Here is a 49,368-nt window from a genome sequence, read left to right as displayed (position 1 = left end):
AGCGCGGGTTGTTCCTTGTTTGATGGCCGGGGAGGAGCCCGGGTTCGCGGGAGAACCCGCCCACACAGGTACTGCACAGGTTTCGAACGCTGTGCTGTACCTGTGGGAGCTGGCTTGCCGGCGATTGGGCTGCAAAGCAGCCCCCGCCTCACTTCGGTATCACAGGAAACAGCAACCCGATCCTCAAGGCCAGCCACCGCCCGATCTCTCTGTCCTCCCTCATGCCGCCCTCCCCACCCGAGCCCAGTCCAGCCGTCGGGTCAGCACCATGAACACCCCCAGCAGGCCAAAGCACAGCAACGAGCCCATCAACAGCGCATAGTCCTCGGCACTCAGCAGCCCGTAGAGCAGCGCATACAACGCCGCCAACCCCACCGCAAAGCCCACCCCACGCCCCAGGCTGCGCAACACATGGCTCAGGTAGAAGCCGATCAGCAGCACACACGCCGAAGCTGACAGCCCATACGCCAAACCAAAGCCGATGTGCTCGGACAACGACAGCAACAGCAGGTAGAAGAACGCCAGCGCCACCCCCACCAGGATGTACTGCACCGGGTGCACGCTGAGGTTCTTCAGTACTTCGAACAGGAAGAAGCCGGCGAAGGTCAGGGCGATGAACAGCAAGGCGTACTTGATCGCCCGCTCGCTCTTCAGGTATTGGTCCACCGGATCGACGAAGCTGACACCGAAGCTGCGCTCGCTGAAGTCCGCACACTGCCCGGCGGTGGCGCACTGGTGCAGGGCGTCTTCGAGGTTGGTGGCAAAGAACGAAGTCTGCCAGTGGGCAGTGAAGCCCTGGGCGTCGATGTTGCGGCGACTGGGCAGGTAGTTGCCGACGAAGCTCGGATGTGGCCAGTTGGCGCGCAGGTCCACGGCGCTGCTGCGGCCCACCGGCACTACGTGCAGCTGGCCGGTGCCTTGCAGTGCGAGATCGAAACCGTAGCTGAATTCACGCGCCTGCAGGCCGTCCAGCCCCGGCAGGCTGGCGTGCACGCCGCCGCGCATCCAGTCGAGCCGGGTACCGGCTTCGAACGGCACTTTCTGCTCGCCCATGCTCAGCTCCAGGCCGTTCTCGATGCCGCGGATATCGCTGATGCCCACCACCAGGAACGGCTTGTCGAAGCGGTAGTCGTCGAAATCCTTGTCGATGCCCCAGCGTTCCGGGAGTTTGAAGCGGCCACTGATACGGCCCTTGGCGTGGAACAGCCGGGCCTGGTAGATGCCACGAGCGCGCAGTTCGGTGTCCACGCCCAGGTCAGCGTCGAAGATTTCCGGCAGGAAGTACAGGTGCCCGGCAATGGTGCTGGTTTCCTGGGTGCGCTCGCCGTCCTTTTCGATCCAGCGGCGCTCGTACTTGCGGTAGGGCACCACCAGCAGCGGGCCGCTGAGTTGCTGGTCGAAGCTGGCGCTCTGGGCGATATCACGCAGCACACTGTCGCGCAGGGCCTGGCGTTCACCGATCAGGCCGCTGATCAGCAGTAGCGGGACGAGCAGTAGCAAGATCAATACAGCGATCATGCCGAGTTTGAAACCGAGGGTCTTGTTCATGGGGCCTCCTGTGGCAGTGGGCGCAGTGTCTGCGCCTTGCGTGGAGGCTTCGGGGAGATGGTGTGGAGATTGTGTGTTTTTGGGGCTGCTGCGCAGCCCCGGCAATGTCAGCTGATACGCCGCACCGGCAGCCACAACCTTACCCGCACCCCACCATCGACGTTATCCACAGCCAACGCCCCGCCATGCAGCTGCATCACCTCGGCCACAAAATTAAGCCCCAACCCGGTGCTCTTGCGCCCACTCCCCGGCCGCGGCAGCGAGTAGAACCGCTCGCTCACCCGCCCAATGGCATAGGCCGGTATCGCCTGCCCCTGGTTGAACACGCTCAGCGCCACCCGTTCGCCATCGCGTTCCAGGTCGAACAACAGCGCGCCTCCCTCCGGGGTGAAGTCCAACGCGTTGTCGAGCAGGTTGGCCAGCGCCTGGCGCATCAGAAATGGGTCACACAACAAGCGCAAACCAGCCGGCACCCGCTGGCGCACCTGCAAATCGGCACCTTCGATACGCGCCGCATGGGCCAACAGCAACTCGTCCACCAACGCCGCCAGCGCCACCTGCTGCTCATCCTCCAGCGCCTGCATCTGCTCGACCCGGGCCAGGTTGAGCAGGCGTTCGATCATCTGCTGCAAACGCTCGCTCTCGCGCTCGATGTTGCCGGCAAAGCGCGCCCGCTGGTCAGCCGGCATGTCATCGCCCTGCAACAGCTCGGAAGCGCCACGAATGGCCGCCAGCGGGCTTTTCAGCTCGTGTGTCAGGGTATGCACATACCGCTCGACATAGGCCTTGCCCTCAAGTTGCGTGCGCATGCGCTCGACCGCCTGGGCCAGGTGCGCCAGTTCGCCACCCTTGTAGTGCGGCAGGGCGGCGCGCTCGCCCTCGCTGACCGCCTGGGCGTAGCGGGCCAGCCGGCGCAGCGAGCGCGCCAGCCACCACGACAACGCGGCACCGATCAGCAGGCCCAGGCCGATCAGCCCCAGGCCCAGGGTAAGCAAGCGCCGTTCGGAGCGGTCGATGTACGGTTGCAGCGAGCTGTTGGGCTTGGCCACGGTGACCACGCCGATGATCTTGCCATCGTCGATGATCGGCGCGCCCACGTGCATCACCGAGGTGCTTTCATCGTCGGGGTCACTGCGGGTGGAGCGGGCGCCGTATTGTCCACGCAAGGTCAGGTACACGTCATTCCACTTCGAGTAGTCCTTGCCAAGGTCCTCGCCGCTGGAGTCCAGCAGCACGGTGCCCTTGGCATCGGTGACATAGATGCGGTGGCTGACCTGGTTCTTGGCCAGGCCCCAGATCTGCGCACCCGGGCTGCGCGAGCCATAGGCCTTGAGCACTTCGGGCAAGCGGCTCTGGTTCAGGGTGCCGGCCTTGACGTCATCGTGCAGGATCTCGGCCAGCAGGTTGGCGGTGTCTACCAGCGTTTCTTCCGAGGACTGGCGCACCACCGGACGGATCTGTTCGCGCACCGTGTTGAGCAGAAAATAGCCCGCCAGCCCGACGAACAGGAAGTACACCAGGAAGATCCGGATGCCCAGGCGCATCAGGCATGGTCCGGGCTGTAGCTGTAGCCGAGGCCACGGTGGGTCTGGATCGGTTCGGCATCACTGGCCACCTGGCGCAGCTTGGCGCGCAGGCACTTGATATGGCTGTCGATGGTGCGCTCGTAGCCCACGTCAGAGACCACGCCCACGGCGTCCAGCAGCTGTTCGCGGCTGAATACCCGGTGCGGTTGCTCGAGCAGGCATTGCAGCAGGCGGAATTCATGGCGGGTAAGGGGGAGTGGCTGGCCGCGGTAGGTAATCTGCATGCGCAAGGTGTCGAGCTGGAACAGCGTGGCCTCGACAGCGGGCTCGACCCTGGGGCCCATGCGCTTGAGGATCGCCCGTACCCGCGCCGCCACTTCACGCGGGCTGAAGGGTTTGACCACATAGTCGTCTGCACCGATTTCCAGGCCCACTACCCGGTCGATTTCGCCGTCGCGGGCGCTGAGGAACATTACCGGTACCTCGCTGAATCGGCGCAGCTGGCGGCAGGTTTCGAAGCCACTGATATCAGGCAGGCCGATATCGAGGATGACCAGGTCGGCCGGGCGCTGGCGCTGCTGGTCGAGGGCGGCGCTGCCCAGGGTTACCCATTCGGTGCTATGGCCGTCGGCCTGCAGGGCGTAGACCAGGGTGTCGGCGATGGCGGCTTCGTCTTCGACGATGAGGATGTGGGGCATGGCGTCCGGCCTAACTGGGGGCAGACTGGACTTTTAACTTACCGGCCTCTTAGCGGGCAAGCCCGCGAAGATGCCGGTACAGGTGGTTTGCGATCAGCAGCCTGGCTTGCCAGCGGTGAACTTCTTGGCCGGGTTGACCGCCGCCTTGAACTCGCGCAAAGCCTTGGAGCCCACCAGCAGCGGGTAGTTGAAGCTGCTGCGGTCCACCAGGTTGACCTCGACGGTGCGCTTCACGTCCCCCAGGCACAGCTCCAGGTCGACCACCGGGCGCTTGGAGATTTCCGGCGCATTGCCTTCCTCCTCTTCATCGGCACGGCCCTTGATCTTGCTGATGCGCGAGACCTTGTGCTCGTAAACCTTGCCGTCCGAGTCCTTGGTAGCCAGGCGGAAGCGTACCCACTCGTCGCCATCACGGGTGAACAGCTCGATATCCTTGGCCGACAGCGACGCGGTGAAGGCACCGGTATCCATCTTGGCTTTCAGGGTTTCGCCCAGTTCGGGCAGGGCTATGTTCTCGTAACGGCCATAGATTGTGGGCTCGGCGGCCATGACCGGCAGCGCCAACAACGACAACAGGGCAAGCAGAGGTTTCACAGGCAAGCTTCCTTGAAGAGGGTCAGTGCTTAGACTGCACTGGCAGGATAGGTTCGCTGTCACAAGCCTAACCAACATAATGTGAAACATTTGTCCTCGCCGCAGGGCACTGGAAATTTGGCGTAGGCCACTGCCCTGCTTATCATTGCCAACCGTTTATCTCCCACAACAAGAGTCTCTTTATGCGTCGCCTGCTGACCGGCATCCTCACTACCACCCTGCTGCTGCTCAACACCTTGGTGTTGATCTGCCCGCTGCTGGTCTTCGCCCTGCTCAAACTGGTGCTGCCGGGGCGTGGGCGTGACTATGCTTCATGGGCGGTGATGTGGGTGGCCGAGACTTGGTCGGAGATCGACAAAGCCATCTTTGCACTGTGCATTCCTACCCAGTGGGATATCCGCGGCGTCGAGAACCTGCGCAAGGACACTTCGTACCTGGCCGTCAGCAACCACCAGTCCTGGGTCGACATTCCGGCGCTGATCGAGAGCCTCAACCGCCGTACACCGTTTTTCAAGTTCTTCCTGAAGAAGGAACTGATCTGGGTACCACTGCTGGGCCTTGCCTGGTGGGGGCTGGATTACCCGTTCATGAAGCGCTACAGCAAGGCCTTCCTGGAGAAGCACCCCGAGCTGAAAGGCAAGGACCTGGAAATCACCAAGGCTGCTTGTGAACTGTTCAAGCGCCAGCCGGTGACCGTGGTGAACTACCTGGAAGGCACGCGCTTCACCGAAGCCAAGCGTCAGCAGCAGCAATCGCCGTATCGCTACCTGCTCAAGCCCAAGGCTGGTGGTGTGGCGTTCGTGTTGGCGGCATTGGGCGAGCAACTGGATGCCTTGCTGGATGTGACCATCGTCTATCCCGGCAACAAGGCGCCGGGTTTCTGGGATTTGCTCAATGGCAGCATCAGCCGGGTGATTATCGACATTCGCGTGCGTGAACTGGACCCGATGCTGTGGGCGGGGGATTACGAGAATGATCCTGGGTTCAGGCAGACCGTGCAGGCCTGGGTGAACCAGTTGTGGGTGGAGAAGGACTTGCGGATCGAGCAGCTGCGGGCCGAAATGGGCTGAGATATTTACTGCCTGTACCGGCCTCTTCGCGGGCTCGCCCGCTCCCACAGGATCTCCACAGTTTTCGAATTCTGTGCAGGTCCTGTGGTAGCGGGCGAGCCCGCGAAGAGGCCAGGCATTACAAGAATCCGATTAAAAACCTGGCTAATAATCAGCATTAGGATTACTTCTTTGTCACACCGCACCTAGGTGGATAAAAATCGGCCAAAGCACAACTACAAAAATGCTCTGGATCGAATGATGGCCAACTCACCCAGCTCCACCCCCGTCCAGCTCCGCCGTGTCCTCGGCCTGCCCGCCCTGGTGTTCTTCGGCCTGGTGTACATGGTCCCGCTGACCATCTTCACCACTTACGGCATCGTCACCGAACTTACTGGTGGCCGCACGGCTGGCGCCTACATGGTCACGCTGGTGGCCATGCTGTTCACCGCCACATCCTACAGTTTCATGGTCAAACGCTTCCCGGTCGCGGGCTCGGCGTACTCCTATACCAACATGGCCTTTGGGCCGAACGTTGGCTTCCTGGCTGGCTGGTCGCTGCTGCTCGACTACCTGTTCCTGCCGATGATCAACTACCTGCTGATCGGCCTGTTCCTCAACATAGCCTTCCCCGCCATACCCGCGTGGTCGATCGCACTGGCCTCCATTGCCCTGGTCACGGCGCTCAACGTGGTCGGCATTCACTCTGTGGCCAAGACCAGCAACCTGATCGTCGGCGCACAGATCGTCTTCATCGTGGTGTTCGTCGCCCTGTCCTGCCAGTCCCTGGCCGGCCAACCGCTCGACCTGCTTTCGCCACTGCTGGGCGACGGTTCGCAGCCGGGCTTCGGCGCGCTGATGGCTGGTGCGGCGGTGCTGTGCCTGTCGTTCCTCGGCTTTGACGCTGTCTCTACCTTGGCCGAAGAATGCCGCGATGCCCGCCGCGATGTGCCCCGGGCCATCATCCTCACCACCTTGTTCGCCGGTTTGCTGTTCACCGGGCTGGCCTACGTCAGCCAGTTGGTGCTGCCGGGCACCACCTTTGCCAATGCCGATGCGGCGGCCAACGAGGTGATGTTCAAGGCGGGCGGTCAGTTCCTGGCCAACTTCTTCACTGCGGCCTATGTGGCTGGCAGCCTGGGCTCGGCACTGGCCTCGCAGGCGGCGGTTTCGCGCATTCTGTTCACCATGGGCCGTGACAAGGTGCTGCCGCAGCGTACTTTCGGCTACCTGTCACCGCGCTTTGGCACGCCAGTGTTCGCAATTCTGCTGGTTTCGGCGTTCTCGTTGCTGGCGTTGGTAATAGACCTGGCGACCCTTGCCTCGCTGATCAGCTTTGGTGCACTGGTGGCGTTTTCGGCGGTGAACCTTGCGGTGGTAAAAACCCATCTGGTGGACGATGCCACGCAGCTCAGCCTCAAAGGGCTGCTGAGCTATGGCCTGGTTCCGCTGGTGGGGTTGGGGCTGACACTGTGGCTGTGGACCAGCCTGTCGGCGCTGACCTTGGTTATTGGCCTGTGCTGGTTTGCGGTGGGTCTTGCGTACCTCGCAGTACTGACCGCCGGCTTCCGCCGCCCGGTGCGGCTGGTGGACTTCTCAGAAGCTGCATGACCTGAAAATTGCGCTGGCTGTACTGGCCTCATCGCCGGCAAGCCAGCTCCCACAAGGTTCTCGTTGCCTTCAGGGCTGGTGCTGTAACCGTGGGGGAGCTGGCTTGCCGGCGATGAGGCCGGTACTGGTGTTACAAAATGATCAGACCGAAGGTCGGGTCAATGGAGCAGGAGTGGTCCACAAACTCCCCAGGTTCTGCAACAGCGACCCGGCAATCCCCTGCTGCCCCAGGTACTGAAGCAGCAACGGCGCAAACTGCCCGATCATCCCGGTATCCATCCCCAGCGCCTTGAACGCATTGTCCAGGTCGCTGCGGTTTTCCACATTGTTGCCCAGCGCATTGCTCAAGGCCGACTGGCTCTCGCTGTTCTTGCCCAGCAACTCACCCAGGCCAGTCAAGCCACCCAGTGCATTGGCCCCGGCAAGCAGGTCCAGCCCCGGTATGGCCTTGGTCAATTGGCCGTAGTCGTCGCTGCTCAGGTTGTTGCGCGCCAGCCCCAGCATGGCCCCTGCACCACCCACGGCTTGTTCTGGGGTGATATTCAATTGGCTGCCCAAGGTATTGAGCAGGTTTGCCTGCGCCTCGGGTGCCTGCACCTGGCCTTGCTGGCTCTGATTCTGGTTCTGCATGGCCGACACGGCGTTGGCGGCGTCGCTGAGGTTGAAGGCGAACACCGGGCTTGCGGCCAGGGTCATCAGAGTTGCCAGGGTGAATGCTTTCATCGGGAGGGACCTCGTGGGCCAGGATGGCCTGGGAAACGCGAGTTTTGACTGGGATCTCGCAGCTTTGTTCCGACCCGGCTGTCGACCACTTTTGCTGACCGCCTCAGTGCTTTTGACCTGGATACCTGCCCATGTAAAAAATGCTAGCGTTGCTTGGGAAAAAATAATCGCTGATTTGGGCCTTGCCGAAGCAGGTTCACAGGTTCTCCACTCAGCCCAAAAAAAGAGCCCCTCATATTGAGGGGCTCTTTGTTACATCACGCTATCAGGCTGCGCCCCACATCTTGTGCGGGTCGATCACGAATTTCTTCGGCACACCTGCATCGAACTCGCCATAACCTTCCGGCGCCTGATCCAGGTTGATCACCTGCACGCCAACCACTTCGGCGATGTTGATACGGTCCCACATGATCGCCTGCATCAACTGGCGGTTGTACTTCATGGTCGGGGTCTGGCCGGTGTGGAAGCTGTGCGACTTGGCCCAGCCCAGGCCGAAGCGAATGCTCAAGGCACCGATCTTGGCGGCAGCATCCACCGCACCCGGATCTTCGGTCACGTACAGGCCCGGAATACCGATGTTGCCGGCAACGCGGGTAACCTGCATCAACGAGTTCAGCACCGTGGCCGGGGCTTCATGCTTGGCACCTTCGTGGCCATGCCCGCGGGCCTCGAAGCCAACGGCGTCGATGGCGCAGTCCACTTCCGGCTCGCCGAGGATATCGACGATCTGCTCGTGCAGCGGGGTGTCCTTGGACAAGTCGACCACTTCGAAGCCCTGGGACTTGGCATGGGCCAGGCGGGCCGGGTTGAGGTCGCCGACGATGACGCAGGCAGCGCCCAGCAGGCGTGCCGAGGCAGCAGCAGCCAGGCCGACGGGGCCGGCACCGGCGACATAGACGGTGCTGCCTGGGCCAACGCCGGCAGTCACGGCACCGTGGTAGCCGGTCGGCAGGATGTCGGACAGGCAGGTCAGGTCACGAATTTTCTCCATGGCCTTGTCGCGCTCAGGCAGTTTCAGCAGGTTGAAGTCAGCATACGGCACCAGCACGTACTCGGCCTGGCCGCCGGTCCAGTCGCCCATGTCGACGTAACCGTAGGCGCCGCCGGCGCGGGCAGGGTTGACGGTGAGGCAGACACCAGTGTGCATCTCTTTGCAGGAGCGGCAACGGCCACAGGCGACGTTGAAGGGTACCGAGACCAGGTCGCCGATCTGCATGCGCTCGACATCGCGGCCTTTCTCGACGATTTCACCGGTGATTTCGTGGCCCAGGACCAGGCCGACCTGGGCAGTGGTGCGACCGCGGACCATGTGCTGGTCGGAGCCGCAGATGTTGGTGGAGACCACCTTCAGGATCACGCCGTGCTCGATCTTCTTGCCGCGTGGGTCCTGCATTTTCGGGTAGTCGATCTTCTGCACCTCGACCTTGCCGGCGCCGAGATATACCACTCCACGATTGCCAGACATGCTCTTACCTCGCTTGATTTGTAGTTATGCAGCGGTGGTTGAACGCGCCGCCATCCGTGGGCGGCATGTGTTTCTGGAATGAGGGGAATTGTGGGCCTGATGGGACGGGATGCACTGACTGGGAGCGACAGGGAGATGCCTTTTAGCGGCAGGTTTGTCGTTGTCGGAAATGGGGAACAGGGTTGGTGGCCTGTGCCGGCCCCTTCGCGGCTGAAGCCGCTCCCACAGGGTTTGGCGCAAGGCTCAACGCCAACGCTGTACCTGTGGGAGCGGGTTTACCCGCGAAGTGGCCAGTGCAGGTTATTACAAAACTACGGTCCGGTTGGCGTTGAGGAACACTCGCCGCTCGATGTGATAACCCACGGCCCGCGCCAAGGTCAGGCATTCGATGTCGCGCCCTTTGGCAATCAGGTCTTCCGGGTAATGGCTGTGGTCCACCACCTCGACACCCTGAGCAATGATCGGCCCTTCGTCGAGGTCGTTGTTGATGTAGTGCGCCGTGGCACCGACCATCTTCACGCCCTTGTTGTACGCCTGGTGGTACGGCTTGGCGCCCTTGAACCCTGGCAGCAACGAGTGGTGAATGTTGATCGCCCAACCATCCAGGCGCCGGCACAGCTCCGGCGACAGCACCTGCATGTAGCGCGCAAGAATCACCAGCTCGGCGCCGGTCTCCTCGATCACCTGAAGTACCTTGCGCTCTTGCCCAGGCTTGTCCTTGGGGTCGAGGGCGAAGTGGTAGTAAGGGATCTTGTGCCAGTGCGCGAGAGGTTCGAGATCGGGGTGGTTGGACACCACCGCGACCACGTCCATGGCCAGTTGACCGATACGCTGGCGATACAGCAGGTCGTTCAGACAGTGGTCGGCCTTGGACACCATGATCACCACCTTGGGTCGGTGATTTGGTGCAGTCAGCTCGAACGCCATGCCGAACGCATCGCTGCGCTCGGCGAGGCCGGCGCGGAAGCCGGCTTCGTCGAAATCGTCCGGCTGGCGGAACTCCACGCGAATGAAGAAACGCCCCGACAGCCGGTCATCGAAGGAGTGGTGCTCCGTCACGTAGCAGCGCTGCTCGAAGAGGTAACGCGTCACCACGTCGACGGTGCCGAGCATGCTCGGGCAGTCGGCGGTGAGAATCCAGGTATCCGGTGCCCGACTCATGTTCTGTTCTCCTTAAGCCTCGATGCTCAGACCGTACTCGGCCGAAGCGTCCTGCAGCCACAGCCACCAGTAGTCGGCGAAGCTGCGGCGAATCACCAGCTCCCAGGTGTCTTCGGCGGTGCGGCGGATCACCAGTTGCGACTTGGCGAACACGGTGCCGACAGCCTTGCCCACCGGGAAGTTGTTCGGGTGAACATCATAGCTGGTGGATTTCATCAGCACTTCGCGCACGTTCGGGCCGCGCAGCTCCAGCAGGCTCTGCCCGCCGCTGACATTGACCACCTGGATGTGCTGGCCTTCGAGGGCAGCACGCAGTTTCTGCTCGACCGCCAGTTCCTGGCCGCCAGGCACGATCAGCAGCCACTCGTCGGGGCCGACCCATTGCAGCGACATTTCGTTGTTGGCGACCACCGTCAGTGCCACTGGCAGCTCCAGGCCCAGGGCCTTGTGCACGCCGGCGGCGAATTCCGGGTCGTGGCCGTTGCCACGGATGGTCAGGTGGCCGAGGAACTTGCGTTCACGCAGGGTCACACCTGCGTTCTTGCGGCCTTTGCCAACCAGGCTGGCCAGGTCGGCGTGGTGCAGTGGCGACTGGGCCTTGGCCTCGGCGCCGGGGTTTTGCTGGAAGACGTTGATAGCACTCATTTCTTACCTGCCTTGAATTCTTGTTCGTCGATGCGACGCAGCTTGTGTTGGGGCTACCGGCCTCATCGCCGGCAAGCCAGCTCCCACAGGGACCTCGCCAACCTTCAAAGCTGCATCGATCCTGTGGGAGCCCGGCTTGCCGGCGATGAGGCCTGGCCTGCCCCCACAGGGCCCGGAGTCAAACGTTCTGCCGCTCACCCTTCGGATCGAAGAACACCGAAGACACGATCTCCGCCTCGATCACGCTGCCATCTGCCTGCGGCGAGTAGACGCGCTCGCCCATGCGCTTGAGGCCGCCTTTGACCACACCCATGGCGAACGAGTAGCCCAGGGAGTTGGACGCATAGCTGGAGGTGACGTGGCCAACCATATCCATCGGGATCGGCTGCTTCGGATCGAACACCAGCTGGGCGCCTTCGGGCAGCCACTTGGTCGGGTCGATCGGCTTCAGGCCTACCAGCTGTTTGCGGTTCTCACGCACGCAGTCTTCGCGGTTCATGCCACGCAGGCCGATCCACGAGTACGGCTTGTTGCGGCCTACGCACCAGCTCATGTTCAGGTCGTCCGGGGTCATCGAGCCGTCGGTATCCTGGCCAACAATGATGAAGCCCTTCTCGGCGCGCAGTACGTGCATGGTCTCGGTGCCGTACGGGGTCAGGTTGTACTTCTTGCCCGCCTCGACGATCTGTTCCAGCACGCCCATGGCGTAGTTGGCCTGCACGTTCACTTCGTACGACAGCTCGCCGGTGAACGAAATACGGAACACCCGGGCCGGTACGCCGCCGACGTTGCCTTCCTTCCAGGTCATGAACGGGAAGGCTTCCTTGTCCATGTCGATGTCGGTCAGCTCGCTGAGCAGCTTGCGGCTGTTGGGGCCGGACAGGGTCATGGTGGCCCAGTGGTCGGTGACCGAGGTGAAGTAAACCTTCAGTTCCGGCCATTCGGTCTGGTGATACAGCTCCATCCACTGCAGCACGCGTGCAGCGCCGCCGGTGGTGGTGGTCATGATGAAGTGGTTGTCGCCGACGCAGGCGGTTACACCGTCGTCGAAGACCATGCCGTCTTCCTTGCACATCAGGCCGTAGCGGGCCTTGCCCACGTCGAGCTTGGTCCAGGCGTTGGTGTAGATGCGGTTCAGGAACTCACGGGCATCCGGACCCTGGATGTCGATCTTGCCCAGGGTCGAGGCGTCCAGCAGGCCAACGCTGTCACGCACGGCCTTGCATTCGCGAGCCACGGCAGCATGGATGTCTTCACCGGCTTTCGGGAAATACCACGGGCGCTTCCACTGGCCGACGTCTTCGAACTCGGCGCCGTTCTTCACGTGCCAGGCATGCAGGGCAGTGAAGCGTACCGGTTCGAACAGGTGGCCACAGTGACGGCCCGCTACCGCGCCGAAGGTCACCGGCGTGTAGTTGGGGCGGAACATGGTGGTGCCCATTTCCGGAATGGTAATACCGATCGAACGGGCGGCGATGGCCAGGCCGTTGATGTTGCCCAGTTTGCCCTGGTCGGTACCGAAGCCCAGCGCGGTGTAGCGTTTTACGTGCTCGACCGACTCGAAGCCTTCACGGGTGGCCAGTTCGATGGCGGCCGCGGTGACGTCGTTCTGCTGGTCGACGAACTGCTTGGGTGCGCGGGCAGTGCCCTTGTCGTGCGGCACCTGGAACAGCGCCACGGTGGGCTCTTCCTTGCGCGCAACGGTTTTCGGCAGGCTGCCGACCGTGGCTTTGAAGCCCGCTTCGGTGGCTGCGCGAACGCCGCCTTCGAAGCCATCGGCGATCACGTCGCCCAGGGCGTAGACGCCATTGATGCCACCCACGCATTCGCGTTTCTGCGGAGCATCGCCCGGCACGAAGCCGAGGATGTCTTCACGCCATATTGGGCGACCGCCCAGGTGCGAAGCCAGGTGCACGATCGGGCTGTAGCCACCGGAGGTAGCGATCAGGTCGCATTCGAGGGTTTCGCCAGGGCTGGTGACCTTGTGTGCCTGCACATCGATGGCGGCCACACGGGCGCCGGTGACGTGCTTGCTGCCCTTGGCCTCGATCACGGCGCTGGAGGTGAGGATGCGGATGCCTTTGGCACGTGCTTCTTCAACCAGCGAGCCACGTGGGTTGTGGCGGGCGTCGGCAATGGCGACCACTTGCAGGCCGGCGTCGTGCCAGTCCAGCGCGGCACGGTAGGCGTGGTCGTTGTTGGTCGACAGCACCAGCTTGCGGCCCGGGGCCACGCCGTAGCGGCGCACGTAGGTGGACACGGCACCGGCCAGCATGTTGCCCGGCAGGTCGTTGTTGCCGTACACCAGCGGGCGCTCGTGGGCGCCCGCAGCCAGGACCACGCGCTTGGCGCGGACACGGTGCACGCGGTGGCGTACCTGGCCGATCGGGGCGCGGTCGCCGAGGTGGTCGGTGAGGCGCTCGTGGATGGTCAGGAAGTTATGGTCGTGGTAGCCGTTGACCGTGGCACGTGGCAGCAGGGTCACTTCCGGCAGGCTTTCCAGCTCTTTGACCACGGCGCTGACCCAATCGGCAGCAGGTTTGCCGTCGAGGGTTTCGCGGGTGTCGAGCAGGCTGCCGCCGAACTCTTCCTGCTCGTCAGCCAGGATCACGCGGGCACCGCTGCGGGCAGCGGCCAGTGCAGCGGCCAGGCCAGCAGGGCCGGCGCCGACGACCAGCACGTCGCAGTGCTGGTTCATGTAGTCGTAGCTGTCCGGGTCGTTCTGCAGCGGCGCGCGGCCAAGGCCTGCGGCTTTGCGGATGTACTTCTCGTAAGTCATCCAGAACGATTTCGGGTACATGAAGGTTTTGTAGTAGAAGCCCGGCGGCATCATGCTGCCGCCTACCTTGCCCAGGATGCCCATGACGTCGTTGTTGACGTTCGGCCAGCCGTTGGTGCTGGTAGCTACAAGACCTGCGTACAGCGCCTGCTGGGTGGCACGCACGTTGGGGATCTGGGTGGCTTCGCTGGAGCCGATCTGCAGGATGGCGTTCGGCTCTTCGGTACCGGCGGCGATGATGCCGCGTGGACGCGAATACTTGAAGCTGCGGCCGACGATGTCGACGCCGTTGGCCAGCAACGCGGCGGCCAGGCTGTCACCGGCATAACCTTGGTAGGTCTTGCCGTTGAAAGTGAAGTTCAGGACCTTGCTGCGGTCGATACGGCCGCCGCTGGCGAGGCGATAGGTCTGGCTCATACTTTTTCCCCTTGGCCTTTGACGGTCGACGCGGCGCTGTTCTGCTTGCCGCTGGCGGTCACTTGCGGCTTCTCGCCAATCTTGTAGGTTTCCAGAATCTCGTAGGTCACGGTGTCGCGAGTGACGTTGAAATACTGGCGGCAGCCGGCAACGTGGTCCCACAGTTCGTGGTGAATACCGCGTGGGTTGTCACGGTAGAACATGTAGGTACCCCATTCCTCGTCAGAGCAGGCGTTAGGGTCCAGCGGGCGGGCGATGTGCGCCTGGCCAGAGGCGTGGAACTCTTCTTCGGAGCGCAGCTCGCCGCAGTGGGGACAGAAAATATGCAACATGACGGTGTCTCCGGTTAGTGGGCGACGGCGGCGGCGCCGTGTTCGTCGATCAGTGCGCCGTTGTAGAAACGGTCCATGGAGAACGGCGCGGCCAGTGGGTGCATTTCGCCCTTGGCCAGGCTCGCGGCGAAGACGTTGCCCGAACCTGGGGTCGCCTTGAAGCCGCCAGTACCCCAACCGCAGTTGAAGAACATGTTCTTGACCGGGGTCTTGGTGATGATCGGGCAAGCGTCCGGCGAGGTATCGACGATGCCGCCCCACTGGCGGTTCATGCGCACGCGCGAGAGGTTGGGGAACATCTCGACGATGGCCTGCAGGGTGTGCTCGATCACCGGGTAAGAGCCGCGCTGGCCGTAGCCGACCCAGCCGTCGATACCGGCACCGATCACCAGGTCGCCCTTGTCGGACTGGCTGATGTAGCCGTGCACGGCGTTGGACATGATCACGCTGTCGATGATCGGCTTGATCGGCTCGGATACCAGCGCCTGCAGCGGGTGCGATTCCAGCGGCAGGCGGAAGCCGGCCAGCTTGGCCATGTGCCCGGAGTTACCGGCGGTGACCACGCCGACGCGCTTGGCGCCGATGAAGCCTTTGTTGGTTTCCACACCGATGACCGCGCCGTTTTCCTTGCGGAAGCCGATCACTTCGGTCTGCTGGATCAAGTCCACGCCCAGGGCGTCGGCAGCACGGGCGAAGCCCCAGGCCACAGCGTCGTGACGCGCCACGCCGCCACGGCGCTGCACGGTGGCACCGAGGATCGGGTAGCGGGTGTTCTTCGAGCAGTCCAGGTACGGGATCTCGGCCGCGACCTGGGCGGTGTTGAGCAGTTCGCCATCCACGCCGTTCAGGCGGTTGGCGCTGACCCGGCGCTCGGAGTCACGCATGTCCTGCAGGGTGTGGCACAGGTTGTACACGCCGCGCTGGGAGAACATCACGTTGTAGTTGAGGTCCTGGGACAGGCCCTCCCACAGCTTCATGGCGTGTTCGTACAGGTGCGCCGACTCGTCCCACAGGTAGTTGGAACGCACGATAGTAGTGTTACGGGCAGTGTTGCCGCCGCCCAGGTAACCTTTCTCGATCACGGCGACATTGGTGATGCCGTGTTCCTTGGCCAGGTAGTAGGCCGTGGCCAAGCCATGGCCGCCACCGCCGACGATAACCACGTCGTAGACCTTTTTAGGGGTTGGCGTGCGCCACATGCGCTGCCAGTTCTCGTGGTGGCTGAGGGAGTGTTTGAAAAGGCCGAAGCCCGAGTAACGTTGCATGGTGTGTGACTCCACTCAGCGGTAAACAGGGAAATCTGCGCACAGGGCCGCGACGTTCTTCGCCACATCGGCTTCGACGTCTGCGTCACCGAGGTTGTCGAGGATGTCGCAGATCCAGCCGGCCAGGGCCACGCACTGAGCGACCTTGAAGCCGCGGGTGGTGACAGCCGGGGTGCCGATGCGCAGGCCCGAGGTGACGAATGGCGACTGCGGGTCATTCGGCACGGCGTTCTTGTTGACGGTGATGTGCGCGCGACCCAGGGCGGCGTCGGCATCTTTGCCGGTGAGACCCTGGCGGATCAGGCTTACCAGGAACAGGTGGTTGTCGGTGCCGCCAGAAACCACATCGTAGCCGCGGTCGATGAACACCTGGGCCATGGCCTGGGCGTTTTCGATCACTTGTTGCTGGTAGGCTTTGAATTCAGGCTCCAGTGCTTCCTTGAAGCACACGGCCTTGGCGGCGATCACGTGCATCAGCGGGCCGCCCTGGGCGCCAGGGAACACTGCGGCGTTCAGTTTCTTCTCGATCTCTTCGTTCGACTTGGCCAGGATCAGACCGCCACGTGGGCCGCGCAGGGTCTTGTGAGTGGTGGTGGTAACCACATCGGCGAACGGGATAGGGTTCGGGTACAGGCCAGCGGCAACCAGGCCGGCTACGTGGGCCATGTCGACGAACAGCAGCGCACCGACCTTGTCGGCGATGGCGCGGAAGCGTGGGAAGTCGAGGGTCTTGGAGTAGGCCGAGAAGCCGGCAACGATCATTTTCGGCTTGTGCTCGACAGCCAGGCGCTCGACTTCGTCGTAGTCGATCAGGCCGGTGTTGGTGTCGATGCCGTATTGCACAGCGTTGTACAGCTTGCCTGAGGACGACACCTTGGCGCCGTGGGTCAGGTGGCCGCCGTGGGCCAGGCTCATGCCGAGGATGGTGTCACCAGCCTGCAGCAGGGCCAGGTAGACAGCACCGTTGGCCGAGGAGCCGGAGTGCGGCTGGACGTTGGCGTAGTCGGCGCCGAACAGCTGCTTGGCGCGCTCGATGGCCAGAGCTTCTACCTTGTCCACGTGCTCGCAGCCACCGTAGTAGCGCTTGCCCGGGTAGCCTTCGGCGTACTTGTTGGTCAGGCCGCTGCCTTGGGCCTGCATCACGCGCTTGGAGGTGTAGTTTTCCGAGGCGATCAGCTCGATGTGGTCTTCCTGGCGCTGTTCTTCGGCATTCATCGCCGCCAGCAGTGCATCGTCGTAACCCTGGATCTGGTCTTGCTTGCTGAACATCGTGTATCTCCCGGCAGCGATCGTTTTTTGTCGTGGGGCACTGTGGCCCTTTGTGGCGATGTTATGACTGGCCGGGGCGGGTCAGATGCCTGCGCACGCCTTGCAATGGCGCGTTTACGACATTGTCGTGTTCGAGGCAGCTGCACGTTGTGGGGTTGAGCGTTGGCCAGGTACAGCCAGACCTGGCATTTCTACCAGTTGCCGATATTGACCTGGGAGCCTGAAGATCTTGTCATCGGCAGCGCCCACTTCTGCCGAAGCATGAGGAGAAATGCTATGGAAGTTAAAGCCAGTTTCGGACTTTTTACATTCCCACTAGAGCCTCAAGCCTATGGTTCACTGATATATTTGCGCGCCGGAGATATACTTGATATCGCATCTTTCGATTCGCGAAGATCAACTGCAAAACTCAGTTTATTTGAATCAGACCTGTCTGATGAACAGCAACTGGTACGTATCACTGGCGCCGAATTGAAGACGGACGACTTTCCAGAAAAAATCGACCCGAAACGCCAGCAAACCAGAAGAGCCGTGAGCCCAGACCGCACACGTCGGGAAAACGTTACTGAAAAAATATATGCTCACGTTCAGCTTTACGCGAACGGCAATCTCATCAAAAATTTTTCTGAAGACCAGAGTGGTCTCGGCTACGCCGCATTAGCCAATAGCGGAAACTTAAAATTTGATTGCAAGAATTATAAAATTGATTTTCGCTATATCTATGCAAATTATAATGAACTCGCTGACATCATTGAAGACATCTACTGGGAAATCCACTTGATTGAGAGTTGAATTTACGTTGTAGGGAGCTTGTGCGGCACTATGCAACTGCCTCGCTGCCTTACTGGCATGCCCCATTCTGCTTGGCGCATGCCAGGCAGCCCATTGGAACCACAGAGCTTGTATAGGCAACCGACCAAATGATGGTTTAGAGTGCTGTTCTGCGTCGTTCACAGGACAGTAGTGTCATGACAGACAAGAGCCAACAATTCGCCAGCGACAACTATTCCGGCATCTGCCCCGAAGCCTGGGCAGCGATGGAGAAGGCCAACCATGGTCACGATCGCGCCTACGGCGACGACCAATGGACCGAGCGCGCCGCCGAATACTTCCGCAACATCTTCGAAACCGATTGCGAAGTGTTTTTCGCCTTCAACGGCACTGCCGCCAACTCGCTGGCCCTGGCCTCGCTATGCCAGAGCTACCACAGCGTGATCTGCTCCGAGACCGCCCACGTCGAAACCGACGAGTGCGGTGCGCCGGAGTTCTTCTCCAACGGCTCCAAGCTGCTTACCGCGCCCAGCGTCAACGGCAAGCTGACGCCACAGTCGATTCGCGAAGTGGCGCTGAAGCGCCAGGACATCCACTACCCCAAGCCCCGCGTAGTGACCATTACCCAAGCCACCGAAGTAGGCACCGTCTATCGCCCCGACGAGCTCAAGGCAATCAGCGCCACCTGCAAGGAGCTGGGGCTGAACCTGCACATGGACGGCGCACGCTTCACCAATGCCTGTTCGTTCCTCGGCTGCAGCCCGGCAGAGCTGACGTGGAAGGCCGGCGTCGATGTACTGTGCTTTGGCGGCACCAAGAACGGCATGGCGGTGGGCGAGGCGATCCTGTTCTTCAACCGCCAACTGGCCGAGGACTTCGACTACCGCTGCAAGCAAGCCGGGCAGCTGGCATCGAAGATGCGCTTCCTGTCGGCGCCTTGGGTGGGCCTGCTTGAAGATGGCGCCTGGTTGCGCCATGGCGCGCATGCCAACCATTGCGCGCAGTTGCTCGCCTCGCTGGTGAGTGACTTGCCGGGGGTGGAGCTGATGTTCCCGGTGGAGGCCAACGGAGTGTTCCTGCAAATGCCGGAACACGCGATCGAGGCGCTGCGCGGCAGAGGGTGGCGGTTCTATACCTTCATTGGCAGTGGCGGGGCGCGGTTCATGTGCTCGTGGGATACCGAGGAAGAGCGGGTGCGCGAGCTGGCGGCGGATATCCGCAGCATCATCGGCGCCTGACAGGCCGCATTCGCGGGTAGACCCGCTCCCACAGGGATCGCGCAGGTTTCAAGGCCTGTGGTGAACCTGTGGGAGCTACAGGTAAGCACTGCCCTCAAGAGCAATGATGAACCTGTGGGAGCGGGTTTACCCGCGAAGAAGCCAACACTGATCTAAAGCCTGAACCCACCCATCTGCCGCGCCAGGTCATCAGCCAAGCCACGCAGCGCCTGGCACTCCTGGCGACAACCCTGCACCTCCGCTGCGGTCTCCCGCGCCAGGTCCGAAATCCCCTGCACCGTACGATTGATCTCCTCGGTCACCGCCGACTGCTCTTCAGTCGCAGTAGCTACCTGATGGTTCATGTCGCTGATGTGTTCCACCTGGTCAGTGATCGCACCCAGTGACGCCCCGGTGCGCTGGCTCGACTCGACCCCACTCCCCGTCGCCTGCTGCCCCGCCTGCATCGAACTCACCGCCGAACCCGCGCCCTGCTTCAAGCGCTGGATCATCTGCTGCACTTCGTCGGTGGAAAGCTGCGTGCGCCGGGCCAAGGTACGCACTTCATCAGCCACAACGGCAAACCCTCGCCCCATCTCCCCTGCCCTGGCCGCCTCGATGGCGGCATTCAGCGCCAGCAGGTTGGTTTGCTCGGAAATATTACGAATCACTGCCAGAACCTCGTCGATCGAGGCTACTTCATCGGCCAGCTGGCTGACAGCATCGGCCGCCTTGCCGATATCACCCGGCATCCCTTCGATACCACGGATCGAGCGTTGCACCACTTCACGCGCCTGCAGGGCTTCGTCCCTCGCCGACTGCGAGGCCTGGGCCGCATCACCGGCATTGCGGGCAATGTCCTGCACTGTCAAACCCATTTCGTGCACGGCGGTAGCGACCATTTCGGTCATTTCCTGCTGGCGCCCGGAACGCTCGGCGGTGTTGTCCACCACCTGTGCCACCTGCTCGACCGCCAGGTGCAGCCGCTCGGAAGTGTGCAATACCTCGCCGATCAACCGGCGCTGGCTGCCGAGGAAGCGGTTGAAGCCACGCGCCAGGTCGCCCAGTTCGTCCAGGCGTGAATCGTCCAGCCGGTGGCTGAGATCACCCGCGCCACTGCCAATCTGCACCAGCGCCGCTGTGACACGGCGGATCGGCCGCACCAGGCCACGCGCCAACAGCACTACCAGCAGCAGCGACACCAGGGCCACGGCACCACCGATCAGGCTGGTCAGCCATACCGCCTGGTGCATTGGTGCGTAGATTTCCTCCTCGGGCACCTCGGCCACCAGGGTCCAGTTGAGGTCGCGCAGGGGCAGGCCGAGCGCCAGGTAGCTTTCGCCGTCACGGCTGAAGCGGCTGCTGCGCAGGCCTTCGCCGCCGGTCATCAGCACCTTGGCGGCGTCCGCACCGAGCTGTTCGGTGAGCTGGCGTTTGCCGCTGAAGGCAGGGTCCGGATGAACCTGGATCAGGCCATCGTTACGCACCAGGAACACCTTGCCGTGCTCGCCAAATTTGAAGTCATGGATCAGCTTCGACAGTTCTGTCATGCGCAGGCCCATGCCGGCGACACCGACCAGTTGACCATCCTTTTCAACGCGATAGTCGATGAACAGCGCGAGCTCGCCGGTGGCACCGTCGATGTCGATGTTGATCAGGCGTTCGGCACCGCTGTCGATGTAGCCGTAGAACCATTTGTCCTTTGGGTTGCTGCGGCTGAGGGTACGGTCCAGGCCATTCTCGTTGTAGTAGTGGCCGGTTTCGGTCGAGACGAACAAGGTGGTAAAAGCCTGGTTGCGCTGCTTGGCGGCGGTCAGGTATTCGATGAATGGAGCGGCCTGGGCGGGGTCTTCACCATCGGCAAGCCAGTCACGCAGCAGAGTGTTGCCAGCAATATCCGCCGCCGCCACCAGCGGCTGGCCGAGCATGCGCTCGATGTCGTTGCGGATGGCCTCGATGCTGGCGGGCAGCGCGGTATCGACCAGGTAGCGTTCGGTGAGGCGGTTTAGCGCCACCGTGAAAATGATGACCACCACCAGAATACTCGCCAGCAGGGCGGCACCCATGCTGGTGATCAACTGCCACTGGATGCTCTTACGCCAGATACGCATGCCCTACTCCCCGCATAATTATTGTTTTGCGGAAAGTGTATACACTTGCGTATCCAGTTAATCCAGTGATCTGAAGCAGTCAGATGTCCTGTGGCGGCGCGCATACCCGCGAATGCGATGCAGAATGCACTGACGCATTCGCGGGTGAACCCGCTCCCACAGAGGGCGACGCAAGACCTTATTGTTCGGCTATGGTCCGCACGATTGCGTCCACCGTGGCGTCGATCTGCGCCTGGGTACGCTCCAGCGTCTTGCGGTGCTCATCCTGCAGCTCGATCTGCCGTGAACACAGATTCAGCGCTGCCAGCACCAGCAGCTTGTCGCCGATCAGGGTCGGGTACTGACGCTTGGTCTGGGCCAAGGCGGTGTTGAGCATCTGCACCGCCTGGGCCAGGGTCGCTTCCTGGCCTTCAGGCGCCTTGATCGAATAGTCGTTGCCGAGGATCGACACGACATTGATTGGCTGCGCTCGCAGTGTCATGCGCCTACGACGCCGGCATTGGCGCGCTCGAGCAGGGCCTGCAGGCGTGCGGCGGTGCTGCCGTTCTTCTCTTCCTGCTCCATCAGCGACAGCTGCAGGGTTTCGTTCTCTTCCTTGGCCTGGGCCAGTTCCTGGCCGAGGGCGGTGTTCTGCTCGGTGAGTTGAGCGTTCTTCTGCATCAGGTCACTGACCAGTTGCTCGATTTGGTTCAGGGAAGCTTCCAGCATGGGTCTATCTCAGGTTGTTGCGAGGGGCGCACACGATAAAGAAAAGTGCGGCCCATCGCCATTAAATATCGGATTCACAAGGTGTCTAACCCGCAGATTGACAGAGGAACCACCCCCTTGTTCCGACCTGGGTCAACCGCCGGTCAGGAAAAGGTTAGCAACCTCACAATTTTCGCCATCAGCACTCAAGACTGAGCAGTCACAACCGATAGCCCGGCAAGTCATGTTTTGTCGCACTTTGCGCCCCCTTTTTTCCCTTGCCTGGATCGTTCTCTCCATGTCTCTACGCAATATGAACATCGCCCCGCGCGCGCTGCTCGGCTTCGCACTCATCGGCCTACTGATGCTTGGCCTCGGCATCTTCTCCCTCATCCAGATGGGCAACATCCGCCAGGCCGGCGTCGTCATCGAACAGGTCAGCGTGCCCAGCATCAAGATCCTCGACGAGCTCACTGCCCTGAACCTGCGCATGCGCACCCTCTCCTACCGCCTGCTGCTCAACCGCGAACCGGCAACTCAGCGCGAAACCCTGAGCCTGCTGGACGAGCGCAACAGCCAGATCGACCGTGCACGCCAGGCCTACCTGCCGATGATCGGAGCCGCCGACGAACAGGCTGCGTTCGATCAGTACGGCCAGTTGCTCAACCAGTACCGCCAGCTTGAGTCACGCATGCGTAGCCTGAGCCAGGCCGACCGCCTCGACGAACTGCGCGACCTGCTCAACCGCGACCTGCTGGCCAACTCCGAACAGATCAACAAGGTCATGGACACCTTGGTGCGCATCAACACCGACCAGACCCGCGCTACCAACGAGAAGGCCGCCAACCAGTACGCCGCTGCCTTCGCCCTGGTGATCGGTCTGCTGGTCGCCGCCACTGTGCTGACTTTCGTCTGCGCATTCCTGCTGACCCGCAGCATCGTCAAGCCGATCGAAGAAGCGCTCAAAAGCGCCGAACAGGTCGCCGACGGTGACCTGACCCACGTCATACACGCTGAAGGCACCGACGAAGCCGCCCGCCTGCTGCGTGCCATGGCACGCATGCAGGACAAGCTGCGAGACACCCTGCAACAGATCGCCGGCTCCGCCACGCAGCTGGCCTCGGCGGCCGAAGAGCTGAATGCCGTCACCGACGAAAGTGCCCGTGGCCTGCAGCAGCAGAACAACGAGATCGAGCAGGCTGCCACTGCGGTAACTGAAATGACCAGTGCTGTGGAAGAAGTCGCGCGCAATGCCGTGAGCACCTCGGAAGCGTCCAGTGAAGCCAGCCGCTCCACCGGTGATGGACGTGACCTGGTAATGGAGACCGTGGGTGCCATCGAGCGCATGAGTGGCGACGTGCAGGCCACTGCCAAGCTGATCACTCACCTGGCCGAACAGTCGCGCGATATAGGCAAGGTGCTGGACGTGATCCGTGGCTTGGCCGACCAGACCAACCTGCTGGCGCTGAACGCCGCGATCGAGGCGGCACGTGCCGGTGAGGCGGGCCGTGGCTTTGCCGTGGTGGCTGATGAGGTGCGGGCGCTGGCTCATCGTACCCAGCAGTCGACCAGTGAGATCGAGCGGATGATCGGCAGTATTCAAGGCGGTACGGAAGAAGCGGTGGAGTCGATGCGCACCAGCACCGAGCGTGCCGAATCCACCTTGAACATTGCCCGTGGCGCAGGCATGGCACTGGACACCATCGCCGGGGCGGTGGCGCAGATCAACGAGCGCAACCTGGTGATTGCCAGCGCGGCGGAAGAGCAGGCGCAGGTGGCGCGTGAAGTGGACCGCAACCTGGTGAACATCAATGACCTGTCGGTGCAGAGTGCTACCGGGGCGCATCAGACCAGTGCGGCGAGTGCGGAGTTGTCGCGGTTGGCCGTGGATCTGAATGGGCTGGTGGCGCGGTTCCGCACTTGAAACACCTGGGGCCGCCTTGCGGCCCATCGCCGGCAAGCCAGCTCCCAAACCGACCGCACAACTCTCCTGGTTATGCAGTACCTGTGGGAGCCGCGCTTGCCGGCGATGGGCTGCAAGGCAGCCCCCTGCATTCCCGGATCAGTAATCGATCCGTACATCCCCTTTAGGCACGCTGCAGCACGACAGGATGTAGCCCTCGGCTTCGTCCTCTTCGGTAATGCCGCCGTTGTGCTCCATCTCCACTTCGCCACCCAGCTTGAGCACCTTGCAGGTACCGCAAATGCCCATGCCGCAGGCTTTCGGGATCATCAGGCCAACCTTGGCAGCCGCCGCGTGCACGGTCTCGCCCGGGGCGATCCGGATGCTCTTCTCGCTGCCGATGAACTCCACCAGGTTGAGGTCGGCTGCATCCAGCTCCGGTGCATCGGCAGCCTGCTCTGCATGCTCTACCGCATCGGCCTTGGCCTCGGGTGGCGTCGCGCCGAACGATTCCTCGTGATAGTTCTTCATGTCGAAGCCGACCGCTTCGAGCATGCGCTTGACCGCAGTCATGTATGGCGTCGGGCCGCAGCAGAACACAACGCGGTCCATGTAGTCCGGCGCGATCAGCTCCATCAGGCGCTGGTTGAGGTAACCGCGATAACCCGCCCACGGCTCACCCAGGCCATGCTTTTCACAAATGATGTGCAGGCTGAAATTGGGAATGCGCGAAGCCATCTGCTCCAGCTCGCGATGGTAGATGATGTCCTTCGGCGAACGGGCGCTGTGCACGAATACCATGTCGACATTGCCGTTGGTGTCGTAGAACCAGCGCGCCATCGACATGACCGGGGTGATCCCGACACCGCCCGAGAGGTACAGCACTTTCTGCGCTGGGAAGTCGATGGCGTTGAACAGCCCCACCGGGCCGTGCACCGGCAGCTCGGCGCCTTCGTGCATGGTGTCGTGGAGGAAGTTGGACACCAGGCCGCCCGGCACGCGCTTGACGGTGATCGAGAAGCTATAGGGTACCGACGGTGAACTGGAGATGGTGTAGGAGCGCATCACCGGCTTGCCTTCGATCTCCAGTTCCAGGGTGACGAACTGCCCTGGCTTGAAGAAGAACATGATCGGCTGGTCGGCCATGAAGCAGAAGGTGCGCACGTCCCAGGTCTCCTGGATGACCTTGACACAGCGCACGATGTGGCGGCCGTTGGCCCAGGTCTGGGTGGTGACCGGATTAAGGAAGGTATCGGACATGTTCATCTCCAGCAGCCGACTATCGGCCTTTTTATGGCTTGGATAATGCGCAAGCTGAAGACGACGTACATTCCTGCCAGCGACATCGGCGTGCTTATCGCGACCAGCCCCGCGCCACAAGGGCTGGCGCGTCGTAATTCAAATCGGCCATGTCGCCCATGGATACGGTTCATGACGCCTTCGGACGCACACTCCACGGCAAAACAACCAGCTGTTTCTTGATGAGCAGCCTTGCGGCACCACAACAACGATTAGCCACCTTTTGCCGGCCGCACACGGCCCCGAGGAATACACGATGGACGTCACCGCAACCCTGAGCCTGGGCGATCCACTGGAACCTGCACGCAAGGCCACCGCCGAGATGCTGCAGACCCGCGAGCGCACCTACTCGCTACCCCAGCCTTTCTACACCGACGAGCGTCTGTTCCAGATCGACATGCAGGAGATCTTCCACAAGGAGTGGCTGATTGCGGGGCTGGTAAGCGAGATTCCGACAAAGGGCAATTTCCTGACCCTGCAGATCGGCAAGAACCCGATCATCGTGATCCGTGGCGCCGAGGGCAAAGTGCATGCCTTCCATAACGTGTGCCGCCACCGCGGCTCGCGTCTGTGCACCAGCGAAAAAGGCAAGGTGGCCAAGCTGGTCTGCCCCTACCACCAGTGGACCTACGAGCTGGATGGCCGCTTGCTGTTCGCCGGCACCGAAATGGGCGCCGACTTCGACATGAACCAGTACGGCCTCAAGCCTGTGAATGTGAAAGTTGCAGGCGGCTACATCTTTATCAGCCTGGCGGAAAACCCGCCCGCCATCGACGAGTTCCTGGCCACCCTGGACCACTACATGGAACCGTACGACATGGAAAACACCAAGGTGGCGGTACAAACCACCTTGATGGAAAAGGCCAACTGGAAGCTGGTGCTGGAAAACAACCGCGAGTGCTACCACTGCAACGGGTCGCACCCTGAGCTGCTGAAAACCCTGCTGGAGTGGGATGACACCAACGACCCACGCGCCGACCAGGCCTTCAAGGACCACGTAGCCGCCTCCGCCGCTGCCTGGGAAGCCGAGAAGATCCCGTACCTGCACAAGAGCCATGGCCTGCGTAACCGTATCGTGCGCATGCCGCTGCTCAAGGGGACCGTGTCGATGACCATGGATGGCAAGCAAGCATGCAAGAAGCTGATGGGCCGCATCAAGAACCCCGACCTGGGCTCTATGCGCATCCTGCACCTGCCACACTCCTGGAACCACTGCATGGGCGACCACATGATCGTGTTCACCGTGTGGCCGATCAGCGCCCAGGAAACCATGGTCACCACCAAGTGGCTGGTCCACAAGGATGCCGTGGAAGGCGTGGACTATGACCCTGAGCAGATGCGCAAGGTCTGGGACGCGACCAACGATCAGGACCGTCGCCTGGCCGAAGAAAACCAGCGCGGGATCAACTCCACTGCGTACCAGCCTGGGCCTTACTCGAAAACCTACGAGTTTGGCGTGGTCAACTTCATTGACTGGTACAGCCAGCGCTTGCTGAACAATCTGGGGGCAGAGCCGGCGGCGTATCTGAAGGAAGTTCAGGCGCAGTGATACACGCGAACCAAGCCTGTGGGTAACTCACAGGCTTGGTCTTCTCACCGTACTTCCGGATCTGCGCGACAATCTCCGTTGGCTTCATCCTCGATCTTACAAACCGGCATTTCCCGTCCCTTTTCTCAGCCGCTCCGCGGCGCCATCTTGTGCTTTCCCTTCCTGATTCGCCCGCTGAAAATCGTTCCAGGTCTCGGGCTGACGTTTTTCTTGATGTCGCGCCAGAGCATCGATCGGCGAACAGGCCCTGTGGAAAATACCGCCCGGCGCTCTTCCGCTAGCTTAAATCGCGAATTGAACGTTTTCTGACCAAACCTTTGAAAGCCTTGCTGATAAAGGCTTGGCGGCCTCCGCGAACACTTTTTCCACAGAGACACCAACAGAGTTTGTGGGCAATTGATTCGTTTTGTTCGATCTGGTTGTGGATAAGCGCCCCAAGGTCCTGATTATCGGAGATAAAGAAGACCTCATCCGGATTTGATCATTTTTGAACAAACCTACCGAAGCCTTTAACTACAAGGCCTACAGAAGCTATCAAACAGATTATCCACAGACCGGCTAACAGCGATTGTGGGCAAAATCAGGAGGGTGCTGGCGTGCGTTGCATGCGAAGGCAGGGATAAGACTGATCGTTTTTTGATCAAAAGCTTGGAGGCCACGTGATACAAGGGCTGTGACCATGCGCCAACACTTTATCCACACCTTGGCGAACAGATTTGGTGGGCAAAAACATTCGCTTGATACTGTGTATGGAATGTAGGAGCAGCCTTGTGTCGCGATGGGCCGCAGCGCGGCCCCAGGATCTCGACTACCAGTCAAGATTGCCGGGGCTGCTGCGCAACCCATCGCGACACAAGGCCGCTCCTACAACGGGACCGCGTGAGGCTCTAGCGCAGCACGCCTTCTTCCACCAACAGCTTGAGGATGGCCTCGGCGCCTTCCTGTGGCGAAACGTCCTTCAACACCTTGCCTCCGCCGCCACTGGCCTTGGCCGTCGCCGCCTTCATCCGGTCAGCACCGCTCTTGGCCTTGATAACCTTCAGCCGCTTGGGCCGTGGGCGGGCCGGTTGCAATTCGGCTTCAGTCAGCAATTCGTCTTCGACAATAGCCACGTTGCGTGCCGCCAACACACCCCGGCGTGCCGGCCCGAAAGCGCTCTGGCGCGGCTTGGGCGCAGCGTTATCCACAGTCGCCAGCAACGGCAGGCGCACCTTCAACCGACGCCGTTGCCCGCGCGGCAGCGCCTGCAATACCTGGGCGGTGCCGTTTTCGATCGACTCCACTTCAGCCAACCCGACAATCAGCGGCCATCCGAGCTTTTCGGCCAGCAGGAAGGGCAACATGCCCGACCCCTCACCGGTCTCGGCCTGGCTGCCAGTCAGCACCAGCTGGGCCCCGGCGTCGCGCAGGTAATCCCCGAGCACGCCCAGCACATCCGCGCCGGCCGGCTGCTCCAGCACATCCAGATGGTCCAGGCCCATCCCCAGGTAGGCGCGCAGCGCCTCTTCCCGTGGGTCGCCGGCATGCACCACCTGCAAGTTATCCCCAGCCAGCTGCAAACCCAGCTCCACGGCGCGCGCATCCTGCTCGGCGCGGCGAGCGCGGCCGGAGCTGGGGTGGGCACCGATGGAAACCAGGCTGATCACTTTCGTACTCATGCTCGTGCCCTTATGCCGCGTCGCGCTGGCCGCCGCTGCGGTAGTTGTCCACAGCCTCGATCAGTGCCTGGAGAATCGCCGAACTGTCGCCAATTACCGACAGGTCGGCCCGTTTGATCATGTCGCAGCCCGGGTCCATGTTGATCGCCACCACTTTGTCGCAGGCGCCGATGCCCTGCAGGTGCTGGATCGCGCCCGAGATACCCACAGCCACGTAGACCCGCGCGGTAACCCAGGTACCGGTGGCACCCACCTGACGGTTACGGGGCATGAAGCCGTCGTCCACCGCCACCCGCGAGGCGCCTTCGGTGGCGCCGAGGGCCGCAGTGGCCTTGTGATAAAGGTCCCAATCCTTGACCCCGTTGCCGCCCGAGACGATGAACTCGGCCTCGGCCATGGCAATGGTGGCCGGGTCCACGGCCACCGAGCCCAGGTCTTCGATCCGCGACAGGCTGCGCGCAACGCTTGTGGACAACTCCACCGGTAGCGCTTCGTGACGGGTTTCGCTGACCGGCTCGGCGCACTCGGCCGCCGCCAGAATCAAGCGTGGTACGGCGCGCTGCAGATCCTGCTGGCCGGCACCGGCACGGCCGATGCACTGGCCGTCCTTGACCTGCCATACCCGCGTCGCCGGGCGCTCGCCCAGTGCCGCGCCCAGGCGCCGGCCCAGTTCGCCACCACCGGTGCGGCTGTCGGGCAGCAGCCAGTGGCGCGGGGTGAACTGGTTATCCACAGCCCGCAGGCCTTGTACCAGTTGCTCCGGTGCATAACCTTCGAAAGCCTCGCCTTCGATGGCCAGCAGGCGGTCGACCCCGGCTGTGGAAAAGTTGCTTTCCTTGTGCTCGCCAAACACCACTGCCAGCACCGCACCGTCGCTGCCGGCCAGGCTGTGGGCCAGGCCGAGCAGGTCGCGGTCGTGGCTGCTCAGGCGGCCACCGACCATGTCCGGCACCACGGCAATGTAGAACGCCGGCGCAGGTACCTGGTGCAGCGGCAGCTTGACCTCAACCGCCGCCGTGCGTCGCCCGCCCACGGCAGTGCCCTGCTGGGCGCCGCTGCGGTCGATGCGCTTGATGCCGGCCGGGCCGATGAAGCCTGCGGCAATCGCATGGGGGTTCTTGCGGATGAGGCCGTTGGGCCCCATCCAGCTGGTCTGCTGCGTCTGCATCGCTGCATGCAGCGGGTGCAGACGGTTACGGGCGATCCACTCGGCGCGTGGGTCGCGGCGGATAATGTCGCTCATCAGTGCACCTCCGCAGGTTCACGTTTGGCCGTTTGCGGCTTTGGGGCAGAGGGCGCGTCCGCTTCGATCAGCACGTCGGCCACCAGCTCGGCCAGGTCCTTGATCTGTGGGCGCGGTTCGACCACGCCTTCGAGCATGGCGGTGCACTGTGGGCACCCCACGGCTACCAGTTCGGCCTCGGTCTCGCGGATGTCGTCCATGCGCATGTCCGGGATACGCTGCTTGCCCGGGATGTCGGTGATCGGCGCACCGCCGCCACCGCCGCAGCAGCGGGAACGGAAGCCGGAGCGCTGCATCTCGCGCACTTCGATACCCAGGGCTTTGAGCACAGCCCGTGGAGCTTCGTACTCACCGTTGTAACGGCCCAGGTAGCACGGGTCGTGGTAGGTGACGCTGCCACCCTTGTGCTGGCCAAGGTTGAGCTTGTTGGCCGCGATCAGTTCGGCGATGTAGGTACTGTGGTGCTGCACCTGATAGTCGCCGCCCAGGGCGCCGTACTCGTTCTTCAGCACATGGAAGCTGTGCGGGTCACAGGTGACGATGCGCTGGAACTTGTATTTGGCCAGGGTCTGGATATTGCGTTTGGCCAATTGCTGGAAGGTCGCCTCATCGCCCAGACGGCGAGCCACGTCGCCGCTATCGCGCTCTTCCAGGCCGAGCACGGCAAAGTCCACGCCCGAAGCCTTGAGCACTTTGACGAACGAGCGCAAGGTGCGCTGGTTGCGCATGTCGAAGGCACCGTCACCGACCCAGAACAGCACCTCGGTGGTTTTCACCTCCGACAGCAGTTGCAGGTTGAGGTCGGCGGCCCAGTTCATGCGGCCACCGGGGGCGAAGCCGCCCGGGTTGTCGGTAGCGATCAGGTTGTCCAGCACTTCGGCACCCTTGTTCGGGGTAGCGCCTTTTTCCAGGGTGAGGTGACGGCGCATGTCGACGATGGCATCGACGTGCTCGATCATCATCGGGCATTCCTCGACGCAGGCACGGCAGGTGGTGCACGACCACAGCGTTTCGGCGTCGACCAGGCCATTGACGATCGGCTGGTGCGGGTGGCCGCCATGCTCACCGATCGGTTTGCCCGGGTATGGGCTGCCGGCGAACTGCGCATCGGTGCCACCGGCCAGGCCGATGACCATGTCCTGGATGAGCTTTTTCGGGTTCAGCGGCTGGCCGGCAGCAAAGGCCGGGCACATGGCTTCGCATTTACCGCACTGCACGCAGGCGTCGAAGCCCAGCAGCTGGTTCCAGGTGAAGTCCACCGGCTTTTCCACGCCCAGCGGCGCGTTCGGGTCTTCCAGGTCCAGCGGCTTGAGGCCGGTGGAGCGGCCGCCGCCGAAGCGTTCGGCGCGGCGGTGCCAGGCCAGGTGCAGGGCACCGGCGAAGGCGTGTTTCATCGGGCCGCCCCAGGTCATGCCGAAGAACAGCTCCGACACGCCCCACAGCACGCCCAGGCCGAGAATGCCCACCATCACCCAGCCACCGGTGTTGGCCGGCAGGATGCCGGCGACCGGCAAGGTGGCGATGAAGAAGCTCACGGCAAACGCCAGCAGGCTCTTCGGCAGGCGCATCCACGGGCCCTTGGACAGGCGCGAAGGCGGGTTGAGGCGGCGCTTGAAGACGAAGATGGCGCCGCTGAACATGATCACGGTAGCCACCAGCAACGCGTAGCCGAGAATCTTGCTCTGCAGGCCGAAGCCGTGCACAAGGATCGCCAGCACGGCCGACAGCACGAAGCCGCCAGCGGTGGCCACGTGGGTCTTGGACATGTACTTGTCGCGCTCGACCACATGGTGCAGGTCCACCAGGTAACGGCGCGGCATGGCCAGCAGGCCGCCGATCAGGTTGACCTTGGACGGCCGGCCACGCCGCCACATGCGCACCCGGCGCAGGGCGCCGAGCACTGCCAGGCCAAGGGCAGCGAACAGCAGGATAGGTAGAAGGGTGTTCAACATGGGAGGCTCCCACAACAGCTGGATTCTTGCGCCACTCTGAAGATGGGATTGGCCCCTTGTGGGAGCGGGTTTACCCGCGAATGCGTCAGATCAGACAACTTTGTTGCTTGTGCTGACGCTTTCGCGGGTGAACCCGCTCCCACAGGGACCGCGCCCGGTGGCGACGATTTTTCTCGATCAGAAGTCCTTGCACAGGCGCAAGGCGTCGTAGATCGCCGCATGCACGTTGCGCTGGGCCACGCAGTCGCCGATGCGGTACAGCAGGTAGCCTTCGCCCGGCTGGCTGAGGATCGGCTGTGGCTTGATGGCGAACAGCGCCTCCACGTCGATCTGGCCTTTGTTGCGCGAACCTTCCTTCAGTGCGTAGTACAGCTGCTCGTCAGGACGCACGCCGTTCTCCACCACCACCTGGTCGACCACACGCTCTTCCTTGGCGCCGGTGTATTCGTTTTCCAGCACCGCCACCAGCTTGTCGCCTTCGCGGTAGACCTTTTCCAGCATCATGTCGCCGGTCATGATCACTTCTTTCGGATACATGCTGCGGTAGTAGGTCGGGAAGGTAGTACCGCCCATGGCCACGCCCGGCTTGATGTCGTCGGTGACGATCTCCACCTGGCTGCCCTTGTCGGCGATGAAGTCAGCCACCGACATGCCGGTGAACTCGCAGATGGTGTCGTACACCAGCACGTTCTTGCCCGGCGCAACCTTGCCGTCGAGCACATCCCAGCTGCTGACCACCAGCCCTTCGGCGGCGCCCCAGTGCTCGTTCTGCTCCAGGAACGAATGCCCACCCACCGCCAGCACGATGATGTCCGGGCGCAGGTCCTGGATGGTCGCCACGTCAGCGGCGGTGCCAAGGCGCAGGTCAATCTTCAGGCGGGCGAACTCCAGCTGGTACCAGCGAGTGATACCGGCGATCTGGTCGCGCTGCGGCGCCTTGGCGGCGATGGTGATCTGCCCGCCGATCTGGTCCTTCTTCTCGAACACGGTCACGTCGTGGCCGCGCTCGGCAGCCACGCGGGCCGCTTCCATACCGGCAGGGCCGGCGCCGACGATGACGACCTTGCGCTTGGGCCCGGTGGTCTTCTCGATGATGTGCGGCACCCCCATGTATTCGCGGGAGGTCGCGGCGTTCTGGATGCACAGCACGTCCAGGCCCTGATACTGGCGGTCGATGCAGTAGTTGGCACCGACGCACTGCTTGATCTGGTCGACCTGGCCCATCTTGATCTTGGCGATCAGGTGCGGGTCGGCGATGTGCGCGCGGGTCATGCCGACCATGTCGACATAGCCGCCTTCCAGGATGCGCGTGGCCTGGTTCGGGTCCTTGATGTTCTGCGCGTGCAGTACCGGGACCTTGACCACTTCCTTGATGCCGGCGGCCAGGTGCAGGAACGGCTCCGGCGGGTAGCTCATGTTGGGGATGACGTTGGCCAGGGTGTTATGGGTGTCGCAACCCGAGCCGACCACGCCGATGAAATCGATCATGCCGGTGGCGTCGTAGTAGGCGGCGATCTGCTTCATGTCCTCGTGACTGAGGCCATCGGGGTGGAACTCGTCGCCACAGATACGCATGCCCACGCAAAAATCGTCACCGACTTCGGCGCGTACGGCCTTCAGTACTTCCAGGCCGAACTTCATGCGGCCTTCGAAGGTGCCGCCCCATTCGTCGGTACGCTTGTTGACGCGCGGGCTCCAGAACTGGTCGATCATGTGCTGGTGCACGGCCGACAGTTCCACGCCGTCCAGGCCACCTTCCTTGGCGCGGCGGGCAGCTTGCGCGTAGTTGCCGATCACGCGCCAGATCTCTTCCACCTCGATGGTCTTGCAGGTGGCGCGGTGCACGGGTTCACGGATACCCGACGGCGACATCAGGGTCGGCCAGTTGAAGCCGTCCCAACGCGAGCGACGGCCCATGTGGGTAATCTGGATCATGATCTTGGCGCCATGCTTGTGCATGGCGTCAGCCAGGTTCTGGAAGTGCGGGATGATGCGGTCGGTCGACAGGTTGACCGACGACCACCACTCCTGCGGGCTGTCGATGGCCACCACCGACGAGCCGCCGCAGATCGCCAGGCCGATACCGCCCTTGGCCTTTTCTTCGTAGTACTTCACGTAGCGGTCGGTCGTCATGCCGCCGTCAGTGGCGTAGACCTCGGCGTGCGCGGTGCTGAGCACACGGTTGCGGATGGTCAGTTTGCCGATCTGGATCGGCTGGAACATTGCTTCGAATGCCATGACGCTATCTCCGGCTTACAACGGCTTGACGACGAACAGGCCATCTTCGTGACCTTCTTCCGACCCGCCATAGACCTGTTCGGCCACAGTGCGGATCGAGCTGCCGCGGGCAGCGAGAATCTGGTCCATGGCGCCGGCGAACCAGCCGGTGAACATGTAGTCGACCTTGCGGCCGCACTTGCCATAGACGTACACGAACGCGGAGTGCTTGAGCTTGACGCTGCAGGTTCCCTTGTCGAGGTCGATGTCCTGGATCTCGAACAGGCCCCAGCCACGCTGGCTCAGGCGCTTCATGTAGTGCTCGAACACCGCCACGCCTTCCAGGCCATGGCACTCAGCTTCTTTTTCACACCAGTGCCAGGCGGACTTGTAGCCGGCCTTGTAGAGGATCTCGGCATACTTGTCGGCGCCCAGGACTTCTTCGATGCCCATGTGGTTGTTGACGAAGAAATGGCGCGGCACATACAGCATCGGCAAGGCGTCGCTGGTCCAGACACCGGTCTCGCTGTCTACTTCGATTGGCAATTGCGGGGCGATCTTGGCCATGGAAACTCAACTCCATAAAATTTTTTATTGGGATGCCCCGGCGTTGCTGGCAGGGGCTTTCAGGCTTGGAGAGCGGCTTACTCGCCCCACACGTCCTTGAGGACGTTGACCCAGTTCTCACCCATGATCTTGCGCACCACGCGCTCGGAGTGGCCGCGCTTGAGCAAGGTTTCGGTGAGGTTGGGGAATTCGCCCACAGTGCGGATGCCCAGCGGGTTGATGATCTTGCCGAAGTTGGTCAGGCGACGGGCGTAACCCTTGTCGTGGGTCAGGTACTCGAAGAAGTCCTGGCCGTGGCCCTGGGTGAAGTCGGTACCGATACCGATGGCGTCTTCACCAACGATGTTCATGGTGTATTCGATGGCTTCGGCGTAGTCGTCGATGGTGGAGTCGATGCCCTTGGCCAGGAACGGCGCGAACATGGTCACACCGACGAAACCGCCATGGTCGGCGATGAACTTCAGCTCTTCGTCCGACTTGTTGCGCGGGTGCTCTTTCAGGCCCGAAGGCAGGCAGTGCGAGTAGCAGACCGGCTTTTTCGACTCGAGGATGACTTCTTCGGAGGTCTTGGAGCCGACGTGGGACAGGTCGCACATGATGCCGACGCGGTTCATTTCGGCAACGATCTCGCGGCCGAAGCCCGACAGGCCGCCGTCACGCTCGTAGCAGCCGGTGCCGACCAGGTTCTGGGTGTTGTAGCACATCTGCACGATGCCCACGCCCAGCTGCTTGAAGACGTCGACATAGGCGATCTGGTCTTCGAAGGCATGGGCGTTCTGGAAGCCGAAAAGAATACCGGTCTTGCCCAGCTCCTTGGCCTTGCGGATGTCGGCAGTGGTGCGCACCGGCATCACCAGGTCGCTGTTTTCGCGGATCAGCTTCTGGCTGGCGGCGATGTTGTCGACGGTAGCCTTGAAACCTTCCCAGACCGACACCGTGCAGTTGGCCGCAGTCAACCCGCCTTTGCGCATGTCCTCGAACAGCTCGCGGTTCCATTTGGCAATGATCAGGCCGTCAATGACGATGCTGTCGGCGTGAAGTTCGGCTGGGCTCATCAGGCTGTCCCCTTTTATTGAATGGGTTTGCGCCAAACCTTATTGCCGGCGCTTTGGGGCCAGCATATGCCTGTGCCCAACAGCGCCCCGATGCAAAAACGACAGGGGGTTTGCCGAAAGCGTCAATGCGCGACATCGCGCCCTCTGGCGCGCCGTCTGGCGATGAGAGACAGTCTCGATAACGACATTTCCGGCCGTTTCATGAACATTTCTTCAGGGAGCTATCGTCTTGCCGACAGCTGAGCGAGAATCCAGCCGATTCGTCAGCCTTGTTGAGGAGAAAACGGATGAAATCAATGGCATGGCTGGTATTGCTGGCTATCGTATCGGGCGCCCAGGCCGGCGAGGAAGAAAGCACCCCGTGCGACAACGTAGAGACCGACCAGCAGACATATGCTTGCGCGGCATTCAACAAGCAGACGGCCGAGCGTGAACTGAAGTCGGCGTATGACGACCTTATCCAGCGCATTCGCGACCAGTACGCCGACGAAAGCGACAAGGCCGATGCCCTGGCCGGGCGCATGGATGCCGCCGAGAAACTGTGGACGCAGCTGCGCGATGCCGACTGCAAGGTAGAAACCTACGCCGAGAAGCCGGGCAGCAAAGCGTTCGAAGCGGCGTGGAACACCTGCGTGGCACAGCGCAGCGATGACCGCTCGGAGTACCTGCAGTCCATCGGCCAGCAGTAAGGAAGTTCCTGGGCAGGAAAGGCTGTCGGCTTATCTGTCTTGACGATCCGAACCAAAGTGCGTCCCCGGCGCCTCACCCGAGGTGCCGATGATGAACCAGATCGGAAACCAAGACATGACCTCTACTATCAGCAAGACCGACATGAACAGCGCCATTGCCGCCCTGAAGAAAGAAGGCGAAGAACGCGCCGTCATGGTAGCCAACACCGTCTGCATCTTTGCCCCGGATGTACCGGCCAGTGTTGCCGAAGATGTGCTCGATGGCATGCGCCTGATGAACCTGTCGGCGAACAAGAAGTTCGACAAGGAAACCCAGCAGCGCGAGTGGTACAACTTCTACAACGACGGTCTGGGCAAGTTCGGCTGGACGCTGACCGGCGCCGCCCATGTCGAGGAAGCAATCGACAAGGACACCCACACGCTGGCCACCCTGGTGCCTCAGATCGTCACCGTCCAGATCGGCGCCAGCCACCGCCTGAGCCGCTGTGTACAACGATCCTTCGAAGCGATCGTACAAACGCCGAAGGCGCAGCAACTGCTTGAAGAAAGCAGCGTGAGCGTTTCGGGGAAATCCAGCACCATTCAGATTTCGGCCTGCGAGATGACACCGCAAGGGCTACCGATCATGCACATGACCAGCGTTCAGCTGAGCTATGACAAGGCCGAGAAAGCCGCTGGGTCGGCTGGCCGCATCATCGACAAGTCGAACACCCGGGTTTACCGGGCCTCGCAGCAGGGCTCGTTCAGTGTTCGTCACTTCGACGCCATGCGCGATGCCGTCAGGATGAAGCTGGCCAGCCAGGCGTTCGACATCCTGGCGCTGGACATCTGACCTGAACCTGGCGCCGCCCAGCGGCGCCAGGCTCCCCTTCCTACTTTGCGACGAGGGCCAGAAGCATGCCCACCAAACCTGCCACCCAACCATGGGAGGACCTTCACGCCTGCCTGCGCCTGGCGCAACTGGGGGCCAACCAGGCTCACGATCGTCAACAGGACGGCCAGCGCTGGTTCAACCATTTTCTACAGGGCCTGGAAGACATCGGTATCGAATTGTTCGAACGGACGACGAAAAGCATCAACTGCGTACCCACGGATGCCGTGTTTCAGGACGTCTTCAACGGCTGGATTCCAGCGCCCCAGAGGCGCAACCTCAAGTTCGAGCGGGTTGCCAAGGACATACTCAATGGCTTGAAACAGCCAGACCTCGCTCTGCTGCGCAGCACCTCGGCCAGCTCGCACCTGCGCATCGACTTTGACCTGGATGACAACGGCAGCCCCCTGGCGATCATCTTTCACTTGTGCTGTGCGACCGACCCGGATGCTCCGCGGACGCGCGTGACCCTGCTGCTGGACCATATGGGCGCCAAACTCGACACCCGGGCTTTCGAGGCGCGGCGAGTACAGATCGAAAACCGCCTCCAGGCGTATTCCGACCTCGATCAGTTCTGATCCGGCAGCTGTGGCTTCAGCGCCTGACGCTCTTCACGAGGACAGCGTCCAAAGCGTCTTTTGTACCGGCGGGTAAAGTACGACGGCAGCTCGAAACCGCATGCCACACTTACCTGCGTGATGCTCATCTGCGTCTGGCAAAGCAGCTGACGCGCCTTGTCCAGACGCAGGTCAAGATAGAACCCACTGGGCGTGTCATTCAGGTGCAGACGAAACAAGCGCTCCAGTTGACGCCTGGTGATCATGGCACGGGCGGCCAGCTCCAATGTGCTCAACGGTGGCTCAGTATGCTTTTCCATCTCGCCGATCACCTGCACCAGCTTGCGGTTGCTGATGCCATAGCGAGAGGCAATCTGCATCCGCTGATGATCCTGCCGCGGCCGAATGCGGCCCAACACGAACTGCTCCGATACCTGCACCGCCAGCTCGCTGCCGTGGGATTGCGCAATCAGGTCGAGCATCAGGTCGATCGAGGCAGTGCCACCCGCGCAGGTGATGCGCCGGCGATCGATTTCGAACAGCTCCTGGGTCGCCTGCAGGCTCGGATAGTTCTCCTTGAACGCCTCCAGCGCCTCCCAGTGCACGGTGGCGCGATGACCGTCGAGCAGACCGGCCTCGGCCAGCACCACCGCGCCGGTATCGATGCCCCCCAGAACAACCCCCTCATGGTCCAGGCGGCGTAGCGCCTGCTGCAGCGCCGGCCCGTAACAGGCCAATGGCTCGAAGCCGGCGACGATCAGCAGGATGCCGCCAGGTTCGCCCGCCGCCAGCGCTGCATCGGCGTTCACCGACATGCCATTGCTGGCCTGCACTGCGCCTCCGTCCAGGCTCAGCACCTGCCAGCGATACAACGAGCCCTTGAAGCGGTTGGCCACCCGCAGTGGTTCCAGGGCACTGATGAAACCCATGGCCGAGAACCCGGGCAACAACAGGAAGTGAATGATTTGCGGCATTGCATGCTCCACGGCAAAGGTGGTCGCCTCCGTGCAAATGTTGGTCGCCAGGGTGCGATTTTCCACCCTGACAGCAGCGTAGCTTCTTCATACGACCCAGAGAGGTCGAACCCCAATAACAATATGCACTGCCGATGGAGAGCCACCATGCACAGCTTGATCCGCCGCAGCCTGTTGACCCTTACCCTGAGCAGCATCGCCACTTCCCCACTATTCGCCGCCGAGCCTGCGGCCTGCAAGAACGTCCGTCTGGGCGTGGTCAACTGGACCGATGTCATCGCCACCAGCGCCATTGCCCAGGTGCTGCTCGATGGCCTTGGCTACCAGACCAAGCAGACCAGCGCCTCGCAGCAGATCATCTTCGCCGGCATCCGCGACAAACGCCTGGACATGTTCCTGGGTTACTGGAACCCGATCATGACCCAGACCATTACCCCGTTCGTCGACGCCAAGCAGGTCAAGGTGCTCGACAAGCCCAGCCTGGAAGACGCCCGCGCCACCCTGGCAGTACCCAAGTACCTGGCCGACAAGGGCCTGAAGACCTTCGCCGACATCCACAAGTTCGAAAAGGAACTGGGCGGGAAAATCTACGGCATCGAACCGGGTTCCGGCGCCAACACCCAGATCAAGGCGATGATCGCCAAGAACCAGTTCGGCCTGGGCAAGTTCCAGCTGGTCGAATCCAGCGAGGCCGGCATGCTCGCCGCCGTCGACCGTGCAGTGCGGCGCAACGAGGCCGTGGTGTTCTTTGGCTGGGCACCGCACCCGATGAACGTGAATATCGACATGGTCTACCTGGGCGACAGCCAGGACGCCCTGGGCCCTGACGAAGGCCGCGCGACAGTGTGGACGGTGACTGCGCCAGACTACGCCGAGCGCTGCCCCAATGCCCACCGCCTGCTGGCGAACCTGAGCTTCAGCGCCGAGGACGAGAGCCGCATGATGCAGCCGCTGCTCGACCACAAGGATGCACTGGAATCGGCCCGCCAGTGGCTCAAGGACCACCCCGAGGACAAGGCCCGCTGGCTGGAGGGTGTGACCACCTTCGATGGCAAGCCGGCTGCCGACAACCTAAACCTCACTGCCAACTGATCCGGCACATTCGCGGGTAAACCCGCTCCCACAAGTCATGCACATGCCAGGGGCAACATCGTTCCCTGTGGGAGCGGGTTTACCCGCGAAAAGGCCACCAGACACCACAAGGAACCCCGTCATGAACCACGACGTCATCATCACCTGCGCCCTCACCGGCGCCGGCGACACCGCCTCGAAAAGCCACCTTGTTCCAGTCACCCCCAAGCAGATCGCCGAGTCTGCCGTAGAGGCTGCCAAAGCCGGCGCCACCGTGGTCCACTGCCACGTGCGCGACCCGCAAACCGGCCGTTTCAGCCGTGATGTGGCGCTGTATCGCGAAGTCATGGAACGCATCCGCGAAGCCGACGTGGACATCATCGTCAACCTTACCGCGGGCATGGGTGGCGACCTGGAAATCGGCCCAGGTGAAACACCACTGGAATTCGGCCCGGGCACCGACCTGATCGGCCCCCTGGAGCGCCTGGCGCATGTCGAAGCGTTGCTGCCGGAGATCTGCACCCTCGACTGCGGCACCCTCAACTTCGGCGACGGCAACTCGATCTACGTCTCCACCCCGGCGCAACTGCGCGCCGGCGCCAAGCGCATAACCGAGCTGGGGGTAAAAGCCGAGCTGGAAATCTTCGACACCGGCCACCTGTGGTTCGCCAAGCAAATGATGAAGGAAGGCCTGCTCGACGACCCGCTGTTCCAGCTGTGCCTGGGCATCCCGTGGGGCGCGCCGGCTGATACCACCACCATGAAGGCGATGGTCGACAACTTGCCGGCCAACGTCACCTGGGCCGGGTTCGGAATCGGCCGCATGCAGATGCCGATGGCCGCACAGGCCGTGCTGCTGGGCGGCAACGTGCGGGTGGGCCTGGAGGACAACCTGTATCTGGACCGTGGCGTGTTGGCCAGCAACGGCCAGTTGGTCGAGCGCGCGGTGGAGATCATTTCGCGCCTTGGCGCCCGCGTGCTGACCCCGGCAGAAGGCCGGGAAAAGATGAACCTCAAACGCCGCTGACACTTTCAGGAGCCCAACATGACCTTCATCACCGAGATCAAGACCTTCGCCGCCCTGGGTAGTGGCGTGATCGGCAGCGGCTGGGTTGCGCGCGCCCTGGCCCACGGCCTGGACGTGGTCGCCTGGGACCCGGCGCCAGGCGCCGAGCAGGCCTTGCGCAAGCGCATCGCCAACGCCTGGCCGGCATTGAAAAAGCAAGGCCTGGCACCAGGCGCTTCACAACAACGCCTGAAGTTCGTCGACACTATCGAGGAATGCGTTCGCGATGCCGATTTCATCCAGGAAAGCGCCCCTGAACGCCTGGACCTGAAGCTCGACCTGCACGCAAAGGTCAGCGCTGCCGCAAAACCCGATGCAATCATCGGTTCCAGCACCTCGGGCCTGCTGCCCAGCGAGTTCTACGAATCTGCCACCCACCCCGAGCGCTGCGTGGTCGGCCACCCGTTCAACCCGGTGTACCTGCTGCCGCTGGTGGAAATCGTCGGTGGCAACCGCACCGCCCCCGAGGCCATCGAAGCTGCCAAAACCATCTACACCGCCCTGGGCATGCGCCCGCTGCACGTACGCAAGGAAGTGCCCGGGTTCATCGCCGACCGCCTGCTCGAAGCCCTGTGGCGCGAAGCCCTGCACCTGGTCAACGACGGCGTGGCCAGCACCGGCGAAATCGACGATGCCATCCGCTTCGGCGCCGGCCTGCGCTGGTCGTTCATGGGCACGTTCCTCACCTACACCCTGGCCGGTGGTGACGCAGGCATGCGTCACTTCATGGCCCAGTTCGGCCCGGCGCTGCAACTGCCGTGGACTTATCTGCCGGCACCAGAGCTGACCGACAAGCTGATCGACGATGTGGTCGAAGGGACCTCCGAACAACTGGGCGACCACAGCATCGCCGCGCTGGAGCGCTATCGTGATGACACCCTGTTGGCAGTGCTGGAAGCGGTGAAGACCAGCAAGGCCAAGCACGGTATGGCTTTCGGCGACTGAGGAGACCGCGATGCCCGCACTGATCACCTACCGTACCCCGGTCCAGGAAGACTGGGTCGACTACAACGGGCACCTGCGTGATGCCTACTACCTGCTGATCTTCAGCTACGCCACCGACGCGCTGATGGAGCGCATCGGCCTGGATGCCGACAGCCGCGGCCAGAGCGGTAACTCGCTGTTCACCCTGGAAGCGCACATAAACTACCTGCACGAAGTGAAGCTGGGTACCGAGGTGTGGGTGCAGACGCAGATCATCGGCTTCGATCGCAAGCGCCTGCATGTCTACCACAGCCTGCACCGGGCGGGGCTCGACGAGGCACTGGCGGCCAGCGAGCAGATGCTGCTGCATGTTGACCTGGCGGGGCCGAAGTCGGCACCGTTCAGTGAGCGTAGTGCCGGATTGCTGCAGGGGTTGGTGGATGAACAACAGGATCTGCCACCGGCCGAGTTCCTCGGACGTATGATGGGTTTGAACACCCGGCCCTGAACAAAACTGCGTACCCTGTGGGAGCGGGTTCACCCGCGAATGCGATGATGAGCTACCGACGCATTCGCGGGTGAACCCGCTCCCACAGAGGGCATGCAAGCCTTCAAGCATTGAATAAGACAGTGTGCCAATAGCGGCGGCGGTGTTGCTTCGGGCAAAAAATAACCCCGGAAAGCCGTGAGCATCCGGGGCCAAGAGCGAGCAACATCCACTGTGCACGAACGAGGGTGACCAAACCCTCCGTTGCGGTAGATGGCTTGAGTTTGCGCACTTCCCGGCAGGTGGAATTAGCCGGGAACGACCTGTTCTTAGCCAAAGCAGCCATGGCGCCATTCTGTTGTTGCGGGCATGTCGCCAGCGTCACAGAATCGGTCGTAAATCACAGCAGCACTCTCTTAGCGATAAAAGGGACAACAGCCATGATGCATGCGGATTTGATTGACCAGGACGATCTGGCAGGCCACCTGCGCGCGCGCGGGTTCGAGATTCCGGCCGGCGCTACTGCCGAGCAGGCGTGCGAAGCGGTAGTGCGTGGGCTGACCGAGCCCAATGCACGGGCGCTGAAGGGGATGGTGGAGCAGATGTATACCGGTAGTGCGACGATCCTGCCGGCGGTGCGCCAGGCCATCGACAAACAGCTGTTGCCGGCGTTGGCGCAGTTCAACAAGCGCGCCTGACTGATTTTTCCTGTACTGGCCTCTTCGCGGGTAAACCCGCTCCCACAGGTATCGCACCAGTACCTGTGGGAGCGGGTTTACCCGCGAAGAGGCCGGTCCCGTTTCAGAGCCTTACACTGGCAAAGGTCGACTCGTTGCGCGCCTGGCTCAGGGCTGCCATCGGCCCGCTGTGCGGCGACAGGGTCATGGCTTGCGGGATCGGCATCATCGCCACCTGCTGCGCAGTGTTGGAGCCCACGCGCTCGTCACGCGGCGGAATACCGAAGTACTCGCGGTAGCACTTGGAGAAGTGGGGGGTAGACACGAAGCCGCACACCGACGCCACTTCGATGATCGACATCGGCGTCTGCTTCAGCAGCTGCCGGGCGCGGATCAGGCGCAGCTTCAGGTAGTAACGCGACGGCGAACAGTGCAGGTACTTCTGGAACAGGCGCTCGAGCTGCCGGCGCGATACCGACACGTACACTGCCAGTTCGTCCAGGTCGATCGGCTCTTCAAGGTTGGCCTCCATCAACGCGACGATTTCCTGCAGCTTAGGCTGGTTGGTGCCAAGCATGTGCTTGAGCGGCACGCGCTGGTGATCCTGCTCGTTGCGGATGCGCTCGTAGACGAACATTTCGGAAATCGCTGCCGACAGTTCACGGCCGTGGTCGCGGCTGATCAGGTGCAGCATCATGTCCAGCGGCGCGGTGCCGCCGGAGCTGGTGAAGCGGTTACGGTCGAGGGTGAACAGGCGGGTACTCATGTTGACCCGCGGGTAGGCCTCCTGCATGGCCGCCAGGCATTCCCAGTGCACGCTGCAATCGAAACCATCCAGCAGACCCGCACAGGCCAAGGCCCAGCTACCGGTACATACCGCGCCCAGACGGCGCGACTGACGGGCCTGGGTTTGCAACCAGGTGACATGCTCGCGGGTAACGCTGCGCTGGATGCCCACGCCGCCACAGACAATCACGGTATCGATGGGCGGCGCACTGTGCATGGCGGCGTCAGGGGTTATCTGCAAGCCATCGCTGGCCCACACCTGCCCACCATCGGCGGTGAGGGTGTGCCAGCGGTACAGTTCGCGGCCGGAAAGCTGGTTGGCCATGCGCAGCGGCTCCACGGCCGATGCCAGGGAAATGAGAGTGAAATTGTCCAGTAGGAGAAACCCGATGGACTGGGGGGCTGTGCGGTTCTGGGTTGGGTTCCCGGAGGTGTACGACGTCATCGCGATTTCTCCTCACACAAATGCAGGGTGTGCCTCAGGCGAGCACTGATTTCTTGTTATGTATGGCCCCGGTTTCATGTGCAGGGGCCTTGGTGCCAATCTCAACGCAAACGCCGTGCCTGAAATTGAACGGCTATCCAAAAAAACCTGAAAACGACGCCTTTGTTAGACAAATCAGGTGCTTTGATCGAGTTGGCCAATCTTCGTAGAACGGGCGTGCTAGGCGCTGTGCGTGTAACGGCTGAGCAATTTGGTGACACGCGCAGTGTAGGATGCCCAGAAACGACACTATTGAGTGTCACCGACAACGCCCACACTGATAACGACACCCGACGATCGGTATGCGCCGCGCTTGCACCATTAGGGGGCATTGGGGGGCGGTGCTGCACCTGCCTCAAACTCAAGGGCGTCTTCGCGGGTAAACCCGCTCCCACAAGTACAGCACCCCGAGTGAGAGCAACGCAGTACCTGTGGGAGCGGGTTCACCCGCGAGGAGGCCCTTGATGTCAGATAAAGCTATCAGCACTCGATAGCGCTGACTGCCAAACCACCGCGCGAGGTCTCTTTGTACTTGTCGTGCATGTCGGCCCCGGTATCGCGCATGGTGCGGATTACCTGGTCGAGGGAAATGAAGTGCTCGCCATCACCACGCAGGGCCATCTGCACCGCGTTGATGGCCTTTACCGCAGCAATCGCGTTGCGCTCGATGCATGGCACCTGTACCAACCCGCCGACCGGGTCGCAGGTCAGGCCCAGGTTGTGCTCCAGGGCAATTTCGGCAGCGTTCTCCACCTGAGGCGGGGTCGCGCCCAGCACTTGGGCAAGGCCCGCTGCTGCCATGGCGCAAGCCGAGCCGACTTCACCCTGGCAGCCCACTTCGGCACCGGAGATCGACGCATTCTTCTTGCACAGGATGCCCACCGCGGCAGCACCGAGGAAGAAGTCGACCACGCTGGATTCATCCACCGCATCGCTGAAGCGCATGTAATAGTGCAGCACCGCCGGGATGATGCCCGCCGCACCGTTGGTCGGCGCGGTCACCATGCGCCCACCGGCGGCGTTTTCTTCGTTGACCGCCAAGGCGAACAGGTTGACCCATTCCATGGCGCTCATGGTCGAGCCGATCACGTTGGGCTTGCCGATTTCCTGCAGGCTGCGGTGCAGCTTTGCGGCGCGGCGGCGCACGTTCAACCCGCCGGGCAGCGTGCCTTCGTACTTGAGGCCGTTGTTGACGCATTCCTGCATGGCTTCCCACAGCTTGTGCAAGCCGGCGCGGATCTCTTCCTCGCTGCGCCAGACCTTCTCGTTGGCCATCATCAATTGCGACACGCTGAGGTCGTTTTGCTTGCACAGGCGCAGCAGTTCGGCGGCGCTGTTGAAGTCGTACGGCAGCACTGTCTGGTCCGCATCCAGTACGCCACTGGCGGCCTGGGCGGCATCGACCACGAAGCCGCCACCCACCGAGTAATAGGTGTCGCGATGCAGCTCGCCCTGCTCGCCTTCGGCGATCAGGGTCATCGCGTTGGGGTGGTACGGCAGGTTCTCGTCCAGCAGCAGCATGTCGCGGGCCCAGACGAATTCGATGGGCAGGCGGCTGTCCAGCTGCAGGGTGTTGGTTTCGCGCAGGTCGGCGATACGCGGCGCGATCTGGGTCGGGTCGATGGCGTCCGGCCATTCACCCATCAGGCCCATGATGGTGGCATTGTCGGTGCCATGCCCCACCCCCGTGGCCGACAGCGAGCCATACAGGCGCACTTCGATCCGCTTCACACGTTCCAGCTCGCCGCGTTCGCGCAGGCCCTGGACGAACAGGGCGCCAGCACGCATGGGGCCGACGGTGTGGGAGCTGGAGGGCCCGACACCGATCTTGAACAGGTCGAACACGCTGATGGCCATTGTCGAATCACCTCTTGCTGGGCTTGTCTCTGCGCGCCATGCGCAGGGTGGGGCAGCTGCTAGGCTGAAGCAGCGGGCCGCCTTGAATGCACGCATCATCGGGCTTTTATCAACCCCCTCGCCGTCTGCAACCGACGTACTTTTGTCCAGCAGCGCCGCGCTGTTTTCTACCGGGGAGCTGCCCTCGCCACGCCGCTTTCCGGCGGCCTGGTGACGTAAAAATGCGGCTGAGGGGGTGGAAAAATCCATAAGCGACATCGCCCATACTGGATACGACCCGTTCCGTACTGGTTACGACCCCACCAGTAGGCGATTGCCCAGCGCTGGAGGATTATCGAAAGCGACTCGTAAAGCACGGCCACGCATCCTGCCCTCTGCAGGCCTGGTCGACCGGACCCTGAGAAAGCCCGGCGACCCACGCGAACCCGAAGACAAAATCACAGGAGTCCATCCATGAAAGGTTCACCCTCGCTGTTGCTGGTTGCGTTGCTGTCCGCGCCTTTGCTGGCCCAGGCCGCCGAACCCGAGCAATGTCAGACGGTACGGTTCTCGGATGTCGGCTGGACCGACATCACTGTAACCACCGCGACCACCAGCGTTGTGCTCGAAGCACTGGGTTACAAGACCCACACCACCATGATCTCGGTACCGGTGACCTACAAGTCGCTGGCCACCGGCAAGGACCTGGACGTGTTTCTCGGCAACTGGATGCCGACCATGGAGAACGACATCAAGCAGTACCGCGACGCCGGCACTGTCGAAACAGTGCGCGCCAACCTGGAAAACGCCAAGTACACCTTGGCCGTACCCCAGGCGCTGTATGACAAGGGCCTGAAGGATTTCAGCGACATTCCCAAGTTCAAGAAGGAGCTGGACGGCAAGATCTACGGCATCGAGCCCGGCAACGATGGCAACCGCACCATCCAGAGCATGATCGACAAGAACGCCTTCGGCCTGAAGGACGCCGGCTTCAAGATCGTCCAGTCCAGCGAGGCCGGCATGCTGTCGCAGGTTGACCGTGCGCAGAAGCGCGGCGAGGCCATCGTGTTCCTCGGCTGGGAACCGCACCCGATGAACACTCGCTTCAAGATGCAGTACCTGACCGGCGGGGACGAGTTCTTCGGCCCCGACTTTGGCAAGGCGACCGTATTGACCAACACCCGCAAGGGCTATGTGCAGGAATGCAGCAACGTTGGCCAGCTGTTGAAGAACCTGTCGTTCGAGCTCAAGGATGAAAGCACCATGATGGGCTATGTCCTGGACGACAAGATGAAACCCGAGGCGGCGGCCAAGAAGTGGCTCAAGGACAACCCTGGCAAACTGGATGCCTGGCTGGCCGGCGTAACCACCGTGGATGGCAAACCCGGCCTTGAGGCGGCCAAGGCCAAGCTGACGCAATAACGAAATACGCAATAGCGCTACCTCGGGGCAGGCCCATGCCTGCCCCGGGTTGATTTCAATCTATGCAGGTGGAAGCTCGCTATCATGCTTATCGATCAGAAAATACCCCTGGGCCAGTACATCGCGTCGTTCGTCGAGTGGCTGACCCAGAACGGCGCGAATTACTTCGACGCCATCGCGCAAGGCCTGGAGTTCATGATCCATGGCGTAACCAGTGCCCTGACTTTCTTCAATCCGTTCGTGCTCATCGCTCTGTTCGCCGCCCTGGCGCATTTCATCCAGCGCAAGTGGGCGCTGACCGCATTCGTCGCCCTGTCGTTCCTGCTGATCCTCAACCTGGGTTACTGGCAGGAAACCATGGAAACCCTGGCGCAGGTCACCTTCGCCACGGTGGTTTGCGTGGCCATCGGCGTGCCACTGGGCATCGTCGCCGCGCACAAACCGATGTTCTATACCGCCATGCGCCCGGTACTCGACCTGATGCAGACGGTACCTACCTTCGTTTACCTGATCCCTACCCTGACCCTGTTCGGGCTGGGTGTGGTACCGGGGCTGATCTCGACAGTGGTGTTTGCCATCGCCGCGCCGATCCGTCTCACCTATCTGGGCATCTGCGACGTCCCGCAGGAGCTGATGGATGCCGGCAAGGCCTTTGGCTGCTCACGGCGCCAGCTGCTCACCCGTATTGAACTGCCGCATGCGATGCCAAGCATCGCCGCCGGCGTTACCCAGTGCATCATGCTGTCGCTATCGATGGTGGTGATCGCCGCCCTGGTCGGCGCTGACGGCCTGGGCAAACCTGTGGTCAACGCACTGAACACCGCCGATATTTCCCTGGGCTTCGAAGCGGGCCTGGCGATCGTGCTGCTGGCGATCATGCTCGACCGTATCTGCAAGCAACCGGACCTGCCGGTAAGGGGTGAAGCATGAGCATCATTCGTTTCGAAGACGTCGACGTCATCTTCTCCAACAAGCCGCGCGAAGCGCTGGCGCTGCTCGACCAAGGCCAGACCCGCGAGCAGATCCTCAAGCAGACCGGTCTGGTGGTGGGTGTCGAGAAGGCCAACCTGGATATCCAGAAGGGTGAGATCTGCGTGCTGATGGGCCTGTCCGGCTCGGGCAAGTCGAGTTTGCTGCGCTGCATCAACGGCCTCAACACCGTCAGCCGCGGCAAGCTGTTCGTCGAGCACGAAGGCAAGCACATCGACATTGCCCACTGCACCCCCGCCGAGCTGAAGATGATGCGCACCAAGCGCATTGCCATGGTGTTCCAGAAATTCGCCCTGATGCCTTGGCTGACCGTGCGCGAGAACATCAGCTTTGGCCTGGAAATGCAGGGCCGCCCCGAGAAGGAACGGCGCAAGCTGGTCGACGAGAAGCTCGAGCTGGTGGGCCTGACCCAGTGGCGCAACAAGAAACCGGACGAATTGTCTGGCGGCATGCAGCAGCGCGTGGGCCTGGCCCGGGCGCTGGCGATGGATGCCGACATCCTGCTGATGGACGAACCGTTTTCGGCACTGGACCCGCTGATCCGCCAGGGCCTGCAGGACGAGTTGCTTGGCCTGCAGGCCAAGCTGAGCAAGACCATCGTGTTCGTCAGCCACGACCTGGACGAGGCGCTGAAGCTGGGTAGCCGCATCGCCATCATGAAGGATGGCCGGATCATCCAGTACAGCAAGCCGGAAGAGATCGTGCTCAACCCGGCCGACGAGTATGTACGTACCTTCGTCGCCCACACCAACCCGCTGAACGTGCTGTGCGGGCGCAGCCTGATGCGCAGCCTGGACAACTGCAAGCGGGTGAATGGTTCGGTATGCCTGGACCCGGGTATCGACTCGTGGCTGGACCTGGGCGAAGGTGGCTCGATCAAGCGCGCACGCCAAGGGCAGAACGGGCTGGACCTGCAGAACTGGGCACCTGGGCAGGATGTGGAACTGCTGGGCCGCCGTCCAACGTTGGTCAATGCCGATATCGGCATGCGCGAGGCGCTACAGATTCGTTACCAGACCGGCAACAAGCTGGTGTTGCAGGATAACGACAAGGTGGTGGGGATTCTTGGGGATACCGAGCTGTATCACGCATTGCTCGGCAAGAATCACGGTTGATGCCATTGGGGCCGCGTTGCGGCCCATCGCCGGCAAGCCAGCTTGTGTCTTGAGAGGGGATTAGAATCTGAAGTGAGAGCGGTGAATGGCAAGCTGAATGCCAGAGGT

General features: G+C 62.2%; 42 protein-coding genes and 1 pseudogene. 17 read left to right on the top strand and 26 right to left on the bottom strand.

The window, feature by feature from the left end; translation table 11 throughout:
• Window positions 1-219: 219 nt before the first annotated feature.
• From creD to rloA2, 4 genes are all read right to left on the bottom strand, one after another.
• The gene (creD, locus tag IRZ77_RS21960) at window positions 220-1,548 is read right to left on the bottom strand and encodes a cell envelope integrity protein CreD (RefSeq protein WP_085600032.1); all 1,329 of its coding nucleotides are present in this window, start codon (window positions 1,546-1,548) and stop codon (window positions 220-222) included.
• A 107-nt stretch (window positions 1,549-1,655) separates the two neighbouring features.
• The gene (gene creC, locus IRZ77_RS21955) at window positions 1,656-3,092 is read right to left on the bottom strand and encodes a two-component system sensor histidine kinase CreC (protein WP_013970529.1); all 1,437 of its coding nucleotides are present in this window, start codon (window positions 3,090-3,092) and stop codon (window positions 1,656-1,658) included.
• Entirely contained in the window at window positions 3,092-3,772 is a 681-nt protein-coding gene (gene creB / locus IRZ77_RS21950) for a two-component system response regulator CreB (RefSeq protein WP_108481140.1), read from the bottom strand. Before creB ends, creC begins: the two co-directional genes overlap by 1 nt.
• Before the next feature lie 93 nt (window positions 3,773-3,865).
• A complete protein-coding gene (rloA2, locus tag IRZ77_RS21945) occupies window positions 3,866-4,366 on the bottom strand; it encodes a retropepsin-like aspartic peptidase RloA2 (RefSeq protein WP_108481141.1) in 501 nt (166 codons plus the stop codon).
• Window positions 4,367-4,548: 182 nt separating this feature from the next.
• On the opposite strand from rloA2, the gene IRZ77_RS21940 reads away from it, so the two are divergent.
• Window positions 4,549-5,436 carry an acyltransferase gene (locus IRZ77_RS21940; RefSeq protein ID WP_046614473.1) on the top strand — a complete coding sequence of 296 codons (888 nt, stop codon included), beginning with the start codon at window positions 4,549-4,551 and terminating at the stop codon, window positions 5,434-5,436.
• Between the two features lie 240 nt (window positions 5,437-5,676).
• A complete protein-coding gene (locus IRZ77_RS21935; RefSeq protein ID WP_108481142.1) occupies window positions 5,677-7,026 on the top strand; it encodes an APC family permease in 1,350 nt (449 codons plus the stop codon).
• A 141-nt stretch (window positions 7,027-7,167) separates the two neighbouring features.
• Here the strand turns inward: IRZ77_RS21935 and IRZ77_RS21930 are convergent, their stop codons facing one another.
• The 8 genes from IRZ77_RS21930 to IRZ77_RS21895 all read right to left on the bottom strand — a co-directional run bounded on the left by IRZ77_RS21930 (window position 7,168) and on the right by IRZ77_RS21895 (window position 17,082).
• Window positions 7,168-7,749, bottom strand: a complete 582-nt coding sequence (locus IRZ77_RS21930; RefSeq protein WP_108481143.1) for a DUF2780 domain-containing protein — start codon at window positions 7,747-7,749, stop codon at window positions 7,168-7,170.
• Window positions 7,750-8,014: 265 nt separating this feature from the next.
• A complete protein-coding gene (gene fdhA, locus IRZ77_RS21925; RefSeq protein ID WP_015268662.1) occupies window positions 8,015-9,214 on the bottom strand; it encodes a formaldehyde dehydrogenase, glutathione-independent in 1,200 nt (399 codons plus the stop codon).
• Window positions 9,215-9,517: 303 nt separating this feature from the next.
• On the bottom strand, window positions 9,518-10,375 hold the full coding sequence (purU, locus tag IRZ77_RS21920) for a formyltetrahydrofolate deformylase (RefSeq protein ID WP_046614475.1): 858 nt from the start codon (window positions 10,373-10,375) through the stop codon (window positions 9,518-9,520).
• A 12-nt stretch (window positions 10,376-10,387) separates the two neighbouring features.
• Window positions 10,388-11,020, bottom strand: a complete 633-nt coding sequence (locus IRZ77_RS21915; protein ID WP_046614476.1) for a sarcosine oxidase subunit gamma — start codon at window positions 11,018-11,020, stop codon at window positions 10,388-10,390.
• Between the two features lie 178 nt (window positions 11,021-11,198).
• On the bottom strand, window positions 11,199-14,216 hold the full coding sequence (locus IRZ77_RS21910) for a sarcosine oxidase subunit alpha (RefSeq protein ID WP_135001883.1): 3,018 nt from the start codon (window positions 14,214-14,216) through the stop codon (window positions 11,199-11,201).
• On the bottom strand, window positions 14,213-14,548 hold the full coding sequence (locus tag IRZ77_RS21905) for a sarcosine oxidase subunit delta (protein ID WP_013970519.1): 336 nt from the start codon (window positions 14,546-14,548) through the stop codon (window positions 14,213-14,215). Before IRZ77_RS21905 ends, IRZ77_RS21910 begins: the two co-directional genes overlap by 4 nt.
• A 14-nt stretch (window positions 14,549-14,562) precedes the next feature.
• A complete protein-coding gene (locus tag IRZ77_RS21900) occupies window positions 14,563-15,813 on the bottom strand; it encodes a sarcosine oxidase subunit beta family protein (RefSeq protein ID WP_003255680.1) in 1,251 nt (416 codons plus the stop codon).
• A gap of 15 nt (window positions 15,814-15,828) precedes the next feature.
• Entirely contained in the window at window positions 15,829-17,082 is a 1,254-nt protein-coding gene (locus IRZ77_RS21895; RefSeq protein ID WP_025337394.1) for a serine hydroxymethyltransferase, read from the bottom strand.
• A 276-nt stretch (window positions 17,083-17,358) separates the two neighbouring features.
• On the opposite strand from IRZ77_RS21895, the gene IRZ77_RS21890 reads away from it, so the two are divergent.
• Together IRZ77_RS21890 and IRZ77_RS21885 are read left to right on the top strand one after the other, a co-directional pair.
• Window positions 17,359-17,874, top strand: a complete 516-nt coding sequence (locus IRZ77_RS21890) for a hypothetical protein (protein ID WP_196174423.1) — start codon at window positions 17,359-17,361, stop codon at window positions 17,872-17,874.
• Between the two features lie 176 nt (window positions 17,875-18,050).
• Window positions 18,051-19,091 carry a threonine aldolase family protein gene (locus tag IRZ77_RS21885; protein WP_196174422.1) on the top strand — a complete coding sequence of 347 codons (1,041 nt, stop codon included), beginning with the start codon at window positions 18,051-18,053 and terminating at the stop codon, window positions 19,089-19,091.
• Between the two features lie 152 nt (window positions 19,092-19,243).
• Here IRZ77_RS21885 and IRZ77_RS27390 read toward each other — a convergent pair whose 3' ends face one another.
• The 4 genes and pseudogenes from IRZ77_RS27390 to IRZ77_RS21870 form a co-directional block, all read right to left on the bottom strand.
• Window positions 19,244-19,972 (bottom strand): methyl-accepting chemotaxis protein, encoded by a 729-nt coding sequence (locus IRZ77_RS27390; RefSeq protein WP_408003950.1) that lies wholly within the window; start codon window positions 19,970-19,972, stop codon window positions 19,244-19,246.
• A gap of 135 nt (window positions 19,973-20,107) precedes the next feature.
• Window positions 20,108-21,136 (bottom strand): annotated as a pseudogene (locus tag IRZ77_RS27385) (HAMP domain-containing protein); the annotation flags it as partial.
• 223 nt (window positions 21,137-21,359) lie between these two features.
• Window positions 21,360-21,662 carry a cell division protein ZapA gene (locus IRZ77_RS21875; protein WP_003257516.1) on the bottom strand — a complete coding sequence of 101 codons (303 nt, stop codon included), beginning with the start codon at window positions 21,660-21,662 and terminating at the stop codon, window positions 21,360-21,362.
• The gene (locus tag IRZ77_RS21870) at window positions 21,659-21,889 is read right to left on the bottom strand and encodes a hypothetical protein (protein WP_025337390.1); all 231 of its coding nucleotides are present in this window, start codon (window positions 21,887-21,889) and stop codon (window positions 21,659-21,661) included. Before IRZ77_RS21870 ends, IRZ77_RS21875 begins: the two co-directional genes overlap by 4 nt.
• Before the next feature lie 277 nt (window positions 21,890-22,166).
• Between IRZ77_RS21870 and IRZ77_RS21865 the strand changes: the two genes are divergently transcribed.
• Window positions 22,167-23,792 carry a methyl-accepting chemotaxis protein gene (locus IRZ77_RS21865; RefSeq protein WP_046614481.1) on the top strand — a complete coding sequence of 542 codons (1,626 nt, stop codon included), beginning with the start codon at window positions 22,167-22,169 and terminating at the stop codon, window positions 23,790-23,792.
• 138 nt (window positions 23,793-23,930) lie between these two features.
• On the opposite strand, the gene gbcB is transcribed toward IRZ77_RS21865, so the two are convergent.
• Window positions 23,931-25,031 carry a glycine-betaine demethylase subunit GbcB gene (gbcB, locus tag IRZ77_RS21860; RefSeq protein WP_015268654.1) on the bottom strand — a complete coding sequence of 367 codons (1,101 nt, stop codon included), beginning with the start codon at window positions 25,029-25,031 and terminating at the stop codon, window positions 23,931-23,933.
• 295 nt (window positions 25,032-25,326) lie between these two features.
• Between gbcB and gbcA the strand changes: the two genes are divergently transcribed.
• Window positions 25,327-26,619, top strand: a complete 1,293-nt coding sequence (gene gbcA, locus IRZ77_RS21855) for a glycine-betaine demethylase subunit GbcA (protein ID WP_046614482.1) — start codon at window positions 25,327-25,329, stop codon at window positions 26,617-26,619.
• Between the two features lie 887 nt (window positions 26,620-27,506).
• Here gbcA and etfB read toward each other — a convergent pair.
• From etfB to IRZ77_RS21825, 6 genes are all read right to left on the bottom strand, one after another.
• Entirely contained in the window at window positions 27,507-28,277 is a 771-nt protein-coding gene (gene etfB / locus IRZ77_RS21850; RefSeq protein WP_046614483.1) for an electron transfer flavoprotein subunit beta, read from the bottom strand.
• 10 nt (window positions 28,278-28,287) lie between these two features.
• Entirely contained in the window at window positions 28,288-29,520 is a 1,233-nt protein-coding gene (gene etfA / locus IRZ77_RS21845) for an electron transfer flavoprotein subunit alpha (RefSeq protein ID WP_196174420.1), read from the bottom strand.
• Window positions 29,520-31,472: a dimethylglycine demethylation protein DgcB gene (gene dgcB / locus IRZ77_RS21840; protein ID WP_046614484.1), complete on the bottom strand. Its 1,953-nt coding sequence runs from the start codon at window positions 31,470-31,472 to the stop codon at window positions 29,520-29,522. The genes etfA and dgcB overlap by 1 nt, the downstream gene beginning before the upstream one ends.
• A gap of 177 nt (window positions 31,473-31,649) precedes the next feature.
• On the bottom strand, window positions 31,650-33,710 hold the full coding sequence (gene dgcA, locus IRZ77_RS21835) for a dimethylglycine demethylation protein DgcA (RefSeq protein WP_046614485.1): 2,061 nt from the start codon (window positions 33,708-33,710) through the stop codon (window positions 31,650-31,652).
• A gap of 15 nt (window positions 33,711-33,725) precedes the next feature.
• The gene (locus tag IRZ77_RS21830) at window positions 33,726-34,256 is read right to left on the bottom strand and encodes a DUF5943 domain-containing protein (RefSeq protein ID WP_046614486.1); all 531 of its coding nucleotides are present in this window, start codon (window positions 34,254-34,256) and stop codon (window positions 33,726-33,728) included.
• Between the two features lie 77 nt (window positions 34,257-34,333).
• The gene (locus IRZ77_RS21825) at window positions 34,334-35,311 is read right to left on the bottom strand and encodes a dipeptidase (RefSeq protein WP_023382781.1); all 978 of its coding nucleotides are present in this window, start codon (window positions 35,309-35,311) and stop codon (window positions 34,334-34,336) included.
• Window positions 35,312-35,598: 287 nt separating this feature from the next.
• Between IRZ77_RS21825 and IRZ77_RS21820 the strand changes: the two genes are divergently transcribed.
• The 3 genes from IRZ77_RS21820 to IRZ77_RS21810 all read left to right on the top strand — a co-directional run bounded on the left by IRZ77_RS21820 (window position 35,599) and on the right by IRZ77_RS21810 (window position 37,449).
• The gene (locus tag IRZ77_RS21820) at window positions 35,599-36,000 is read left to right on the top strand and encodes a lysozyme inhibitor LprI family protein (RefSeq protein WP_135001879.1); all 402 of its coding nucleotides are present in this window, start codon (window positions 35,599-35,601) and stop codon (window positions 35,998-36,000) included.
• A 115-nt stretch (window positions 36,001-36,115) separates the two neighbouring features.
• Complete coding sequence (locus IRZ77_RS21815; RefSeq protein WP_085600014.1) at window positions 36,116-36,832, top strand: hypothetical protein; 717 nt, start codon at window positions 36,116-36,118, stop codon at window positions 36,830-36,832.
• Window positions 36,833-36,897: 65 nt separating this feature from the next.
• The gene (locus IRZ77_RS21810) at window positions 36,898-37,449 is read left to right on the top strand and encodes a hypothetical protein (protein WP_196174419.1); all 552 of its coding nucleotides are present in this window, start codon (window positions 36,898-36,900) and stop codon (window positions 37,447-37,449) included.
• Here the strand turns inward: IRZ77_RS21810 and IRZ77_RS21805 are convergent.
• Window positions 37,440-38,402, bottom strand: coding sequence for a GlxA family transcriptional regulator (locus IRZ77_RS21805; protein WP_135001876.1), 963 nt, complete (start codon window positions 38,400-38,402; stop codon window positions 37,440-37,442). The genes IRZ77_RS21810 and IRZ77_RS21805 overlap by 10 nt on opposite strands.
• Window positions 38,403-38,549: 147 nt before the next feature.
• Here IRZ77_RS21805 and choX point away from each other — a divergent pair, with 147 nt between their 5' ends.
• The 5 genes from choX to IRZ77_RS21780 all read left to right on the top strand — a co-directional run bounded on the left by choX (window position 38,550) and on the right by IRZ77_RS21780 (window position 42,648).
• Window positions 38,550-39,494, top strand: coding sequence for a choline ABC transporter substrate-binding protein (gene choX, locus IRZ77_RS21800; RefSeq protein ID WP_135001875.1), 945 nt, complete (start codon window positions 38,550-38,552; stop codon window positions 39,492-39,494).
• Window positions 39,495-39,615: 121 nt separating this feature from the next.
• The gene (locus tag IRZ77_RS21795) at window positions 39,616-40,500 is read left to right on the top strand and encodes a BKACE family enzyme (RefSeq protein ID WP_046614490.1); all 885 of its coding nucleotides are present in this window, start codon (window positions 39,616-39,618) and stop codon (window positions 40,498-40,500) included.
• Between the two features lie 18 nt (window positions 40,501-40,518).
• Entirely contained in the window at window positions 40,519-41,484 is a 966-nt protein-coding gene (locus IRZ77_RS21790) for an L-carnitine dehydrogenase (RefSeq protein WP_196174418.1), read from the top strand.
• A gap of 10 nt (window positions 41,485-41,494) precedes the next feature.
• Window positions 41,495-41,971 (top strand): thioesterase family protein, encoded by a 477-nt coding sequence (locus IRZ77_RS21785; RefSeq protein ID WP_085600004.1) that lies wholly within the window; start codon window positions 41,495-41,497, stop codon window positions 41,969-41,971.
• Window positions 41,972-42,390: 419 nt separating this feature from the next.
• Entirely contained in the window at window positions 42,391-42,648 is a 258-nt protein-coding gene (locus IRZ77_RS21780) for a hypothetical protein (protein WP_046614493.1), read from the top strand.
• A 103-nt stretch (window positions 42,649-42,751) separates the two neighbouring features.
• On the opposite strand, the gene gbdR is transcribed toward IRZ77_RS21780, so the two are convergent.
• Together gbdR and IRZ77_RS21770 are read right to left on the bottom strand one after the other, a co-directional pair.
• The gene (gene gbdR / locus IRZ77_RS21775) at window positions 42,752-43,858 is read right to left on the bottom strand and encodes a choline metabolism transcriptional regulator GbdR (RefSeq protein ID WP_025337376.1); all 1,107 of its coding nucleotides are present in this window, start codon (window positions 43,856-43,858) and stop codon (window positions 42,752-42,754) included.
• 519 nt (window positions 43,859-44,377) lie between these two features.
• Window positions 44,378-45,754: an L-serine ammonia-lyase gene (locus tag IRZ77_RS21770; protein ID WP_046614495.1), complete on the bottom strand. Its 1,377-nt coding sequence runs from the start codon at window positions 45,752-45,754 to the stop codon at window positions 44,378-44,380.
• Window positions 45,755-46,207: 453 nt separating this feature from the next.
• Here IRZ77_RS21770 and IRZ77_RS21765 point away from each other — a divergent pair, with 453 nt between their 5' ends.
• The 3 genes from IRZ77_RS21765 (at window position 46,208) to choV (ending at window position 49,260) form a co-directional block, all read left to right on the top strand.
• Complete coding sequence (locus tag IRZ77_RS21765; RefSeq protein WP_046614496.1) at window positions 46,208-47,155, top strand: choline ABC transporter substrate-binding protein; 948 nt, start codon at window positions 46,208-46,210, stop codon at window positions 47,153-47,155.
• 81 nt (window positions 47,156-47,236) lie between these two features.
• Window positions 47,237-48,085: a choline ABC transporter permease subunit gene (choW, locus tag IRZ77_RS21760; protein ID WP_169774667.1), complete on the top strand. Its 849-nt coding sequence runs from the start codon at window positions 47,237-47,239 to the stop codon at window positions 48,083-48,085.
• Window positions 48,082-49,260, top strand: a complete 1,179-nt coding sequence (gene choV, locus IRZ77_RS21755; RefSeq protein ID WP_003257485.1) for a choline ABC transporter ATP-binding protein — start codon at window positions 48,082-48,084, stop codon at window positions 49,258-49,260. The genes choW and choV overlap by 4 nt, the downstream gene beginning before the upstream one ends.
• Window positions 49,261-49,368: the final 108 nt, after the last annotated feature.

The sequence above is a fragment of the Pseudomonas pudica genome (assembly GCF_015680405.1).
In the GTDB taxonomy this organism is placed as follows: Bacteria; Pseudomonadota; Gammaproteobacteria; order Pseudomonadales; family Pseudomonadaceae; genus Aquipseudomonas; species Aquipseudomonas pudica.
This window is presented reverse-complemented; position numbering and strand designations above follow the sequence as displayed.

Bases quoted from the DNA above. Each gene is read 5' to 3' on its own strand.
- IRZ77_RS21810 (WP_196174419.1), top strand. From the start codon at position 36,898: ATGCCCACCAAACCTGCCACCCAACCATGGGAGGACCTTCACGCCTGC.
- IRZ77_RS21915 (WP_046614476.1), bottom strand. From the start codon at position 11,020: ATGAGTGCTATCAACGTCTTCCAGCAAAACCCCGGCGCCGAGGCCAAG.
- IRZ77_RS21825 (WP_023382781.1), bottom strand. From the start codon at position 35,311: ATGAGCCCAGCCGAACTTCACGCCGACAGCATCGTCATTGACGGCCTG.
- IRZ77_RS21935 (WP_108481142.1), top strand. From the start codon at position 5,677: ATGGCCAACTCACCCAGCTCCACCCCCGTCCAGCTCCGCCGTGTCCTC.
- IRZ77_RS27390 (WP_408003950.1), bottom strand. From the start codon at position 19,972: ATGGTCGCTACCGCCGTGCACGAAATGGGTTTGACAGTGCAGGACATT.
- IRZ77_RS21900 (WP_003255680.1), bottom strand. From the start codon at position 15,813: ATGCAACGTTACTCGGGCTTCGGCCTTTTCAAACACTCCCTCAGCCAC.
- IRZ77_RS21895 (WP_025337394.1), bottom strand. From the start codon at position 17,082: ATGTTCAGCAAGCAAGACCAGATCCAGGGTTACGACGATGCACTGCTG.
- choX (WP_135001875.1), top strand. From the start codon at position 38,550: ATGCACAGCTTGATCCGCCGCAGCCTGTTGACCCTTACCCTGAGCAGC.
- fdhA (WP_015268662.1), bottom strand. From the start codon at position 9,214: ATGTCTGGCAATCGTGGAGTGGTATATCTCGGCGCCGGCAAGGTCGAG.
- creC (WP_013970529.1), bottom strand. From the start codon at position 3,092: ATGCGCCTGGGCATCCGGATCTTCCTGGTGTACTTCCTGTTCGTCGGG.
- IRZ77_RS21865 (WP_046614481.1), top strand. From the start codon at position 22,167: ATGTCTCTACGCAATATGAACATCGCCCCGCGCGCGCTGCTCGGCTTC.
- IRZ77_RS21905 (WP_013970519.1), bottom strand. From the start codon at position 14,548: ATGTTGCATATTTTCTGTCCCCACTGCGGCGAGCTGCGCTCCGAAGAA.
- IRZ77_RS21820 (WP_135001879.1), top strand. From the start codon at position 35,599: ATGAAATCAATGGCATGGCTGGTATTGCTGGCTATCGTATCGGGCGCC.
- IRZ77_RS21910 (WP_135001883.1), bottom strand. From the start codon at position 14,216: ATGAGCCAGACCTATCGCCTCGCCAGCGGCGGCCGTATCGACCGCAGC.
- IRZ77_RS21940 (WP_046614473.1), top strand. From the start codon at position 4,549: ATGCGTCGCCTGCTGACCGGCATCCTCACTACCACCCTGCTGCTGCTC.
- IRZ77_RS21890 (WP_196174423.1), top strand. From the start codon at position 17,359: ATGGAAGTTAAAGCCAGTTTCGGACTTTTTACATTCCCACTAGAGCCT.
- purU (WP_046614475.1), bottom strand. From the start codon at position 10,375: ATGAGTCGGGCACCGGATACCTGGATTCTCACCGCCGACTGCCCGAGC.
- IRZ77_RS21785 (WP_085600004.1), top strand. From the start codon at position 41,495: ATGCCCGCACTGATCACCTACCGTACCCCGGTCCAGGAAGACTGGGTC.
- creD (WP_085600032.1), bottom strand. From the start codon at position 1,548: ATGAACAAGACCCTCGGTTTCAAACTCGGCATGATCGCTGTATTGATC.
- IRZ77_RS21790 (WP_196174418.1), top strand. From the start codon at position 40,519: ATGACCTTCATCACCGAGATCAAGACCTTCGCCGCCCTGGGTAGTGGC.
- IRZ77_RS21770 (WP_046614495.1), bottom strand. From the start codon at position 45,754: ATGGCCATCAGCGTGTTCGACCTGTTCAAGATCGGTGTCGGGCCCTCC.
- gbdR (WP_025337376.1), bottom strand. From the start codon at position 43,858: ATGACGTCGTACACCTCCGGGAACCCAACCCAGAACCGCACAGCCCCC.
- creB (WP_108481140.1), bottom strand. From the start codon at position 3,772: ATGCCCCACATCCTCATCGTCGAAGACGAAGCCGCCATCGCCGACACC.
- IRZ77_RS21930 (WP_108481143.1), bottom strand. From the start codon at position 7,749: ATGAAAGCATTCACCCTGGCAACTCTGATGACCCTGGCCGCAAGCCCG.
- IRZ77_RS21870 (WP_025337390.1), bottom strand. From the start codon at position 21,889: ATGCTGGAAGCTTCCCTGAACCAAATCGAGCAACTGGTCAGTGACCTG.
- IRZ77_RS21795 (WP_046614490.1), top strand. From the start codon at position 39,616: ATGAACCACGACGTCATCATCACCTGCGCCCTCACCGGCGCCGGCGAC.
- IRZ77_RS21780 (WP_046614493.1), top strand. From the start codon at position 42,391: ATGATGCATGCGGATTTGATTGACCAGGACGATCTGGCAGGCCACCTG.
- gbcB (WP_015268654.1), bottom strand. From the start codon at position 25,031: ATGTCCGATACCTTCCTTAATCCGGTCACCACCCAGACCTGGGCCAAC.
- gbcA (WP_046614482.1), top strand. From the start codon at position 25,327: ATGGACGTCACCGCAACCCTGAGCCTGGGCGATCCACTGGAACCTGCA.
- dgcB (WP_046614484.1), bottom strand. From the start codon at position 31,472: ATGTTGAACACCCTTCTACCTATCCTGCTGTTCGCTGCCCTTGGCCTG.
- IRZ77_RS21805 (WP_135001876.1), bottom strand. From the start codon at position 38,402: ATGCCGCAAATCATTCACTTCCTGTTGTTGCCCGGGTTCTCGGCCATG.
- etfB (WP_046614483.1), bottom strand. From the start codon at position 28,277: ATGAGTACGAAAGTGATCAGCCTGGTTTCCATCGGTGCCCACCCCAGC.
- IRZ77_RS21765 (WP_046614496.1), top strand. From the start codon at position 46,208: ATGAAAGGTTCACCCTCGCTGTTGCTGGTTGCGTTGCTGTCCGCGCCT.
- dgcA (WP_046614485.1), bottom strand. From the start codon at position 33,710: ATGGCATTCGAAGCAATGTTCCAGCCGATCCAGATCGGCAAACTGACC.
- IRZ77_RS21875 (WP_003257516.1), bottom strand. From the start codon at position 21,662: ATGACACTGCGAGCGCAGCCAATCAATGTCGTGTCGATCCTCGGCAAC.
- IRZ77_RS21885 (WP_196174422.1), top strand. From the start codon at position 18,051: ATGACAGACAAGAGCCAACAATTCGCCAGCGACAACTATTCCGGCATC.
- choV (WP_003257485.1), top strand. From the start codon at position 48,082: ATGAGCATCATTCGTTTCGAAGACGTCGACGTCATCTTCTCCAACAAG.
- etfA (WP_196174420.1), bottom strand. From the start codon at position 29,520: ATGAGCGACATTATCCGCCGCGACCCACGCGCCGAGTGGATCGCCCGT.
- IRZ77_RS21830 (WP_046614486.1), bottom strand. From the start codon at position 34,256: ATGGCCAAGATCGCCCCGCAATTGCCAATCGAAGTAGACAGCGAGACC.
- IRZ77_RS21815 (WP_085600014.1), top strand. From the start codon at position 36,116: ATGACCTCTACTATCAGCAAGACCGACATGAACAGCGCCATTGCCGCC.